The 52256-nt window shown below is 67.1% G+C and carries 53 protein-coding genes (1 of these 53 cut by a window edge); 22 read left to right on the top strand and 31 right to left on the bottom strand.

All coding sequences use genetic code 11. The annotated features are described in order from the left end of the window. Positions 1–398: 398 nt before the first annotated feature. Together ACFV4R_RS13890 and ACFV4R_RS13885 are read right to left on the bottom strand one after the other, a co-directional pair. Positions 399–1481 (bottom strand): TerC family protein, encoded by a 1083-nt coding sequence (locus tag ACFV4R_RS13890; RefSeq protein ID WP_377203008.1) that lies wholly within the window; start codon positions 1479–1481, stop codon positions 399–401. A 209-nt stretch (positions 1482–1690) separates the two neighbouring features. After that, positions 1691–2560, bottom strand: a complete 870-nt coding sequence (locus tag ACFV4R_RS13885) for a DUF1295 domain-containing protein (RefSeq protein ID WP_377203007.1) — start codon at positions 2558–2560, stop codon at positions 1691–1693. 137 nt (positions 2561–2697) lie between these two features. Here ACFV4R_RS13885 and ACFV4R_RS13880 point away from each other — a divergent pair, with 137 nt between their 5' ends. The 4 genes from ACFV4R_RS13880 to ACFV4R_RS13865 all read left to right on the top strand — a co-directional run bounded on the left by ACFV4R_RS13880 (position 2698) and on the right by ACFV4R_RS13865 (position 6359). Then, positions 2698–3156, top strand: a complete 459-nt coding sequence (locus tag ACFV4R_RS13880) for a MarR family winged helix-turn-helix transcriptional regulator (protein WP_377203006.1) — start codon at positions 2698–2700, stop codon at positions 3154–3156. Continuing rightward, positions 3153–5021 (top strand): AMP-dependent synthetase/ligase, encoded by a 1869-nt coding sequence (locus ACFV4R_RS13875; protein ID WP_377203005.1) that lies wholly within the window; start codon positions 3153–3155, stop codon positions 5019–5021. The genes ACFV4R_RS13880 and ACFV4R_RS13875 overlap by 4 nt, the downstream gene beginning before the upstream one ends. After that, a complete protein-coding gene (locus ACFV4R_RS13870) occupies positions 5018–5446 on the top strand; it encodes a DUF2177 family protein (protein WP_377203004.1) in 429 nt (142 codons plus the stop codon). Before ACFV4R_RS13875 ends, ACFV4R_RS13870 begins: the two co-directional genes overlap by 4 nt. Before the next feature lie 187 nt (positions 5447–5633). Further along, a complete protein-coding gene (locus tag ACFV4R_RS13865) occupies positions 5634–6359 on the top strand; it encodes a YoaK family protein (RefSeq protein WP_377203003.1) in 726 nt (241 codons plus the stop codon). A 50-nt stretch (positions 6360–6409) separates the two neighbouring features. Here ACFV4R_RS13865 and ACFV4R_RS13860 read toward each other — a convergent pair whose 3' ends face one another. The 3 genes from ACFV4R_RS13860 to ACFV4R_RS13850 form a co-directional block, all read right to left on the bottom strand. Then, complete coding sequence (locus tag ACFV4R_RS13860) at positions 6410–6568, bottom strand: hypothetical protein (RefSeq protein ID WP_377203002.1); 159 nt, start codon at positions 6566–6568, stop codon at positions 6410–6412. A 1-nt stretch (position 6569) separates the two neighbouring features. Continuing rightward, complete coding sequence (locus tag ACFV4R_RS13855) at positions 6570–7964, bottom strand: OFA family MFS transporter (protein WP_377203001.1); 1395 nt, start codon at positions 7962–7964, stop codon at positions 6570–6572. A gap of 217 nt (positions 7965–8181) precedes the next feature. Then, positions 8182–8715, bottom strand: coding sequence for a GNAT family N-acetyltransferase (locus tag ACFV4R_RS13850; RefSeq protein ID WP_377203000.1), 534 nt, complete (start codon positions 8713–8715; stop codon positions 8182–8184). Positions 8716–8792: 77 nt separating this feature from the next. On the opposite strand from ACFV4R_RS13850, the gene ACFV4R_RS13845 reads away from it, so the two are divergent. Both ACFV4R_RS13845 and ACFV4R_RS13840 read left to right on the top strand, forming a co-directional pair. Continuing rightward, positions 8793–10469, top strand: coding sequence for an FAD-binding dehydrogenase (locus tag ACFV4R_RS13845; RefSeq protein ID WP_377202999.1), 1677 nt, complete (start codon positions 8793–8795; stop codon positions 10467–10469). A 56-nt stretch (positions 10470–10525) separates the two neighbouring features. Beyond that, positions 10526–11482: a universal stress protein gene (locus tag ACFV4R_RS13840; protein WP_377202998.1), complete on the top strand. Its 957-nt coding sequence runs from the start codon at positions 10526–10528 to the stop codon at positions 11480–11482. 36 nt (positions 11483–11518) lie between these two features. On the opposite strand, the gene ACFV4R_RS13835 is transcribed toward ACFV4R_RS13840, so the two are convergent. From ACFV4R_RS13835 to ACFV4R_RS13815, 5 genes are all read right to left on the bottom strand, one after another. Next, on the bottom strand, positions 11519–12295 hold the full coding sequence (locus ACFV4R_RS13835) for a DinB family protein (protein ID WP_377202997.1): 777 nt from the start codon (positions 12293–12295) through the stop codon (positions 11519–11521). Positions 12296–12355: 60 nt separating this feature from the next. Continuing rightward, complete coding sequence (locus ACFV4R_RS13830) at positions 12356–12613, bottom strand: hypothetical protein (RefSeq protein WP_377202996.1); 258 nt, start codon at positions 12611–12613, stop codon at positions 12356–12358. Between the two features lie 242 nt (positions 12614–12855). After that, positions 12856–13416 carry a DUF2231 domain-containing protein gene (locus tag ACFV4R_RS13825; RefSeq protein ID WP_377202995.1) on the bottom strand — a complete coding sequence of 187 codons (561 nt, stop codon included), beginning with the start codon at positions 13414–13416 and terminating at the stop codon, positions 12856–12858. 128 nt (positions 13417–13544) lie between these two features. Next, positions 13545–14285: a PASTA domain-containing protein gene (locus ACFV4R_RS13820; protein ID WP_377202994.1), complete on the bottom strand. Its 741-nt coding sequence runs from the start codon at positions 14283–14285 to the stop codon at positions 13545–13547. A gap of 67 nt (positions 14286–14352) precedes the next feature. Next, positions 14353–15669 (bottom strand): DUF1524 domain-containing protein, encoded by a 1317-nt coding sequence (locus ACFV4R_RS13815; RefSeq protein ID WP_377202993.1) that lies wholly within the window; start codon positions 15667–15669, stop codon positions 14353–14355. Between the two features lie 386 nt (positions 15670–16055). Here ACFV4R_RS13815 and ACFV4R_RS13810 point away from each other — a divergent pair, with 386 nt between their 5' ends. The 3 genes from ACFV4R_RS13810 to ACFV4R_RS13800 all read left to right on the top strand — a co-directional run bounded on the left by ACFV4R_RS13810 (position 16056) and on the right by ACFV4R_RS13800 (position 17409). Continuing rightward, entirely contained in the window at positions 16056–16448 is a 393-nt protein-coding gene (locus tag ACFV4R_RS13810) for a VOC family protein (protein WP_377202992.1), read from the top strand. A 95-nt stretch (positions 16449–16543) separates the two neighbouring features. Further along, positions 16544–17182 carry a hypothetical protein gene (locus ACFV4R_RS13805; protein ID WP_377202991.1) on the top strand — a complete coding sequence of 213 codons (639 nt, stop codon included), beginning with the start codon at positions 16544–16546 and terminating at the stop codon, positions 17180–17182. Beyond that, positions 17182–17409 (top strand): helix-turn-helix domain-containing protein, encoded by a 228-nt coding sequence (locus ACFV4R_RS13800; RefSeq protein ID WP_377202990.1) that lies wholly within the window; start codon positions 17182–17184, stop codon positions 17407–17409. The genes ACFV4R_RS13805 and ACFV4R_RS13800 overlap by 1 nt, the downstream gene beginning before the upstream one ends. Here ACFV4R_RS13800 and ACFV4R_RS13795 read toward each other — a convergent pair. Genes ACFV4R_RS13795 through ACFV4R_RS13785 form a run of 3 tightly spaced genes read right to left on the bottom strand, consistent with a single transcriptional unit; the run spans position 17406 to position 19073 of the window. Continuing rightward, positions 17406–17912, bottom strand: coding sequence for a GNAT family N-acetyltransferase (locus tag ACFV4R_RS13795; RefSeq protein ID WP_377202989.1), 507 nt, complete (start codon positions 17910–17912; stop codon positions 17406–17408). The genes ACFV4R_RS13800 and ACFV4R_RS13795 overlap by 4 nt on opposite strands. 37 nt (positions 17913–17949) lie before the next feature. Beyond that, positions 17950–18528: an SOUL family heme-binding protein gene (locus ACFV4R_RS13790; RefSeq protein WP_377202988.1), complete on the bottom strand. Its 579-nt coding sequence runs from the start codon at positions 18526–18528 to the stop codon at positions 17950–17952. Between the two features lie 53 nt (positions 18529–18581). Next, complete coding sequence (locus ACFV4R_RS13785; protein WP_377202987.1) at positions 18582–19073, bottom strand: DUF3592 domain-containing protein; 492 nt, start codon at positions 19071–19073, stop codon at positions 18582–18584. A gap of 162 nt (positions 19074–19235) precedes the next feature. On the opposite strand from ACFV4R_RS13785, the gene ACFV4R_RS13780 reads away from it, so the two are divergent. The 3 genes from ACFV4R_RS13780 to ACFV4R_RS13770 are packed head-to-tail and all read left to right on the top strand — an operon-like array spanning position 19236 to position 21497. After that, entirely contained in the window at positions 19236–19694 is a 459-nt protein-coding gene (locus tag ACFV4R_RS13780; RefSeq protein ID WP_377202986.1) for a MarR family winged helix-turn-helix transcriptional regulator, read from the top strand. Continuing rightward, positions 19691–20950, top strand: coding sequence for an MFS transporter (locus ACFV4R_RS13775; protein WP_091718658.1), 1260 nt, complete (start codon positions 19691–19693; stop codon positions 20948–20950). Before ACFV4R_RS13780 ends, ACFV4R_RS13775 begins: the two co-directional genes overlap by 4 nt. Before the next feature lie 49 nt (positions 20951–20999). Next, the gene (locus ACFV4R_RS13770; protein WP_377202985.1) at positions 21000–21497 is read left to right on the top strand and encodes a DinB family protein; all 498 of its coding nucleotides are present in this window, start codon (positions 21000–21002) and stop codon (positions 21495–21497) included. Between the two features lie 130 nt (positions 21498–21627). Here the strand turns inward: ACFV4R_RS13770 and ACFV4R_RS13765 are convergent, their stop codons facing one another. The 5 genes from ACFV4R_RS13765 to ACFV4R_RS13745 all read right to left on the bottom strand — a co-directional run bounded on the left by ACFV4R_RS13765 (position 21628) and on the right by ACFV4R_RS13745 (position 24593). Beyond that, on the bottom strand, positions 21628–22014 hold the full coding sequence (locus ACFV4R_RS13765; RefSeq protein WP_377202984.1) for a VOC family protein: 387 nt from the start codon (positions 22012–22014) through the stop codon (positions 21628–21630). Positions 22015–22328: 314 nt separating this feature from the next. After that, positions 22329–22652, bottom strand: a complete 324-nt coding sequence (locus ACFV4R_RS13760) for a hypothetical protein (protein WP_377202983.1) — start codon at positions 22650–22652, stop codon at positions 22329–22331. A 101-nt stretch (positions 22653–22753) separates the two neighbouring features. After that, entirely contained in the window at positions 22754–23098 is a 345-nt protein-coding gene (locus ACFV4R_RS13755; protein WP_377202982.1) for an iron chaperone, read from the bottom strand. An 8-nt stretch (positions 23099–23106) separates the two neighbouring features. Further along, entirely contained in the window at positions 23107–23577 is a 471-nt protein-coding gene (locus ACFV4R_RS13750; protein ID WP_377202981.1) for an SRPBCC family protein, read from the bottom strand. A gap of 83 nt (positions 23578–23660) precedes the next feature. Next, the gene (locus ACFV4R_RS13745) at positions 23661–24593 is read right to left on the bottom strand and encodes a 2-hydroxyacid dehydrogenase (RefSeq protein WP_377202980.1); all 933 of its coding nucleotides are present in this window, start codon (positions 24591–24593) and stop codon (positions 23661–23663) included. Between the two features lie 285 nt (positions 24594–24878). Here ACFV4R_RS13745 and ACFV4R_RS13740 point away from each other — a divergent pair, with 285 nt between their 5' ends. Continuing rightward, positions 24879–26141 (top strand): MFS transporter, encoded by a 1263-nt coding sequence (locus ACFV4R_RS13740; RefSeq protein WP_377202979.1) that lies wholly within the window; start codon positions 24879–24881, stop codon positions 26139–26141. Between the two features lie 33 nt (positions 26142–26174). On the opposite strand, the gene ACFV4R_RS13735 is transcribed toward ACFV4R_RS13740, so the two are convergent. Next, positions 26175–26510, bottom strand: a complete 336-nt coding sequence (locus ACFV4R_RS13735) for a cupin domain-containing protein (protein WP_377202978.1) — start codon at positions 26508–26510, stop codon at positions 26175–26177. A 9-nt stretch (positions 26511–26519) separates the two neighbouring features. Beyond that, positions 26520–27563 carry a helix-turn-helix transcriptional regulator gene (locus ACFV4R_RS13730; RefSeq protein ID WP_377202977.1) on the bottom strand — a complete coding sequence of 348 codons (1044 nt, stop codon included), beginning with the start codon at positions 27561–27563 and terminating at the stop codon, positions 26520–26522. Between the two features lie 87 nt (positions 27564–27650). Between ACFV4R_RS13730 and ACFV4R_RS13725 the strand changes: the two genes are divergently transcribed. From ACFV4R_RS13725 to ACFV4R_RS13715, 3 genes are all read left to right on the top strand, one after another. Beyond that, complete coding sequence (locus tag ACFV4R_RS13725) at positions 27651–28058, top strand: DUF1304 family protein (RefSeq protein ID WP_377202976.1); 408 nt, start codon at positions 27651–27653, stop codon at positions 28056–28058. Between the two features lie 53 nt (positions 28059–28111). Next, on the top strand, positions 28112–28864 hold the full coding sequence (locus ACFV4R_RS13720; protein WP_377202975.1) for an ArsR/SmtB family transcription factor: 753 nt from the start codon (positions 28112–28114) through the stop codon (positions 28862–28864). A gap of 146 nt (positions 28865–29010) precedes the next feature. Next, complete coding sequence (locus ACFV4R_RS13715; RefSeq protein ID WP_377202974.1) at positions 29011–30645, top strand: alpha-amylase family glycosyl hydrolase; 1635 nt, start codon at positions 29011–29013, stop codon at positions 30643–30645. 30 nt (positions 30646–30675) lie between these two features. Here ACFV4R_RS13715 and ACFV4R_RS13710 read toward each other — a convergent pair whose 3' ends face one another. The 4 genes from ACFV4R_RS13710 to fdhA all read right to left on the bottom strand — a co-directional run bounded on the left by ACFV4R_RS13710 (position 30676) and on the right by fdhA (position 34664). Further along, positions 30676–31440, bottom strand: a complete 765-nt coding sequence (locus tag ACFV4R_RS13710; RefSeq protein WP_377202973.1) for a dienelactone hydrolase family protein — start codon at positions 31438–31440, stop codon at positions 30676–30678. Between the two features lie 9 nt (positions 31441–31449). Next, positions 31450–32811: an MFS transporter gene (locus ACFV4R_RS13705; RefSeq protein ID WP_377202972.1), complete on the bottom strand. Its 1362-nt coding sequence runs from the start codon at positions 32809–32811 to the stop codon at positions 31450–31452. 164 nt (positions 32812–32975) lie between these two features. Continuing rightward, on the bottom strand, positions 32976–33329 hold the full coding sequence (locus ACFV4R_RS13700) for a GNAT family N-acetyltransferase (RefSeq protein WP_377202971.1): 354 nt from the start codon (positions 33327–33329) through the stop codon (positions 32976–32978). Positions 33330–33452: 123 nt separating this feature from the next. Then, positions 33453–34664 (bottom strand): formaldehyde dehydrogenase, glutathione-independent, encoded by a 1212-nt coding sequence (fdhA, locus tag ACFV4R_RS13695; protein WP_377202970.1) that lies wholly within the window; start codon positions 34662–34664, stop codon positions 33453–33455. 354 nt (positions 34665–35018) lie between these two features. Here fdhA and ACFV4R_RS13690 point away from each other — a divergent pair, with 354 nt between their 5' ends. Both ACFV4R_RS13690 and ACFV4R_RS13685 read left to right on the top strand, forming a co-directional pair. After that, the gene (locus tag ACFV4R_RS13690) at positions 35019–35993 is read left to right on the top strand and encodes an aldo/keto reductase (protein WP_377202969.1); all 975 of its coding nucleotides are present in this window, start codon (positions 35019–35021) and stop codon (positions 35991–35993) included. Between the two features lie 13 nt (positions 35994–36006). Then, positions 36007–36336 (top strand): DUF6457 domain-containing protein, encoded by a 330-nt coding sequence (locus ACFV4R_RS13685; protein ID WP_377202968.1) that lies wholly within the window; start codon positions 36007–36009, stop codon positions 36334–36336. A gap of 6 nt (positions 36337–36342) precedes the next feature. Here ACFV4R_RS13685 and ACFV4R_RS13680 read toward each other — a convergent pair whose 3' ends face one another. Next, complete coding sequence (locus tag ACFV4R_RS13680) at positions 36343–38670, bottom strand: FdhF/YdeP family oxidoreductase (protein WP_377202967.1); 2328 nt, start codon at positions 38668–38670, stop codon at positions 36343–36345. 188 nt (positions 38671–38858) lie between these two features. Here ACFV4R_RS13680 and ACFV4R_RS13675 point away from each other — a divergent pair, with 188 nt between their 5' ends. Both ACFV4R_RS13675 and ACFV4R_RS13670 read left to right on the top strand, forming a co-directional pair. Next, complete coding sequence (locus tag ACFV4R_RS13675; RefSeq protein WP_377202966.1) at positions 38859–40550, top strand: RecQ family ATP-dependent DNA helicase; 1692 nt, start codon at positions 38859–38861, stop codon at positions 40548–40550. A gap of 37 nt (positions 40551–40587) precedes the next feature. Then, positions 40588–41787 (top strand): TerC family protein, encoded by a 1200-nt coding sequence (locus ACFV4R_RS13670; RefSeq protein WP_377202965.1) that lies wholly within the window; start codon positions 40588–40590, stop codon positions 41785–41787. Positions 41788–41866: 79 nt separating this feature from the next. On the opposite strand, the gene eda is transcribed toward ACFV4R_RS13670, so the two are convergent. From eda to ACFV4R_RS13640, 6 genes are all read right to left on the bottom strand, one after another. Next, positions 41867–42493, bottom strand: a complete 627-nt coding sequence (gene eda, locus ACFV4R_RS13665; RefSeq protein ID WP_377202964.1) for a bifunctional 4-hydroxy-2-oxoglutarate aldolase/2-dehydro-3-deoxy-phosphogluconate aldolase — start codon at positions 42491–42493, stop codon at positions 41867–41869. Beyond that, entirely contained in the window at positions 42486–43886 is a 1401-nt protein-coding gene (locus tag ACFV4R_RS13660) for a mannitol dehydrogenase family protein (protein WP_377203018.1), read from the bottom strand. The genes eda and ACFV4R_RS13660 overlap by 8 nt, the downstream gene beginning before the upstream one ends. Before the next feature lie 74 nt (positions 43887–43960). Beyond that, the gene (locus ACFV4R_RS13655) at positions 43961–44887 is read right to left on the bottom strand and encodes a carbohydrate kinase family protein (protein ID WP_377203017.1); all 927 of its coding nucleotides are present in this window, start codon (positions 44885–44887) and stop codon (positions 43961–43963) included. A 32-nt stretch (positions 44888–44919) separates the two neighbouring features. Continuing rightward, positions 44920–46131: a D-mannonate dehydratase ManD gene (gene manD, locus ACFV4R_RS13650; RefSeq protein WP_377202963.1), complete on the bottom strand. Its 1212-nt coding sequence runs from the start codon at positions 46129–46131 to the stop codon at positions 44920–44922. Between the two features lie 102 nt (positions 46132–46233). After that, the gene (locus ACFV4R_RS13645; RefSeq protein WP_377202962.1) at positions 46234–47262 is read right to left on the bottom strand and encodes an L-idonate 5-dehydrogenase; all 1029 of its coding nucleotides are present in this window, start codon (positions 47260–47262) and stop codon (positions 46234–46236) included. After that, a complete protein-coding gene (locus ACFV4R_RS13640) occupies positions 47259–48665 on the bottom strand; it encodes an MFS transporter (protein WP_377202961.1) in 1407 nt (468 codons plus the stop codon). Before ACFV4R_RS13640 ends, ACFV4R_RS13645 begins: the two co-directional genes overlap by 4 nt. Positions 48666–48848: 183 nt before the next feature. Between ACFV4R_RS13640 and ACFV4R_RS13635 the strand changes: the two genes are divergently transcribed. Together ACFV4R_RS13635 and ACFV4R_RS13630 are read left to right on the top strand one after the other, a co-directional pair. Next, positions 48849–49574, top strand: a complete 726-nt coding sequence (locus ACFV4R_RS13635; RefSeq protein ID WP_377202960.1) for a GntR family transcriptional regulator — start codon at positions 48849–48851, stop codon at positions 49572–49574. A gap of 96 nt (positions 49575–49670) precedes the next feature. Next, a protein-coding gene (locus ACFV4R_RS13630) for a TM0106 family RecB-like putative nuclease (protein ID WP_377202959.1) crosses the window boundary here: on the top strand, positions 49671–52256 show its 5' portion. It continues 1059 nt past the right edge of the window; 2586 of the gene's 3645 nt are visible here — the first part of the coding sequence; it begins with the start codon at positions 49671–49673; its stop codon lies off the right edge, out of view.

Below are 52256 nucleotides of genomic sequence, written 5' to 3'. Positions count from 1 at the left end.
TTGAGTTCTCAAACAACAGACACACCCGGCACCACCCAAACCAACAAGGTCCAAGATCGCTCCGGAGCAACTTTCCAAACTTACCCGATCACCCGGCACTTCGCAAATCCGCTTACCAGCGAAACAAAGCACACAAGAACCAGCCCCACCCACCAGGAACACACCACAGTGCGAACCATTTTTCAGGCCATTCAGAAGGGGGTTTTCGCCGCTATCTTTCCGCATCAGCGGCGGCGACTCAGAAAACAATACACGCCCACCAACCCCACCGCAAATCCACCCCCCAACCACGGGGACGACCCCCAAAACCCTTGCAATTGAAAGGATTCCGGGGGCCGTTGACACTCTCCAGCCTCGCTACCGGCCGGAACTGCCCGTTATGCAGTGGGTCACAGCTGTTACTTGGGTGCCCGGGCGCTGGGGCTCAGGTCGTCGTCGGACTGCTGATCCGTTTCCGGCTGGTCCTTGGAGGCAGCAGCAACGGTGCCGCCTTCCACGGTGTGGCGGTCGTGCTTGTCGCCATCACCGCGGGTCTTCATCAGACTGGCTACCGTGGCCACAGCAATGGTGGCTCCGATGAACACCAGTGAGAACCAGATGGGAATCTCGGGGACCCACAGGAGAGGCTGGCCGCCGTTGATGAAGGACAGCTCGTTGACATGGAGGGCGTGGAAGACCAGCTTCACGCCGATGAAGGCGAGGATGACCGCCAGGCCCTGGGCCAGGTACACCAGGCGTTCCAGCAGCCCGCCGATCAGGAAGAACAGCTGGCGCAGGCCCATCAGGGCGAACGCGTTGGCGGTGAATACGATGTAGGCCTCGTTGGTCAGTCCGTAGATGGCGGGGATGGAGTCGACGGCGAAGATCAGGTCCACGAAACCGATGGCGATGATGGTCAGCATCATGGGGGTGAAGAAGCGGGTGCCGCCCTTCTTCACGGTGAGCTTATCGCCGTGGTACTCGTCAGTGACGGGCAGGACGCGGCGGACCAGCTGCATGAACTTTCCGTCCGCGGGGTTGGAGTCGTGGCTGCCGAACGCCTGCTTGTAGGCCAGGAACAGCAGCAGCGCGCCGAAGATGTAGAAGATCCAGGAGAAGTTCTCGATGAGGCCTGCGCCGATGGCGATGAAGCCACCACGCAGGATCAGCGCAATGACGATGCCGATCATCAGCACCTTCTGCTGGTACTTCTTCGGGACCGCGAAACCGCTCATCACAATCAGGAAGACGAAGAGGTTGTCGATCGATAGGGCCTTCTCGGTGAGGTACCCGGCGAAGTATTCACCGCCGAAGTTCCAGCCGGAGACCATACCTATCCCGACGCCGAAAACCAGCGCCAGTCCGATGTAGAAAGCGGACCAGCGCGCCGATTCACCGATGGACGGCTCGTGGGGTTTGCGCACATGCGCGAAGAATTCGTAAACGAAGAACAGGACGGTCACAGCAAGGGTGATGATCCAGATCAGTGGTGATACCTGCATTTGGGTACTCCGAGGGGTTGGCGCTGACAGATACGCCAAGGTCTCCTCCGCCCGGTTGAACCGGAGCCGATGGCCCGGAATGCTTCGCTGCATCCGTATTGACGGGCCTATCACAGACGGGAGTACTCCCCTTGATGAATGAATTCTAGCTCATCGAGGGGAGTACTTTTCAAGTGCCGCCGTTGGACGGGGATAACCGGAGGGGAAACCTACTTCAACTTTGGCACCAGGACGGGCGTGTTCTTCTTGTATTCCTCGTAGTCGGCTTGCCCGCCCCACTTTTTGTCCGCTTTCCTCTCCAGGGGCGGCACGCCGCTGCCCTTGGTCAAAAGCAGGGCAACAAACACCGGGGAGATCAGCGCCGCCCACTGCCAGCCCTGGAGCACGGGCAGGGCGATGATGGCGACACCCACCCACAGCGTGATTTCGCCGAAGTAGTTCGGGTGGCGCGACTTGGACCAAAGCCCGGTGCTGATAAAGCGGCCCTTGTTGGCGGGGTCATCCTTGAAACGGTTCTTTTGGACGTCCGCGGCGGTCTCGATGGACATGCCCGCGAGCCACACCAGCAGGCCCACCCAGAAGAACCAGTCCAGGCCTACCTTCTTGTCAGACGTGATGGCCACCCACGCGAGCGCCGCGGTAAGTACCACCCACAGGCCTTGGATGGTCCACGTGTTCAGGAAACGGAAGAAGTCGGGCTTGAGCTCGTCGAAGCGGTCATCCTTGCCGTGCTTGCTGATCCGCAGGAAGAGGAAGCTGCCAAGCCGCCCGGCCCACAGCACCACCATGGCCGCCAACAGCATGCCGCGGGCGTCCACGCCGGGGGACGCCAGCACCAGGAACACCGTGATGGAGATGTATGTCAAGGCCCCGGTGAGATCGTAGAACTTCTCCGTCTGCGCCTTGTAGGACGGGATGAACACCAGCCACTGGATCACGAAGGCAACGGCAACCCCCAGACCGAACACCGGGAATCCGCCGATCGTGGACCCGCCTTGGCTGCCGGCAAGGGCGATGAGCGCCGCCACCACCACGGCAATAATTGTGCTGATGAGGGCCTTGCGGCTCTTTTCGTTCACGGACAGATTCCTTTCCCCTGGCCCACCGCGCGCTTCTGCACGGCCGGTCCCAATCACTCCTGCTAGTCTTTCATGTATTCAAATTAATTTGATCACTAGACAACCATAAATACTATCAGCGCGACGCAGGAGGAACCGTGAAACTGCCGTATCACCCCGCCGCCGTAGCGCTGCAGGCGCTGTTCGACCTCGCTACCCGGACCGAGCGGGAGGTGGCCCGCCGGCTGGAACTGAACCTCACCGATTACCGCGCCCTCTCAGCGCTCAGCCATTCCGGGCCGGTCACCGTGGGCAAGCTTGCCGAAACCTTGGGGGCCACGGCTGCCACCACCACTGCAATCGTCAGCCGGCTGGAAGCGCACGGCTACGCCCAACGGCTCCGGTCGGACGAGGACCGTCGCCACGTGCATGTCAGCGCCACCCCCGCCGCCACCAAGGACGTCATGGACCTCATGCAGCCTCTGATGGCGTCCACTAACCAGCACATCGAGTCCCTGCCCCGCATGCGACAGGACGCCGTCAGCGACTTCCTCAGTGTCGCGATGCACCTCATGCAGGACCATCTGCACTCCCTTTCCGAGAAAGAAACCCCATGAAAGAGTTCACCTCGCCGCCGCTGGCCGACCTGTCCGAACATCGAAACGCCACTGACCTGCTGATGCACCGCTTCCGTACCTCCCCGGACCACGTCGCCTTCGAGGTCCGCGCCAGCGGCGCAGCTGTGAGCGATTCCTGGCAGCAGGTGACCACCGGGCAGTTCGTCAAGGAAGTCCGGGCGCTGGCCAAGGGGCTGATCGCCGCCGGGCTGCGGCCCGGCGACTCGATGGCCATCATGTCCCCCACCCGCTATGAGTGGGCGGTGGCGGACATGGCAGCCTGGTTCGCCGCCGCCGTCGTGGTCCCCATCTACGAAACCTCCGCCCAACCTCAAGTGAGCGCCGTCTTGGAGGACGCCGCCGTCCGCCTGGCCATCGCCGGCACCGCCGCACACGCCGCCCTGCTGGACCACGGCTTCGCCGAAAGCGGCTCGGCGCACTTGGGTGTGTGGACCATGGACGCCCGTCAGGGAGCCGACCTGGCAGCCCTTGTCCAGCGCGGCTCGGACGTGCCGGACAGCGACGTGGAGGAACGACGGTTGCTGCATGATCTCGACTCGGTGGCCACCATCGTCTACACCTCCGGCACCACCGCAGCCCCCAAAGGCGCTCTGATCACGCACCGCAACTTCGTGGGCCAGATCCTCAACGTCGGTGCCGCCTACACCAGCGTGGTCCGCGAGGGCGGCAACACCATCATCTTCCTGCCCATGGCGCACGTCCTGGCCCGCGGCCTGCAACTGATCTGTTTGGCCAACGGCATGCGCATCGCGCATCTCTCCGATCCCCGCGATGTGGTCCCCGCTCTCGGTGCGCTCAAGCCGACGTTCCTGGTGGTGGTCCCCCGCGTCCTGCAGAAAATCCAGGCTTCCGCTGCTGCGGCCGCGGCGCAGAAGCACCTGGGCGGGGTGTGGGCCAGGGCACAGGGCACCGCGGTGGAGTGGGGCAGGTTCATGGAAGCGCACGACGCCGACGCTTCCCTCCGTGCCCCGCTTGGGCTGCGTGCGCGGCGGGGTCTGTTCGACCGGCTTTTCTACGCCCGCCTCCGCGCGCTGGTGGGCGGACGGCTGGACTGCCTGCTCTCCGGCGCCGGCGCACTGGACGCGGACCTGTCCCTCTTCTTCCGCGGCCTGGGCCTGCCGGTCATCGAAGGCTACGGGCTGACGGAGACCACCGCCCCGCTCACCGGCAACCTGCCCGGCGCAATCCGCTCCGGGTCCGTGGGTGTGCCGATGCCCGGTACCACCGTGCGGATCTCGGACCAGGGCGAAGTGCTGGCCCGCGGCATAGGTGTCTTCTCCGGGTACCGACGGTCAGCCGACAGTGCCGATGCCTTCGTTGACGGATTCTTCCGGACCGGTGACCTGGGCGAGCTGGACAGCCAAGGCCGGCTCACACTCAGGGGCAGGATCAAGGATGTGATTGTCACCGCCGGCGGCAAGACCGTGACGCCTTCCATTTGGGAGGGCTATGTCGAGGGCGATCCCCTGGTGGCCCATGCCGTGATGGTGGGAGAGGGTAAGCCATACCTCGGCGGGCTGGTGCTCCTGGACCCCGAATCCGTGGCGGCCTGGGCCGAACGGGAGGGCATATCCGACATCGCCGGGCTGCGCATTCCCGACGACGGCGGCGCCGTCGAAATCGACGACGCCCGGCTGCTCACCGCGGTGGAGAAAGTGGTCAGCGCCGCGAACGCCCGGCTCGCTCGGTCAGAACAGGTGCGCAGGTTCGTGCTGCTGCTCGCTGACCTGAACGAGAACCACGGCATGGTCACCCCCACCATGAAACTCAAACGATCCGTCTTCACCGAACGCGCCCGCCACTTCGTGGAAAACCTTTACACCGACACAAGGAGTCCAGCATGAACCACCGCACCAAAAACTGGCTGACCGCCTACATCGTCGCAGCCCTCGTCTTCGCGGCGCTGGACGTGGTGTGGATCCTGGGGGTGGCGAATCCGCTGTACCAGTCGGCCATCGGCGGGATCCTTGCGGACAAGACCAATTTCGTGGCTGCCGTCCTGTTCTACGTCATCTTCGTGGCCGGGATGGTCCACTATGGGGTGCGGCCCAACAGCCCTGACGCGGCCATCCGGCAGCGGGTCACCGGGGCGGCGCTGTTCGGGTTCTTCACCTACGCCACCTGGGCGCTCACCGGGCTTGCCGTCCTCAAGGACTTCACGGCACTGGTGGCCGTGACGGACATCCTCTGGGGTGCCGCGGCCTGCAGCCTGGTCACCTGGCTGACCTCGGTGACATTACGACGGCGGCTGACGGCCCGGGTGCCCTGACGCACCTTCGTCCGACGCACCTTCATCCGGGGCCGACGTCACGCACGGCATACTTTTGGCCTCCCGCCGGCGGCGGAACCAGGGAATACCAAGGCTCCGCCGTCGTACGTCATCTAAAAGCGTGCTCTGCGTGACACGGGCGCATACTGGAAACTTCCCCCGTCCCGGACCCGCGAAAGGCCACCGCATGCCCGCACGCTTCTTCCCCGCTGACCCTTCCCGGCTGCACCTGGTGCTCATGCTGATGCTGACGTTTTCCACGGGGGTGATCGATGCCGTGGGCTACCTGGGCCTGGACCGCGTCTTCACGGCGAACATGACCGGCAATGTGGTGATCCTGGGCATGGCGCTGATGGGCGGCGACAACCTGCCGGTCCTGGGGCCCATAGTGGCGCTGGCAGGATTCATGGCCGGCGCCCTGGTGTCCGGGCGGACCCTGCGCATCATCAAGTCCGGCTGGACGCACCGCACCACCGGGCTGCTGGCGGGCGTGGGCGCCGTGATGGCCGCCGTGGCCATAGCCCTGCTCAGCGGTGTGACACCGCGCAACAACGAGCCCCTGACGGTGGCCATCACCGGTGCCCTGGCCGTCGCGATGGGCGTCCAGGCCGCCACCGCCCGCCACCTCAACGTCAAGGATGTCTCCACCGTGGTGGTGACCTCCACCATCACCGGGCTGGCGGCCGATTCGCGCCTGGGCGCCGGCACCCATCCGTTCTGGGGCCGCCGGCTCGCGGCGGTGGGGCTCATTATGGCCGGGGCGGCGCTTGGCACCGTGCTGCTGCAGATCCACATCGGCCTCGGAGTGCTGATGACCGCCCTGATCACACTCTTCGTGGCCCTGGTGGGTTGGAATGCAGTGACCCGGCAGGATGCGGCGGCGGCGGCTCCTGATGCGGAGCCGGCGTCGTAAGCGGCTAAAGCACCCGTCAAAGGCGCGGGCCGCCGTCGAACGCGGACGGCTCAGCCGAACAGGGCCGCCACCCGCGTGAGGGTTTCGTAGACGCCGTAGGCCAGCGGCACCCCCACCAGGGCCCAGCCCAAGGCGAGCTTCCCGGTGGCGGTGTTGACGGCCACCGAGTTGTCCGGCGTCGATGGATTGTTGTTGGGGACGTTGCTCATCTCAGGCCTCCATGGCGGGTTCGTGCGGGCGGTCCCGGTCCGGGCGGGGTTCGTGGAATCGGGCGCTAACGGGCTTGACCAGCAGGTTCGCCACAAATCCGACCACCAGCAGCGCCACCATGGTGAGCAGCGCGGGCTGGTAGGACGCTGCGGTCAGCTGGCCGGGCTTGCCCTGGGCGTCGAGGAAGGCGTTGACGATCAGTGGGCCCGCGACGCCGGCGGCAGACCAGGCGGTCAGCAGCCGGCCGTGGATGGCACCCACCTGGAAGGTACCGAACAGGTCCCGCAGGTAGGCGGGGACGGTGGCGAAACCGCCGCCGTAGAACGAGATGATGAGGAACGCCAGCGCCACGTACAGGATGGTCTTGCTGGATCCCGCCAGCGCCAAAACGGTGTAGAGAACTGCCCCGACGCCCAGGTACAGCATGTAGATGCGCTTGCGGCCGGTGATGTCCGAGGTGGCACTCCAGGCGAACCGGCCCGCCATGTTGCCGATGGACAGCAGCCCCACGAAACCGGCGGCGACGGCGGCACTGACCAGGGACGCGCCGTCGGGCCCCCTGAAGAAGTCCTGGATCATGGGCGCCGCCTGCTCCAGGATGCCGATGCCGGCCGTGACATTGCAGAACAGGGCCACCCACACCAGCCAGAACTGCGGGGTCTTCACGGCGTTCTTGGCGGAGACGTTCTCTGTGGTGACCAGTTTGGCGGCCTTGACCTTGGCGGGGTCGAAGCCGGCGGGCTGCCAGCCGTCCGCGGGGACCTTGATGGTGAAGGCGCCGAAGAGCATGTACACGAGATAGGCGACGGCGAGGGTCAGGAAGAGCTTGCCCACGGCATCGCCGCTGGCCACCCAGCCCTGCGCGCCGGAGTTGGGGTCGTACGCCTTGAGCAATGCGGTGGACACCGGGCTGGCGATGAGCGCGCCGCCGCCAAAGCCCATGATGGCCATGCCGGTGGCCAGGCCGGGCCGGTCCGGGAACCACTTGATCAGCGTGGACACCGGCGAGATGTAGCCGATGCCCAGTCCGATGCCGCCCACCACGCCGTAGCCCAGGTAGACGAGCCACAGCTGGTGCGTGAAGATGCCCAGCGAGCCGATGAGGAAGCCGCCCACCCAGAACATGGACGACGTGAACATTGCCTTCCGCGGGCCGTTCCGGTCCACCCATGTCCCCATGATCGCGGCCGAGAGGCCCAGCATCACGATGGCGATGGAGAAGATCAGGCCGATCTCGGTGAGGCTGGCGCCGAAATGCTTGACCAGCGCCGTCTTGTACACGCTGGTGGCGTAGGCCTGGCCGATGCAGAGGTGGACGGCGAGCGCCGCCGGCGGTACCAGCCAGCGGTTGAAACCCGCCGGCGCGATGGTTCTTTCACGGTCCAGGAAGCCCATGGCTGATTTCCCCTGCTCGATAGACGTCAGTGTCCGGCAGTCCAGAGGCTTATGGCCCTACCCTCGAACCCTTTTGGCACCTCAACACGCCTCCGGCCATCCTCCGCCAAATGATCAGTAAACGTAGGATTCCTGCGGTGAGTGGCGGGAGATTCACGGTGAGCGGCGTTCCCCGGCCCGATGCCAGCGGGCGCCGAGCGGCCTGCGCACCGACGCTCTAAGCGCCGCGGACCAGGTCGATCCAGTACCGCCGGAAGCGCCCGCCGTCGTCATCCAGCCGGACATCCTCCAGCTTGCCCCCGCACCGCTCGATGGTCCGGGCAGAGGCAGCATTGCCGTCGTCGCAGGTCAGCAGGACGCGGTCCGGTTCGCCCCGTTCAGCCAGGCGGGTGCAGACTTCCCGCAGCGCCCATGATGCAGCACCCCGCCCGCGGTCGGCCGGCCGGACGCCGTAGCCGATGTGCCCGCCCGAGTTCAGCAGCGCCGGCGTGAGGTAGTGGCGGAAAGCGATGGACCCCACATACCTGGGGCCCGTGGTGATCCACCAGTAGGTGCACGGAACAATCCCGCCCGTCCCGTCCGCCTGCTCGGCATCGGCCAGCTTGTCCACCCAGGCCTCGAACCCCTCCGGAGTGCTGACATCATCCCCTGCGAACAGCCCGGCACCGTCCTGGTGGGCGCCGGCCCATTCGCGGTGCGACTCGAGGAAGGAGCGGTAAAAGGAAACACTTGGAGCGACCAGTTCAAACATGTCCATGACCCTATCCCGCCGCTGCTGTAGGTTGATGCTGGACTCTCACTTACCTCTCAACCAGGGCGGATATTCGGATGGACGCTGACGTCATTATCATCGGCGGCGGGCTGGCAGGGCTGGTGGCGGCCAACGAGCTGGTGCGGGCCGGCAAGCGCGTGGCGATCGTGGACCAGGAGAACGCGGCGAACCTTGGCGGCCAGGCTTTCTGGTCCCTGGGCGGCCTGTTCCTGGTGGACACCCCCATGCAGCGCCGCCTGGGCGTCCGGGACTCCTTCGACCTGGCCTGGCAGGACTGGCAGGGCTCGGCGCAGTGGGACCGGCTGGCGGGACCGCTCGCCGAGGACGAATGGGCGCTGCAGTGGGGCCGCGCCTACGTCGAGTTTGCCGCTGGCGAGAAGCGGTCCTGGCTGCACCAGCAGGGCATCCGGTTCACGCCGCTGGTGGGCTGGGCCGAGCGCGGCGACGGCCGTGCGGGCGGGCACGGCAACTCGGTGCCCCGTTTCCACGTCCCGTGGGGCACCGGTACCGGCGTCTCCGAACCGTTCGCGGACAAGGCGCGGGCGGCGGCGTCTGCGGGGAACGTCCGGTTCCATTTCCGGCACCGGGCGGACGGTTTAACGTACGACGGCGGCGCGGTCACCGGGGTGCGGGGCTCAGTCCTGGCACCAGATTCTTCGCCGCGGGGCGTTTCCTCCAACCGGGATGTCGTGGGCGAATTCGAGCTGCGGGCCCAGGCGGTGGTGATCGCCAGCGGCGGCATTGGCGGCAACCACTCCCTCGTGCGGCGCTGCTGGCCGGAACGGCTGGGAACACCGCCGCAGAAGATGGTGACCGGTGTGCCGGAACACGTGGACGGGCGCATGCTGGACATCGCCGAGGACTCCGGGGTGCGCCTGGTGAACCGCGACCGCATGTGGCACTACACCGAAGGCATCCAGAACTGGGACCCCATCTGGCCGGACCACGCCATCCGGATCCTGCCAGGGCCATCGTCGCTCTGGTTTGATGCTTTGGGCCGCCGCCTGCCCGCGCCCGGGCTCCCCGGGTACGACACTCTTGGCACCCTCCGCCTGTTGCGGAGCACCCCGGACATCCAGCAGCACAGCCATTCCTGGTTCATCCTCAACCAGCGGATCATCGAGAAGGAGTTCGCCCTCTCCGGGTCCGAACAGAACCCTGACCTCACCGGCCGTGACGTCAGACTCCTCCTGCGCAGCCGCCTGGGCAAGGGCGCACCGGGTCCCATCGAGGCCTTCAAGGAGCACGGCGCCGATTTCGTGGTCGCTGACAATCTGGCGGAGCTGGTCCGTGGCATGAACGGGCTGACTGCGGAGGCTTTGCTGGACCACGGAAACCTTCGGCGGCAGATCGAGGAGCGCGACGCCGAAGTACGGAACCCCTACTCCAAGGACGCGCAGGTGGCGGGGATCCGCAACAGCCGCCGCTTCCTGGGCGACCGGCTCTTCCGCACCGTCAAGCCGCACCGGATCCTCGATCCTGCCGCCGGCCCGCTTATCGCGGTGCGCCTGCACGTGGTCACCCGCAAGAGCCTCGGCGGGATCCAGACCAACCTTGCCGGCCAGGCTCTCGGGCAGGACGGCTCCCCCATTCCGGGCCTCTACGCCGCAGGGGAAGCTGCAGGGTTCGGCGGCGGAGGCGCCCACGGCTACAACGCGTTGGAGGGGACGTTCCTGGGCGGCTGCCTCTTCACCGGACTGACCGCAGGACGGTCGCTGGTCCGGTCCCTGTAGATCCTGTCCCCGGAGGTTGCGGCCGACTCTAGGGGACATTGGCACTGTGCCCAAGCGTGGCCTGCCCTAGGATCGGCATAAGGCAAATCACCCCGGCCCTCCACAACGACGTGGCGGCCGGCACCTGGGAATGGGGCATCGTGGAATCCAAAGCCATTGTGGTGGGTTATGACGGATCCGAACCGGCCGCACGGGCGGTGCGGTGGGCGGCGCAACAGGCGTCACTGCGCAATGTCCAGCTGCACCTGGTGCACTGCACGCTGTGGCCCCTGCTGACGAAGAACCTTGGCCCGGTCCCCGGCATTGCCGACAGCGGTTTGCAGCGGGCGGCGGAAATCACGCTCGAAGAGGGCGTTGACCACGCGAAGCAGGCCTCCCCCGGCATCGACGTCCGTACCAGCCTGGTGTCCGGCAGCCCTGCTGTGCAGCTTCCCAAAATCGCGGCGGACCAGGAATTGCTGGTGGTGGGAAGCCGCGGACTGGGAGGCTTCATGGGCCTGATGGTCGGTTCGGTGAGCCTGGAGCTGGCAGCTACGGCGTCGTGTCCTGTTGCGGTCATCCGGGAAGGGGGCGACCCGGACGGCCCGGTGCTGGTGGCCGTTGACGGCTCGGGTTCGCAGGCGGCACTCGAGGACGCGTGCGCTGCAGCCACTGCGGCGGGAACACGGCTGATCGTGACCCACGTCCGGACGGTGCCCGCCGGCTACCGCCTGGTCCGCGACACGGTGGACCCCGGCGCCGCCGCCGAGGCGATCCTGGATGCCGCTGCGGCAAAGGCCCAGGAACTAGCCCCGCAACTCACCGTCGAAAAGCAACTGCTCACAGACACTTCGGTACCCCGCGCCGTCCTGCACGCTGCCGAGGGAGCCCGCCTGACCGTCGTCGGGACCAAGGGGCACGGAGTGGTCAGGGGCAGCATCGGTTCCACCGCGCATGCCATCCTCCACCACGCCAAAGGTCCGGTGCTCGTCTCCCGGCGGCAGCACGTAGCCAAGGGAGAGCACCAGGCGTAACCCTGGGGCGGAAGTCGGTGCGCGGCGAGTGGGTGCTCAGCCCTGCTGTTCAACTGCGTGCATGGCCTTCGCTTCGATCGCGTCGAGGTCGCGGACCGCGAACCTGTGGTGTTCCCATTCCTCGTGCAGGATGACGTGCAGGCAGTCGAGTGTGGTGACGGTGAAGCGCGGTTCGTCCGGTGCCGGGTGTGTTGTCCCGAGCTCCTCGGCGTCGGCGTTGGCGATGAAGTCCCGCACCATGGCCACCCGCCCGGCCCGGACCGCGAGCACTTCGTCGTAGGAGGGCTTGATTTTCTGGAAGACGGACATGTCCAGTCCGTCCGTCTCGTACTCAGCGTTCGGTTCGCCGGCAGGATGGTACGGCTTATCGATACCCAGGGCCGCCCCGCGCAGCCACTTGTCCGTGGCCATCACCAGGTGCCGCAGCGTCTGCGCGAAGGACCACTCGCCGTCGACCGATATGTCCTCGGTACCGGGTGGCATCCGGGCCGCGCGCTGCGTGGTGTCAGCCCAGGTCTCCTGCAGCCGGTCCCAGGCGTCGCGGAGGCCGGCAGGATCTGCGGCGTGCCGAAGCTCCCGGCCGGGGAAGCGCCGGTTGAGCTCTGCATCGATCAGCGGAGCCACGTCCACGCCGTTCACGAACAGGGACCCGTCGTCTTCCAGCAGCCAGGGCGAGTCGATGTCCGCGCCATCAATCTCCACGCCGCGCATCACGACGCCGGACAGGCTGCTCCGGACGAACCGCGCCCCGCGGAGGCTGACGTCGGAGAATTCGGCACCGCGCAGGTCATCGGATCCGGTGAAGGTAGCCATGCGCGCCATCATTCCGTGTGACGCGCCGCACATCAAGCATTCCTGCCGCCGGGCACCTGCTCAGGAGCCGTCGTCGTACGCGTCTTCTTCCCCGGCTGACGAGACGATGCTTCCGTAGCCCTGCAGGAACATCCTGCGGCCCTGGCCCTGATCCGTCCACACCCAGATGATTGAGTAGTCGGAGGTCACCGCGTCCACGGTTCCCGTGCCGCTGAGGGTTCCTTCGGCAAAATGGACCCGTTCCCCCACCGCGAGGCGGGGGTGGCGAACCTTCTTGCGCCGCGGCTGCGGCGGTGCTGTCTGTTGTTCCTGGCGCATCGGCTGTCCTTGGCTCGAGGGCGGGCGTGGTCAGCTCATTACAACCCTGCCAGCTGCTCCCAGGTCACGCATTCGACGCGTGGTGTGGCAAGACTAGCGCCCCCGGGTCTTTCCGGCACCGGTTCGCAGCACGGAACCAAATGTGACTGGGCGGCCCGGGGTGGCGGCCCACGACGCGTAGCAATGCGCGTTAGGTAGGTGGAATTCCTGTCACAGCTCGGGTTGACGCCGCAGATGTCCCACTAAGATCCGGCGCGCGATCCCATGCCACTGGCCCGGCGGCCGCTGCTCAGGTGGCCGCCCAGGAAGCCGCTGACGAGCAGCAGGACAGCCCCAATCCGGGCAAGTCCGATACCCGCTTCGTGGCGGCCACCTTGGCGTGCTGTCCACGACGCGAGATAGACGACAGCGGCAGTGGCGTTGACGGCGGCGTGCACGACGCCGACGCGCTGGATTGGCCGGTCCTTGGTGGTCCAGTGTGCCCAGCCCGTGAGGGCGGTGGGGACGGCGCCCACCACGCCAAGGGCCACCAGCCTTTTCGACGCCTGGCGGGAGCCTTCATCCCGGAAAAAGTCCAGGAAGATGGCCATCCACCAGGCGCCGAAAGGCAGGTCGGTCAGGATTCCGTGCAGCGGTATGCCGGTGGCGTCACCCAGGATGATTCCCTTCACCCTGGAATTCACCATCAGGCGTTTTGCTACCGGTTCGGCTTTGTCGACCACTGCGTCGAGGGGTTTGGCCTGCTCGAGCGCTCCGAGGAACTGCCTGTAGCGGCCGCCGCGGCCCGTCACCTTGCTGTGCATGCACCACAAGATACTCCTGGCCGCGGCGGAATGCACCGACCCTGATGTGCCTGATGCAACCCGCAACGGCGGCTGCTACTTACGGCTACTTGTCGCAGCCGATGCCGTCGCCGTCGGAAGTCGGTGGGCTACTTTGCGATGCCGCCGTGCCGGCTGCAGGCACCCTGGCGGGTGGCGCTTGGCCAGACGTAACCGTCCTTACAGATAATGGTGCCCCCACCGTTCGGGACTGCTGGAGCCGCCGGCACAACAGGCGCCTGTTGCGCCTGTTGCGCGGCCTGCTGGGCAGCCTGAGCCGCAGCCAGTTGTTGGGCGGCCTGGTCTGCAGCAGCCTTGTCACGCGCAGCCTGGTCAGCTGCGGCCTGCGCTGCAGCTGCCTGGGCTGCCTGCTCGGCGGCGGCCTTGTCAGCAGCAGCCTTCGCGGCCGCGGCAGCTTCGGCAGCAGCCTTGTCGGCGGCAGCCTTCTCCGCTGCAGCCTTTTCCTCCGCAATCTTCTCGAGGGACTTCACCCCAAGACGGACCGTGGAACCCTTTGCCGCCTTGGCGCCGCCGGCCGGGTCCTGCGTCAGCACCTGCCAGTTCCTGTCCACCAGGATCTTCTTGCCGTCAACGCTGTCCACGGCCTCGACCTTGAAACCGAGGTCCTCAAGCTGCTTCTTGGCCTTGTCCAGAGTCATCCCCACCACGCCCGGAACGGCTACAGCGGCTTCGGCCGTTGCGCTCGCGGCAGGAGTGGCAGCCGAGGCCGGCTCCACTGCCGCTTGCTTGCCGCCGCAACCGGTGAGCAGGAGCCCTGCCAGCACGGCCATGGCCAGCGATTTCTTCAGCTGTCCCGCGTTCGGGCGGGCAGCAGCGTACAGGTTGTTCATGATTCCCCCTAGGAATGCGATGTGTTGGTGATGCGGATGAAGTCAGAAGACGGGAAACGAAAAGCGCCTATTCGCAGGCGATGCCATCAGCGTCGCGGTCCAAAGCTGAGCGGTATCCGGCCTGCCCGGCGTACAGCGGTGCAGCTCCAGCGGCCCGCGCGGCAGCGCAGTTCGGGTAGTAGGCAGCGGCCGGGGCGGGCGCAACGGGCGCGGGTGCGACAGGGGCAGGAGCGGCAGGAGCCGGGGCCACCGGGGCCGGCGCGGGTGCAGGGGCCGGTGCAGCAGGAGCGGGTGCAACAGGAGCGGGTGCAACAGGAGCGGGTGCAACGGGGGCGGGCTGCACGGCAGCAGGTGCTGGCGCAGCAGGCGCGGGTTCAGCCACAACGGGTGCCTTCTGGTCGGTAGGTGCCAGCTGCCCGGCGCAGTCCGCAAGGATCCGGGCCATTGCGTCATGCTCAGCCTGGGTCACCCACAGCGAAAAGGTAGCCTTAACGGAAATCTGCCGGGCCACGTATTCGCACCGGAAACCCTTGTTCGGCGGGAGCCAGGTGGCAGCGTCGCCGTCGCCCTTCCTGATATTCGTGGGACCGTCCGTCGCCTGCAGGTTCAGTGGATCGTTGGCGAACGCCGTGCGCTGTTCGGTGCTCAGCTGCTGGGCACCTTTCTGCCAGGCATCGCTGAGCGCCACCACATGGTCGATCTGCACGGCAGTGCTGGTGGCGGAGCCGCGGACAAAGTTGATGTTCGAGCCCGTGTAGGGGTCGGCCAGCGTCCCGGACTTCACCTTGCACGGGACGCTGTTGACGTATGCGACGCCGGTCAGGTCCCGCTTGAGGATGTCGTTCCGGGTACCGCAGCCGTTGCGGTCCACATCCGCCCATGCCTGCCCGAACAGCGCGCGGTCGTATCCCGTTTTCGGCGCCCGGCCCTTGATGGGAAGCGTGGCCAGCAGGTCGAGTGCCTTGGTGGCGTAGGCCGGCTGGGCGTTCGGCGCCGCGACCGTAACGCCCGACGCCAGGGTGTAAGCCGTGTCCGGGTCGAGGGGTTCGCCGCTGGCCTGCGCCGTAGCCGACGGAGTGGGGACGGACGACGGCGACGCTGCCGCCGAAGGTGCTGCGGCCGCCGTCGGGGGCGCTTCTTTCGCGGTGCCCGCCGCGGCGGCCGCCTCAAGGTCTGCGGAGGTGGAACGCGGCAAGGCAATACCGCCGGCCACCAGGAGGGCGAACGCCGTGCCCAGCGCGACGGCGCCGGCCTTGCGGCGTGCGGGCAGCCAGGCCCAGGAGCGCCGACCGGTGACCAGGACGTAAAGGCCTGTCAGTGCCACAGAAATGGCCAGGAAGATCAGCGCACCGCCCACGCCGCCGCTCAAAGCTCCAAGCAGCATAAACAATGCGGTAATGGCGCCAACGACGAATGTTGATGCACGCGGTTTCTGCGGCGGCTTCGGTGCAGGCGCAGACGGAAATGACCCCAGAAGGGTCGGATACTCGGACATTTTCCCCCATTTGTGAGGGCCCAATTAAGTTGCGGCCCCGCACTTGCCGGGCCTGCTGCTAAGCCCGACAAACGTGTCGTCGCTGAGCTTATTCCCAGGGCGGAACGATATTCAGACTTCCAGCCAATGCTCGGGCAACATTGCGCCAGCCTTGATTCGATCTTGAGGAAAGTCCGTCGCACTCGGATAAGCAGCCTTAACATTTGCAAATTGCCGGGCGCCCCCATCCGGAAATTCCGCCGCGAAATCACTGCCACAAAGGTAGAGTGGCGGGCATGGAAATGCGCCTTGAAGTTGTCCAGGTTCCCGTGTCCGACGTCGACCGGGCCAAAGAGTTCTATACCGAAAAGCTGGGCTTTGTGCTGGACCACGATGTGGAGCACATTCCGGGGATGCGTGTGGTGCAACTGACTCCCCCGGGCTCACCCACGTCAGTTGTCATCGGCACGGGGATGACAGCCATGGCGCCGGGCAGCCTGGAAGGACTGCAACTGGTCGCGCCGGACCTCCCCGCCCTTCGCGCCGAGTTGGTGGACCGCGGCGCGGACGTCAGCGAGGTCCAGGACATGGGCGGCGTGCTGTTTGCCCACTTCGCCGATCCGGACGGCAACCGCTGGGTGCTCCAGGGTGCGACTCCGCCCGCCGTCAGGGACGCGCACACAGCGTAGGCGCCAACGCCCGCGGAGGCTTGACCGAAGGACGACAGGCCCACTAGGTTATCGAATATCGTTATTAACGACAATCGATAACTATTGGGGGAAACATGAAGCTGGCCAAGCGCACCGGACGTCCGTCGGAGAACAGGAAGCGCGAGGTAGTGTCCCGGACGGATGCCCTGGTGCTGATGGTCGGCTCGGCCGTGATCGCCGCCGGCTCGAGCGTCATGGCCGTCATTGGCATCGCGGACATCTTTTCCGGACCCGTCACGCTGACACTGCCGGTTGATCCAACCCGGAGTGTGGCCGGCCTGGAACTCGGTGCCGACGCCCGCTTCTCCGCCGTCGACGCCACCATCCCCGCCGTTCCCGGCACCGAAGCCGGGCAGCTGGCATGGGCGGGCGCACTGACCCAGGTTGGCGTCCTTGCCGTGCTGGCCCTGCTGTTCCTGCTGGCATTCCGGCTGCGGGGCGACACGCTGTTCACCCGCGGGTCAGTGTGGATCATTGGCGCCTGCGGGGCGGCCCTGGCCCTGGCTGGCACGGCAGGCCAGGTGCTGGACCAGCTGGCCCGGACCCGGCTGGCGGATGCCATCGGGCTGAACGCGGACCGTACCCCCGGCAGCGTCATCTTCGAAGGCAACATCAGCCTCCTGCCGATCGTGGCCGGAATCGCGCTGATCCTCATTGCCGGCGTCTTCCAGTTCGGCGGCCGGCTGCAGAAAGACACCGAGGGCCTGGTCTGATGCCGTCTGAGGAAACCACCGGCATCCACTGCAGGCTCGATGAACTGCTGGAGCAGCGCGGCATGACGCTGACCGACCTCAGCAAACGGGTGGGCGTCAGCCTGGTAAACCTCTCGGTCCTGAAGAACGACCGCGCCAAGGCCATCAGGTTCTCCACCCTCGCCGCCGTCTGCAGCGCGCTGGACTGCGAGGTGGGAGACCTGCTGGTGACAGAGCCTGCCGGCTAGGAGTCCACTCGCCGGTCCCGGACCATCCGAAGCTCCGGCACGCCCTCCCACTCGGGCGGAAGGTGGCCGCGTCCGCCGTCGAACGTGAAACCCTGGCGCCGGTAGAAAGCCTGCGCCTTCTTGTTGTCCTCAAGCACCCACAGATATGCCGGAGCGTCGCCGAGGGCGGCGGCCAGCAAGGATGTGCCCAGCCCGGTCCCCTGCGCCCTGGCCAGGACGAATATGGAGTAAAGCTCCAGGGGAAACGGCGCGTCCTCATGGCGCGGGGGCCCGGCATCGGCCAGGCCGACAATCTCACCGTTGGCGTCCTCGGCAACGATCCGCGGGTGCGGAACGTCAAGATACGGCCGACGGCGGGCCACGCGTTCCGGGACGGACCGCCGCCGTTCCACGAAGAAGCCGGGCGACAGCAGGTGCCCGTAGCTTTCCTCATGCGCGGCCGTATGCATCAGCACGACGTTTTCTGCATCATCCGGGGTGGCCTGGCGAAGCACATAGTCCATGGCCCCAGCCTAGTCAGAGCAGGAGCCTTGTCAGGTGCTATGCCTCGCGCACGTCCTGAACCACCTCGTTGTGCCGCAGGAACCACGGCTTGAAAGGCGGATCGAACCGGGCGAAGCGGGGCGCCCCCAATGGCGTGAGTCCAGCAAGGTTGAGCGCGGCCCGAAGTCCGTTATTGCGGCGCTCGAAGTTTGCCTTGGAGCCGCGGCCGGAGAAGCGCAGTACCGCGGCCAGGGAGCCCGGCACGGCACGGATCTTCACGGTGGGATCGGTGGGGACCGGAGCCGTTTCAGCCGTCAGCCCGGCCGGCAGGACGAAAGCCACCACGAGCTCCGCAGAGCCGCCGCCTCCGGAAAGCGGGCCGGACTGGAGGACCGGCGCGGTCATCGCCAGCTTCTGGGACTGCCCGGCTTCCTGGACAACAGGCGCCGTCATGGCCAGCTTGGCACCGGCCGTATTGTTCCCGCTGATGTAGTTGAAGAGCCGGCGGAAAGCCACGTTCCCTGCACGGTCAAAGTCCGCCGCCACCGACACCTCAGCGACGACGTAGTCCGGGTAGCGGCGGAGCTCGAAGTGCGGATAGCGGCGGACTGATTCATAAGGCTGCTGCTCGGTCATGGTGGAGCCGAGCCTACGCCCGTCCGGCCGCCGCGGCCAGACCCGGCAGCGGATCACGGAGCGGGCTTAGCGCCCCTCTTGAAGTAACCCCGCAAGAACGCCAGGACCATCAGGATGCCCAGCCCGCCGAAGATGCAGGTCAGGACGGTGCCCACGCCACGGACCCAGACGCCGTCGCTTTCATAGCCAGGAACAATCGCCCTGCCCGGATCGTGCTCCGAGTAAATGACCGTGGTGGCGTCACCCACCACGGGATACTGGTCGTGGTCCACGGCGGCCCACGTTGCGTGGCTGGCGCCGTCGCCGGAGGTGAACTCCACCTTCATCCTGCGCTCCGACGCCTTGGTGACGTCGTCGAAATGCACAATGGTGCCTGCTGCCTGGACGCCGCTCCGCTCCAGGTCCTCGTCAGCGCCGATCATGAAGCTGCCTAGGCCGATCATGACCGGTCCCAGCAGGAGAACCAGCACGGTCACCGCCAAATTCAGCTTCCCCTTCCAGGTCAGCCCGGTTTTGCGGTTCTTATCAGTTCTGCGCCCAGTCACGCCGTCCATTGTGCCAAGAACCACGCCGCGGGCCGGACGTTAGCGGAACCACATCAAAAAAGGTTGCCGCCAGCAACAAGAAGGAGGATGATAGTTAGCAGAACTAATTAGCAGTGCTAAGCAATTGCTGAGCCGACCGCTCCAGGAGGCGCACCCGCCCATATGGCCCCCACTGAAACCAAGACCAAAGAAAACCCGCAGATCACCCCGGACACCCTTGCCATCGACCTCCGCACCGCCGTGATGCGCACCTCGCGCCGGCTCCGCGTCGAGGCCACCGGTGAAGTCATCACCCCCGGCCAGTACACCGTCCTCGCCGTCCTGCACGGTGACGGCGCCCGGACTCTCCGCGAACTCGCCGACCGCGAGCATGTCCAGGCCCCGTCCATGACCCGCATCGTCAACGCCCTCGCCGACCAGGGCTTCGTCACCAGGACCCAGCATCCCGACGACGGCCGGCAGGTCCGGATCGACATCACCGACGCCGGCAGGGACGTCCTCGCGGAGGCAAGGGAACAGCGCACCGCCTGGCTGGCGCAGCGCGTGGCCGGCCTGAGCGCGGAAGACCGTGAAACCCTCAGCCGCGCCGCACGCATCATGCAGGAAATGAGCGGCAAATGAGCCAGATGTTCCGCGCCCTCGAAAACCGCAACTACCGCATCTGGGCCGGAGGTGCCCTGGTCTCCAACGTGGGCACCTGGATGCAGCGCATCGCCCAGGACTGGCTGGTGCTCACCGTCCTGACCAACCATGACGGCGCCGCCGTCGGCATCACCACAGGCCTGCAGTTCCTGCCCATGCTGCTGTTGGGTCCCTACGGCGGAGTCCTGGCAGACCGCTACCGCAAACGCGTCATCCTGCTGTGGACCCAGCTGGCCATGGGCATCACCGGCCTGGCCATCGGCCTGCTGGTGGTCACCGGTACAGCCCAGCTGTGGCATGCCTACCTTGCCGCACTGTGCCTCGGCATTGCCAGCGCCATCGACGCCCCCGCGCGGCAGTCCTTTGTCTCGGAGCTGGTGGGCCAGGACAACATCTCCAATGCCGTGGCCCTGAACTCGGCCTCCTTCAACACCGCCCGCCTCACGGGCCCGGCCGTCGCCGGCGTCCTGATCGCCTGGGTAGGCACCGGGCCGGTGTTCCTGCTCAACGCCGCCAGCTACGCGGCAGTGATCTGGTCCCTGTTCTTCATCCGCACCTCCGAGCTCGTGCCCACTGTGCGGGCAGAGCGCGGCAAACACCAGGTGACCGAGGGCATGCGGTACGTCAAGCGGCGGCCGGACCTCGTCCTGATCATGGTCCTAGTGGGGATCCTCGGCGCGTTCGGCATGAACTTCCCCATCACAAACGCCCTGATGGCCACCACCGAATTCCACGCCGGGCCGGGCGAGTTCGGCCTGCTGGGCTCCATCATGGCCGTCGGCACCCTGGCCGGCGCGCTGCTGGCCGCCCGGCGCGCACGGCCGCGGCTAAGGTTCCTGCTGGGCGGCGCCCTGGGCCTGGGGATCTTCACGCTGGTAGCCAGCGTGGCGCCGTCGTTCTGGCTTTACACCGCCGTGCTGATTCCGGTGGGCCTGGCGTCCATCACGTTCCTGAACAGCTGCAACACCAGCATCCAGCTCTCCGTGGAGCCGCAGTTCCGCGGCCGGGTTCTGGCCCTCTACCTGGCAATCCTGCAGGGCGGAACGGCCGTTGGCTCGCCGCTGATCGGGTGGGTGGGGAGCGAATTCGGCGCCCGCTGGTCTGTGGCAGTGGGTGGCCTGGTGGTCTTGCTGACCGGGCTGGCCGCGGTGATCGTGGTCAGCCGCCGGAGCAAGCTCAGCCTCCGCCGGGCCGTCCGGATCGCGTTCAGCGGCAAGCGCGAGGCCGCGGTCTGACCACCAAGTCCGCGCACCGGGCCCGCATGGGGCGTGGCATACTGCAGCCATGCCTGCAGTCTCCTCCCTGACGCCCGATGACGTCATCAACCAGCCAGCCCGCGCCCAGTTCGAGGCCTTCCTGGACCAGCACCGCGCCATGTTGGAAGCCTGCCTGGATGGCCTCACGGAGGAGCAGGCCCGCCGGTCCCTGGTGCCGTCCAGGACCACGCTGCTGGGACTGGTCAAGCACGCGGCATTCGTCGAGAAGGTCTGGTTCGACGAAGCCGTCACGGGGCGGTCCCGCGCCGAGATCGGTATTCCGGCCACCCCGGGCGATTCCTTCATCCTCGGCGGGGAGGACACCATCGCCAGCATCCGGAATGCCTACCGCCAGGCGTGCGAAGCATCCCGGCAGGCGGCATCCGGGATGGATCTTGACGACTTGGTCCGGGGTAACCGCCGCGGCCCGTTGCCGCTGCGCTGGGTGTACCTGCATATGATCCGGGAGATTGCGCAGCACTGCGGCCACGCGGACATCCTGCGGGAACAGATCCTCAACGGCTGACCCGCAAGGAAAATCGTCCGGAAGGAGGCGCACGACGGCGCCGCCGGCCTTCCGCCCGCCTGGCACCCGGGTGGCGGTGCCGTGGGAGGCGCCGGCCGGCGTCGTCCGTTGCTGTGTGGCTGCCAGGTGGCTACATCGGCATCGACGAGATGTTGAGGATGTTGCCCTCGCTGTCGAGGAACCAGGCCCCCTGGCCCATGCCTTCCATGGTGGCGATGCCGTTCTCGGTTTTAAGCCCGGGCATGTCGTAATCCTCGAAGACCACGCCGCGGCCGCGCAGCTCCTCCACTTCCTTCTCTACGTCCGCCACGCCCCAGCCCATCTGGGTGTTCTTCGCCGTGCCGGCATTATCCGTCTGGTAGAGCAGGAACGCCGTGCCGTTGCCGCACTGGTAGATGAGGTTATCCCCTTCAATGGTCTGGCTGGGCTCGAGTCCCAGCTTGTCGCGGTAGAACTCCCGTGCCCGGTCGATGTCCTTAGCGGGCAGTACAGCCATGACCTGCGAATCCTTGAGCATGACAAATCTCCTTGGTGCAATCTTGCAAGGGCGTTGCTCTCCCCCTGTAACGGTCCGAGAGGTCCCTGCCGGAGATCTGGCGGGCCGCGTGACCGCCCGCTGCGCCGACACCGGGGCTGCCACCTGGGACTCTCCTGCGCCCGGCCATCACAGGTCGCATTGGCGGAGAGGGTCCCCGAAGCCTATGAGGCCATTATGGAACTGCTTTGGCCGGAGCGAAATAGGGGAATATTCGGTGCGGCGGGTGCCATGGAACGCCCGACGGCGGGACGCGGCCCGGTGGGCCACGGAACGTCCGACGGTGGGCGTCCGCGCTATTTCCGGGCCGCGGCAATGGCGCGTCGCACCGCGGTCCCGGCCACGGCGACGAGCGGCACAAGGCAGGCGAGCAGGGCGAGGGTGTTGGGCCTGAAGACTGTCCGGCCGTTGACGGCGGTGTAGACGCCCACCGGCATCACCATTCCCCCGCCGCCACCGCCGGATGCGCCGTCGCCGGGCTCGCTGCCGCCGCCGAAACCGAAAGACACCAGCGCTACCGGCACGATTTCCTGGCCTCCCACGTTCACCGGCTCGCCGTAGGCCTTGGTGACTCCCACATTCTTGAACGTGTCCACGAGGGACGCAAAAGTATCAGCCATGGAGCCAGCGTAAACGCCCGGGCAGCCCGCGGGTAAGGGCTTTCGGCACGCAGCGGCCCTCAGCCGCATCACCGTTGCCGGCCAGCACCGGTTCCTGCCGGTCAGGGCCGGATCTCAGCCATCCGGCGTCGGACGATCTCCTCCACGACGGCGTCCGGCACAGGCTGCTCCGCGGTGAAGCGGATGGTGCCCTTGGACAGCGAGTAACCGTCCAGGCTGCCGGCCACAGCCTCCACCACCGCCGGCGAGAACGGGAAGATGGACAGATGCCTGGCGGCGGCCACCACCCCCACCAGCGGCTTGCCGTCGAGCTTGAGCGCGGGCATCCCGTAGCTCACGCCCTCTGTGGCCTCCGGCGCCACGGAGCGGGCCACCGCCACGATGTGCTGGAGGCAGCTCCGGCCCGGCTCGGGCAGTTCCGCGAGCGCGTCGTCAACGGTGCCCACGGGTGGCCTTAGCTTTTCTTCTTTGCCGCCACGGCCGACGCGAGCGAGGTGAGGCCGCGTTCAAAGTCCGAGCCCACCATCTTGTCCATGTTGATGAACAGGGCGAAGATCTTCGCGGCGCCCTTGTTCTCGCCGGTCATCTTCCACGTGACTTCGGTGCCGCCGGGGACTGGCGTGAACGTGAAGGTGGTGGGGTTCAGGGCCTTGAACGGTTTGGTGAACTGGAGGCGGATGCCGACGGTGCTCGATGGCGCCGACTCGACGATCTCCATGGTGCCGCTGCCGGCCTTCCGGTTGCCGCTCCACTCGTACCCCGCTCCGGGACCCGACGCCGGGCCGTAGTAGCGGCGGCTCATGCCGGGGTCCACCTTCTCCCAGGGAGACCATGCTCCCCACTCGCGGAAGCTGTTGACCAGGGGAAAGATATCTTCCGGGGCGGCAGGGATGACCGCGCTGCGGCGGACCTCATACGTAGACATGGACCCAGCATAGGAGTCAGGAAGCAGCCCTGAACAGACCGCCACGACGCCACTGCGGGTAGCCACAGTGGCCTGCTGGCTGCCTAGCCGCTGGACGAACCGCCCAGCACCACGTTCACCGGGTCCTTGCCTTCGAGGAGAAGGCCGATCTGCTTGCGCACCAGCTTGACCATTCGGGGGAACATCGCCGAGCTTGCACCTCCCACGTGCGGGGTGATGAGCACGCCGGGGGTGGTCCACAGCGGATGGTCTGCCGGCAGCGGTTCCGGGTCCGTGACATCCAGCGCGGCACGGAGCCTGCCTGAGGCGGTCTCGGCCAGGAGCGCCTGGGTGTCCGCCACCTGTCCGCGGGCCACGTTCACCAGCAGGGCACCATCCTGCATCGCGGCCAGGAACTTCGCGTCCACCAACTGGCGGGTATCCTCACTCAGCGGCACGCTCACCACCACGATCTCGTGGAGCGGCAGCTGGTCATAGAGGGCATCGATGCCGTAGATGGTTCCAGCGGCGTCCTGGCGGGCACGGCTGGCCAGGCGTGTCACCTCGGTTTCGAACGGCAGCAGCCGTGCTTCGATGGCTTTGCCCACGCCGCCGTAGCCCACCAGCAGCACCCGCCGGTCGGCCAGGCTGGGACGCTGGCCCCGGTCCCAGTAGCCCGTGGCCTGGTGGCGGGCGAACTCCGGGATACCGCGCTGCGCGGCGATCATCATGCCCAGGGCAAGCTCCGCCGTCGACGTCTCATGGACTCCCGCAGCGTTGGCGAAGGTGACGCCGGCGGGCAGCACGTCCGCGACGCCGTCGTACCCGATGGACTGGCTCTGCACCAGGCCCACGTCCGCGCCCGCCAGCGCGGCCAGGGCACCGGAGCTGCCCATGTAGGGCGGCACCAGGAGGTCCAGCCGGCCGTCCGGCGCGTCACCGGTGAGGTCCCAGAGGACGAACTCGACGCCGTCGGCCGGCTCGAGCGCCTCCACCAGGTCCCGGCTGGGCAGGCTCACCCGCAACCGGGCGTTCATACGGCGCCCGCCGGCTCTGCGCGCGGAGCCCGGCGTTCCGTTCCACAATTGCTCATTTTGCTCCCCTGATCACGGCCGGCGGTCCACGTACGGCCTCTGTCTGCACCCCTACCAAACGTACTGTCTGCCCGCCCGGGGAGGGCTGCCGTGACCACCCTTCGGACGCGACGCCGGAGCCGTCATCATGTCGATTTCAGGACCCCGGATCCTGTAAATTTAAGGGAGGAATTGTCCGGCCAGCGAGCCGCGTTCCAACCTCTCCCCCTTGAATGGATCCGCTCCCCCATGTCCTCCGCGACTTCCGTGCCCAGCCCTGCCCGATTTCCCTACGCCGCCCTCCTGGTCCTGGCTACCATTGCCTTCACCGCCATCACCACAGAACTCCTCCCCTCGGGCCTGCTGCCGCAGATCAGCGCCGGCCTGAACGTCACCGAACCCGTCGCCGGGTACCTCGCCGCAGCCTATGCCGCCGTCATCGTGGTCACCGTGGTGCCGGTTGCCCGGCTGCTGGCACGGATTCCCCGGCACACCCTGCTGGTGGGTTTGGTCCTGACGTTCGCGGCCAGCAACGCGTGGGTGGGGCTTTCCCCGGATTTCACCACAGCGATGATTGCCCGGATGGTGGGCGGGCTGGCGCACGGTCTGCTGTGGACCACCATGGCGCCGTTCGTGACCCGGGTGGTTCCGGCGAACCAGGTGGGCAAGGCACTGGCCATCGTCTTCAGCGGCAACAGCCTGGGCCTGGCCATCGGCGCACCGGTGGGCACGGCACTGGGCGGGCTGCTCGGCTGGCGGGCGGCGTTTCTTGTCCTTGCGGGATTCGGCCTGCTGCTGACCGTCCTGGCGTTCTTCATGCTGCCGCGGGTGCAGCGGATTTCCGATACCGCCCGGCCGTCCATCCGGCGCGCCATCGCCGAACCCGGCGTCAAGGCGGTGGCCACGGCCTGGCCGCTGCTGGTCCTGGCCCACTTCGCCCTGTTCACCTACATCGCCCCGTTCATCCGCGAAGCCGCCCTGCCGGAGTACGCTACCAGCCTGGCGCTCACCGTGCTCGGCGCCTCAGGCCTCCTGGGTATCTGGATCGCGGGACTCACCGTGGATTCGCGGCCGCGGCGTTCGCTGATGATCACGACGGCGGCCATCGCCGCTTCGATGGCGCTGCTGCCGCTGGCGGTGGGAAACCTTCCGCTGGCCCTGGTCCTGATGACCGTCTGGGGAGCCGGCCTGGGGGCCATCGGCATTTACAACCAGTCCGCCATCCTCCGCGCCGGCGGCGAATACAGCGAAGCGGCCAACGGACTCACGGTCCTGACCATCCAGCTGGGCATCACCGTTGGCGCCCTGTACGGTTCCGGCGCGCTGGTGGCGGGCGGTCCGATGCTGGTTCCGGTGGCAGCCGCGCTGCCGGTGCTGGCAGCCCTGGTGATCACGATTGCCGGCAAGAAGCACGCCTATCCGCCGGGATCCCGGGAACGCACCTGGCTGGAGCCGCGCCCCATCCGCCCGGTCAACCCGCCTGCGGCCGGCAAGGTCAAGGACCCCGCCTAACCCCATCGACTGATGGGAGTTTTGAATAGCAGTTCAGTCGCGGTGCTTGGCCACGGTAAAAAGGAACGCCGAGTCTTCCTCAGCCTCCAGGCTGTGCAGGCCCGGCGGGACGATCAGCAGGTCGCCCGCCTTGCCCTGCCAGGAATCCGCACCGGCCACCAGCCGGACGCAGCCGCGGATCACAAACACTGTGGCGTCGCCGGGGTTCTGGTGTTCGCTGAGCCGGGTTCCGGCTTTCAGCGCCATCACGGACTGGCGGAGGACCTTTTCGTGGCCGCCGTAAACCGTGTCCGCGGCGCGGCCGTTGGGAGATGCGAGTGCCGCTTCGAGCTGCTGGCGGGCCAGGGCTTCCACCGATATCTTCTGCATGCGCCAAGGCTACCCAGTGGCGGTCAACCTGGCGACAAGTTCCCCGCGGGTGTTCACGCCCACTTTGTCGAAGATGGACTTCAGGTGATCGTGGACGGTGTGCGGTGAGATGAACAGGTGCCTGGCTATGTCCGCGCCGGGGCTGCCCGCCATAAGTTCCAGGCAGACTTCCTGTTCCCGCGGGGTGAGCCCGTACGCGGACAGGAGCAGGGCCAGCAGCTGGCGGGTGGTGGCCGGTTCCACGGTCACCACCATCTGCTGGGGATCGTCGCCCGTGATGAGGCGGCTGGCCTGGAGGATCACCCAGCCGGAATCGACGTCGCGCATCCTTGTCCTGGCTGTTCCGCCCGGTGCGGCCCTCGCCTGGGCCACCAGCGCATAAAGCACCATGCTGAACTGGCCCGGGGCGGCTTCCTCCAACGACTGAAGCCAGACTGCCGCGGCCGGGGTGGCGGCGCGCAGCTCACCGCGTTCGCCGGCAAGGACGATCACCGGCCCGTCAGGCTGGTGCCACAGCCGATGCTGCGAGCGGGCAGCAATGCGTGTAGCGGCCGCGAGCGCAGCCGTGACCGCCGCAAGGAACTCAACCTCCCTGTCGCTGAAATCCCCGGCACCCTCGCGGAACAGGCTGCCGACGCCCCAGCACGACTGGTCCACGCGGAACGCCCCACGCAGTTCGTGGACCAGCCCCAGCGGACGGAGCAGCTCGTTGATCCGGATGCTGCCTGCCACCTCGCTGCGCGGCGCGTCCGAGATCCGTGCCACCGGGTGCGGCCGGAGCATGAGCTGCGCGAAGGTGTTCGGTTCGGTCCTCTGGTATTCGGATTGGGCGAACCGGGCTGCGTACTCATCGGTGACGGGCCACGGGCGCCAGTTGGTGACGGCGTTCATCACCATCGTTTCGGGGTCGACGCCGGCCCAGCAGGCCTGGTCGAACGGCACCGCTCTGCGCACCAGCACCAGTGCGGCGGTGTAGAGGGCGGCCAGGTCCAGTCCGTCCGTGGCGAGCGTGGCGATGTCCCGCCTGGCACGCTCTGCGCGCTCCTCCCACATACGTCCAGTATCGGGCCCGCCGGTGCAGCACGGAATCCCCTGTTCCGGGGATGGCCTGCGGCTTCCGGGCGGCCCTACCCTTCCGGTATGAACATCATGTCCCAGGTTTTCGCGGTGCTGGCGGTGGTCATCTACGTGGGTGTCTTTCCGGTGGAGAGCTTCCTGCTCCGGCGGAGCCGATGGGCGCAGAAGTTCCTGAGCACACCGCCGGAGAACGTGGCCGCCGTGATGATGTGGGCCATCCCCACCGGCTACAGGAACCTGGTGATTGCCCTGGGCGTGGCGGCCGGACTGGTGGCGGTGAATATAGGCCAACCAGTGGTGGGATACACGCTGGTGGTCTATTGCTGCCTCAACATGGTGCTGACGGCCCCCGCCATGCTCCTGGCCGACCTGCAGGGCCACTACCCCAAGCGCTGGGACAGCGTCCCGGGCACCCTGGCCGCCACGGTTCCGGCCCTGCTGGCCCTGCTCTTCCTGCCACTGGGTCCGTAGCTGCACGTCAAAACCCTTGAAAGGTGACTATATGGTCACCTATCATCGTGTGTATGGACGACGTGTTCAAAGCACTCTCCGACCCCACCCGCAGGGACCTGCTCGATGAGCTGTTCCGCGAGGACGGCCAGAGCCTCAGTGCGCTTGAGGCGAGGTTCAGCATGACCCGGTTCGGGATCGCCAAGCACCTCCGCATCCTTGAGGACGCAGGCCTGGTGGCCACCCGTCGTCGTGGGCGGGAAAAGCTGCACTTCCTGAACCCCGTTCCCATCCGCCTGGTCCACGACCGCTGGGTCAGCAAATACTCAGAACCATGGGCCGCTGCCCTCAGCGACCTCAAATCCAGATTGGAAAGTCCCATGGAAAAAATCTTCGAGATCTACATCAAGACCACCCCGGAGAAGCTCTGGGAGGCTATTACCGACAGCGACATCCGCAGCAAATATCAGTTCGGCAACACCCTGAAGTCCGACTGGACGCCGGGCAGCCGCTTCGAAATGGGCAACCCCAGTGCCGGCCAGATCCTCGGAGAAGGCGAAAACCTGGAGGTGGATCCGCCCCGCCGGTTGGTGCAGACCATGCGCGCGCTGTGGGGCGACGACGTCAAGGCCGAGGGAACCTCCAAGGTCACCTGGGAGATCGAGCCCGTGGGCGATTCCTGCCACCTCACCGTCACGCACAGCGACCTCCGCGAGGGTGCCAACGAGCAGCTCTATGGCGGCTGGCCGATGATCCTCTCCGGCCTGAAAACCTGGCTGGAAACCGGCGAGAAGCTCACCACACCCGGCTCGCTGATGTACACCTGACCAACCGCATTGCGAACGACGGCGGCGCGCGGCGTGGGTGCCCGTTCGCTGGCCCGGCGGGCAGTCGCTCGGCGCTTCGTCACCGCCTGGCTGTAGCGGCACCTCCCTTGTCCCCCAACATTCCGACCACGGAAGGCGGCCCGGCTTTGCGCCTTGCCCACCACGAAAACCCGTCCGAGCAGTGGTGGCAGTCCGCCGTCATCTACCAGGTGTATCCGCGCTCCTTCGCGGACGGGAACGGCGACGGCGTGGGTGACCTCCCCGGGCTGCTCCACCGGCTGCCGTACATCGCCGCGCTGGGCGTGGACGGGATCTGGCTGACCCCGTTCCAGCCGTCCCCGCAGGTGGACCAGGGCTACGATGTCAGCGACTACTGCGGCGTGGACCAACTGTTCGGCACCATGGCGGACTTCGATGCACTGCTGGAACAGGCCCACGCCCTGGGCCTGCGGGTGCTGCTCGACGTGGTCCCCAACCACTGCTCCGCCGAGCACCCGCGCTTCCAGCAGGCCCTTGCCGCCGGGCCGGGAAGCCCTGCGCGGGAAATGTTCCACTTCGTCGAGGGCCGCAGCCCGTCCCCGGATTCGCCCAGTGACCTGCCGCCCAACAACTGGCAGAGCGTCTTCGGCGGCCGGGCCTGGTCCCGGGCCAACCCGGGCTCCGAAACAGACACCGAGTGGTTCCTGCACCTGTTCTCTGCCGGCCAGCCGGACTGGAACTGGCGGAACCCTGCGGTGGGCGACTACTTCGAAAACGTCCTGCGATTCTGGTTCGACAAGGGCGTGGACGGCCTCCGGATCGACGTCGCGCACGGACTCTTCAAGGCCGATGGCCTGCCGGACGCCCCCTCCGCGCATGCTGTGGTGGACGGGCTCCGCGCCAACCCGCTGGTCTCGGACCAGGAGGATGTGCACGAGGTGTACCGGCGCTGGCGACGGCTGGCGGAGAAGTACCAGCCGCACCGCCTGCTGGTGGGCGAGGTGAACCTCGAGCCTGCCCGCGCAGCCCGGTACACACGCAGCGACGAGATGCACCAGGCGTTCGCCTTCGCGTTCGTGAAATTGGGCTGGGATCCGGCTGCGTGGGCGGCCGCGGGCAATGAGTTGGAGGAAGCCCGGAAGCTGCACGGTGCGGCCCCCACCTGGGCCCTGGAAAACCACGACATCGTCCGTTCCGCGACCCGCTTCGGCGGCGGCGAGGTTGGCGGACGCCGTGCCCGCGCGGCGCTGGTGGCGCTGCTCGGCCTGCCTGGTCCGGCCTACCTGTACCAGGGCCAGGAACTTGGGCTCCCCGAGGTGGACGTCCCCGTTGAAGCCCGGGTGGACCCGATGTGGGCGCGCGGCGGGATCACCCGCGACGGCACCCGGGTCCCCCTCCCCTGGACCGCGGACCCGGCACGTGCCCACGGCTTCTCGCTGCCGTCCCGGGATTCGTCGAGTCCCGCAGTCCCCTGGCTTCCCGTTCCAGGGGACTGGGGACGCCACGCCATCGGGCTGCAACAGCAGGACCCGGGTTCCATGCTCGCGCTGGCCACCCGCGCGATCGCCGCGCGCCGCCAACTCTGGGAGGACGGCACCTTCACAGCGGACGACGGCGGCACCTGGCATGTGCGGGACGGGAACCTTCTGCTCTGCGAACGCAGCCCCGGCTTCCTTGTGGCCGTCGCCATGGGGAGCAGCCCGGTGAAGCTGCCCGCCGGCGTCGTACTCTTCAGCGCCTTCCCGCTGGCGGAGGAGGGCTGGCTGCAACCGGACAATGCGGTGTGGCTCCGCCGAGGTTAAGAGTGCCGCACCTGTAAGGACTGGCCAGCCCTACCGGTTGAGGCTCTGCTCCAGGAAGGCGAGGGTGCGTTTCCAGGAGTCGGTGGCGGCATCGGCGTCGTACCGGATGGGAGTGCTGTCGTTGAAGAACGCGTGGCCTGTGCCCGGGTACACCACCGATTCGAAGTCCACCCCGGCTCCGGACATCCTGGCCTTCACTTCTGGCAGCTTGTCCACCAGCGCCTGATCTTCCTCGCCGTAGAAGGCCAGGACGGGGCAATTGATCCGGCCGAGTTCCTCCTCGCTGAAGTCGCTCGTGCCGTAGAAGGGCACGGCGGCACGCAGGCGGGGCTCTTTGGTGGCGAGGGTGAAGCTGTAGGTGCCGCCGAAGCAGAACCCTGCCACCGCTACCCGGCCGGCAAGTGCGGGCACGCCCTCCAGGTGGTCGAAGCAGGCCCGGAGTGCTGCCACCGCCTTGTCCGCGAACTCGGGCGAGTGCAGCGGGGAGGTGATCTCGCGGAGCCTCGGCTGGACCTTGCTGCGTTGTTCCGGATCCGGATCGGCCAGGCCGCGGAGGACTTCCGCTGCCACGTCCGGCGTCATGCCGATGTCCGTCAGCAGGTCTGGGGCCAGCACCAGGTAGCCCTCCGCGGCGAACCTGTCCGCTACGTCCTTGATGTGGTCCACCATGCCCCAGATTTCGGAGATCAGCAGCAGTCCGCCTTTGGGCTTTTCCTGGAAACGGCCTGCAGCCGGTTCGCTGACGTAGGCCTGGATGGAGGTTTCGGCATTCCCGATGGTCATCATGTGTCCCATCAGGACAGGCTATGCGCTCCGCTGCCGCCAGAACAGGCTCACGCCGAAGGTGGCGGCACACAGCACCAGCATGGCCACCACCATCCGGGCCCAGCTGTCCTGGTGCACCCCACTGGAGGCGAAGACGCCGATCATCACCGTTGCGGTAATCGCGCCCACGTACCGGCAGGTCTGGTAGATGCCGGCGGCCACACCGCGGTCCTGCGGCCGGGTGGAAACGAACATGCCCTGGTTGGTGGCGATGCTGACGGTGCCGTAGGGGATGCCCATCAGCGCGGTCATCACCACCACCAGCGGTATGGCCAGGGTTCCGGTGAGCAGCCACATCAGGGCAGCCGCCACGGTCAGGAGCAGGACGCCGGCCAGCAGCACCCGCCGGACACCGAACCGTCCCATGGCTTTCACGGCCCACGGGGTAGCCACCACTGACATGGCCGCGAGCGGGAGCATCAGCAGGCCCACCACGCCGGGATCGTACCCGCCGGATTCCTGGAGCAGCTGCGGCAGGCCAAAGAAGACGAAGTAGTAGACGCTGCTGAACACGGCGAAGGCCAGGTACACCAGGAGCAGCGGCCTGTTGCGGCCCAGCAGCCGCAGGTCCAGGAACGGCCTGGCAAACCGCAGTTCCCGCCACGCGAACAGGGCAGCAATGCCGGTTCCCGCCGCCAGCATCCACCAGCGGTAGCCGGGCGCCACATTCAGGGCGGCCATCATCACCAGCAGCAGCGCACCGACGAACGCCAGGATGCCGGGGATGTCCGAGTCGCGGAGCAGTTCGGCCAGGCTGCCACGTTCCCGCGCCTCGTCCGGCGGAGCCGCCTGTTTCACGATCAGCAGTGCGGCCAAGGCGAGGGGAACGTTGATCAGGAACAGCGCTTCCCAGCCCACCAGGCTCACCAGCAGGCCGCCGATGACGGGACCCACGGCCGCGGCGGACGTGTTTGCCATCTGCAGCCGGCCCAGCGGGCGGGCTGACTCAACCTTCGCCCGGTGCGCGATGGCCCCCACCATCACCACGGCGCTGGGATAGGCGGTGGCGGTGCCCAGCGCCATGACGGCCCGGGCCACACACAGCAGGGCGAAGTTGGGTGCCAGCGGGGCCACCGCACAGGTGACCGCTACCAGGGCCATGCCCAGCATGAACATCCGGCGCGGCCCGAACCGGTCGGCCAGCCTGCCCATGACCGGTTGCCCCGCGGCGGAGGCGAGGTAGAAGGATGTGACCACCCAGGTGACGGCGGCGACGTCCAGTCCGAAGTCGGCCCGCAGCACCACAAGTGCTACGGCGATCATCGAGGAGTTCAACGGGTTCAGTGCCGTGCCCAGGCTGAGGCCGGCCACGGCCAGGGCAGTCCGGGGGTTGTTGCTCACGGTAACAGTCTGCTGCACCGGGAGGCGTCCGTCGATTCACAGCACTCCCGACGCGCAAAATCGTCATCGACGCGCATGTCCGAAGGCGCACCGCAGATAAAGGGTGCGTCAACGAACCAGCGCGTCGAGGACGGCGTTGTGCGTCGAAAGCGGGGTGCGGGCCGTCAGCCCCGGGTCCGGGCGGACAGGGCGTTATCCAGGAATTCCAGGTGGGCCGGAGCAACAGCAACGGCGTTGCCGACGTACTCCGGGTGCTTTCCGATGAACTTCTTGATGAACGGGCACACCGGCACGATGCCGATCCCGGCTTCGGCCGTCTCATCCAGTGCCACTGTGGCGAGCCTGCCGGCAAAGCCCTGGCCGCCGTATTCCTCGTTGATCACCGTGTGGTAGAAAATCCGCTGCGGCGAGGCCCCGCCGTCGTACTCCTTGTACACGGCCTTGCCGATGACGTGGCCGGCCACGAGGATTTCGAAGCGTTCGCGCTCGGGGTTGTGGCGGACGGTGATGTCGCTCAAGGGGAATCTCCTTCTTTGCAGTTCAAGACCTGTGAAGCGTAACCCGCAACAGCGAAGCCTTATTTCCGCATGCGGCGGGCGGCCGGCCGCTGGGCCGCCCGCCCGCCGTCGGGAAACTCCTTCCTAGCTGAGGTAGCCGTTCGGGTTGAGGACGTACTTGGTGGCAGCGCCGGCATCGAACTCGGCGTAGCCTTTGGGTGCCTCTTCCAGTGGGATGGCCTTGGCGTTGACATTCTTGGCGATGCTCACCCTGTCGTGCAGGATGGCCATCATCAGCTGCCGGTTGTACTTCATGACCGGACACTGCCCGGTGGTGAAGCTCAGCGATTTGGCCCAGCCGGTACCGAGGCTCAGGCTCAGTGCGCCCTTCTTGGCCGCCTCGTCGATGCCGCCCGGGTCACCGGTGACATAGAGCCCCGGGATGCCCAGGGCGCCGCCGGCAGCGGTGATTTCCATCAGCGAGTTCAGCACTGTGGCCGGCGCTTCCGAGGCGTTGCTGCCGTGCCCGCGCGCCTCAAAGCCCACGGCATCCACGCCGCAGTCCACCTCCGGGACACCCAGGATCTGTTCGATCTGCTCGGCCGGGCCGCCCTTGCTCAGGTCCACCGTCTCGCAGCCGAAGCTCTTGGCCTGGGCCAGGCGGTCGGCGTTCATGTCGCCCACAATGACGACGGCGGCACCCAGCAGGTGCGCGCTGGTTGCCGCTGCGAGGCCAACGGGCCCGGCGCCGGCCACGTACACCGTGGAGCCGACGCCCACCCCGGCGGTCACGGCACCGTGGAACCCTGTGGGGAAGATGTCCGACAGCATGGTCAGGTCCAGCATCTTCTCCAGTGCCTGGTCCCGGTCCGGGAACTTGAGCAGGTTCCAGTCCGCGTACGGCACCAGGACGTAGTTGGCCTGGCCGCCCACCCAGCCGCCCATGTCCACGTACCCATAGGCGCTGCCGGGGCGGTCCGGGTTCACATTCAGGCAGATGCCGGTCTTCCGCTCCTTGCAGTTCCGGCACCGCCCGCAGGCGATGTTGAACGGCACTGAGCAGATATCGCCTACCTTGATGAACTCGACGTCGCGGCCCACCTCCACTACTTCACCGGTGATTTCGTGGCCCAGCACCAGGTCCGGCGGTGCTGTGGTGCGGCCGCGCACCATGTGCTGGTCCGAGCCGCAGATGTTGGTGGCCACGGTCTTGAGGATCACCCCGTGGTTGACCGCACGGCCCACGTTGGCCGGGTTGACGCCCGGGCCGTCCTTCAGTTCAAAGGTGGGATAGTCAACATCGATTACCTCGACCTTGCCGGGTTCCTTGTAGGCAACGGCTTTGTTCCCTGTCATCTGTTCTCCTGTTGTCAGGCCTGCCGGGTACGGCGGCTGATGGTTGGATAGGTGATGCGCCCCGCAGGCGGGACCCGGCGAGACCGAAAATCGTGCGCTCCCGGATGGTGCTGGCCGTGCCGGAACGTTCGTGCCGGACGTTCATAGCCTGCCGGAAGTGCCAGTCGCTGCGGGTTCCTGGGTGGGGGTCCGCCCAGTCTAGGCAGGCCCGCTGGACTGGTCTAGGGGTGCGGACCCCATGTTTAGGACGGCACTCTTCAGGGGACTTGCCAGTGGGGCGTACGCTGCACCCAAGGGCTTTTGCACCCCCGTCATGGTGGGTGCTGGGCACGTTCTACCGCTGAGGAGAACCGAATGAAGACCCGTACCATCGGATCATTGAGCGTCTCTGCCCTGGGCCTTGGCTGCATGGGCATGAGCGAGTTTTACGGCCAGGGTGACGAGCAGGAGTCCGTCGCCACCATCCACGAATTCCTGGACGCCGGCGGCACCCTGCTGGACACGGCGGACATGTACGGCCCCTTCACCAACGAACGGCTGGTGGGCCGGGCCATCGCGGGCCGGCGCGACGCCGTGGTGATCGCCACCAAGTTTGGCAACGAACGCCGCGAGGACGGTTCCTGGGTTGGCATCAACGGCCACCCGGACTACGTGCGGCGTGCCTGCGACGCCAGCCTGGAGCGGCTGGGCGTGGACCACATCGACCTCTATTACCAGCACCGGGTGGACAAGACGGTCCCCATCGAGGACACCGTGGGCGCCATGGCGGAGCTGGTGCAGGCCGGCAAGGTACGCCATCTTGGCCTGTCCGAAGCGTCCGCGGACACCATCCGCAAGGCCCACGCCGTGCACCCGATCACGGCCCTGCAGACCGAGTACTCCCTGTGGGAACGCGAGCCGGAAACCAAGGTGTTCCCCGTCCTCGAGGAGCTGGGAATTGGCTTCGTCCCCTACAGCCCGCTGGGCCGCGGCTTCCTGACAGGCCAGATCCGCAGCGAAGAGGATTTCGCAGCGGACGATTTCCGCAGGCACTCACCCCGGTTCCAGGGCGAAAACTTCACCAAGAACCTTGAACTGGTGGACCGCGTCCGGGAACTCGCCGAGGGCAAACAGTGCACACCCGGGCAGCTGGCCCTCGCCTGGCTGCTGGCGCAGGGTGAACACATCGTGCCGATTCCCGGAACGAAGAAACGCGAGCGGCTGCGCGAGAACCTGGGCGCCGTCGACGTGGAACTCAGCCGGGAGGACCTCGACCTGCTGGACCGGCTGGCACCGGCAGGATCAACGGCAGGCGCCCGCTACCCCAACATGTCCACCATCGATAACTGACGCAAGGAGAACCATGGCAGTCAACGACGACGAAGCTCAGGTCCTGGACCAGTGGAGCCACCGGCTGGCACAGGCACTGCAGATCCTCGACCTCAAGGTAGACCAGGAGCTGCTCCTGGACCTGGCCCGGAAATCCGCGGATTCGGTAATCCATGCCGCCGCGCCGGTCACCACATTCATGGTGGGCTACGCCGCCGGGATGCACGCCGGAACCGGCAGCGCGGGCAACAAGGACGCCGCGGCAGCCGCCGTTGAGAAGGCTGCAAGAGTGGCGTTCCAGCTGTGCGAGGACGGGCACGACGGCGGCCCGGCCAGCAAGGGCTGGGCCGACACAGCCCAGTAGGCAGAACTAGCCGCCGGCGGTGGGCTCCTCTTCCAGCACGGCCGCCGGTTCAAGGCGCACGATGACGGCCTTTGACGCCGGTGTCTGGCTGCCCTCTGCCACGCTGTCCAGCGGCACCAGGACGTTCGCCTCGGGGTAGTAGGCGGCAGCGCAGCCCCTGGCGGACGGGTAGGAGACCATCCGGTAGTTCCTGAGCACGCGCTCCTTGTTGTCCGCGTACACGCCGTGGATGTCCACGCGCTGGCCGTCCTCGAAGCCCAGCTCGGCCAGGTCCACCGGATTCACGAACACCACTTCGCGGCCCTTTTTAATCCCCCGGTAGCGGTCGTTATTGCCGTAAATGGTGGTGTTGAACTGGTCGTGCGAGCGCATGCTCTGCAGGATCAGCGTGCCCTCGGGCCGGTCCACGTGTTCGAGTTCATTGACCGTGAGCATGGCCTTGCCGGTGGGAGTGTGGAACGTCCGGGAATCGCGCGGGCCGTTGGGCAGGATGAAGCCACCGTCCTGCCGGATCTTGCGGTTGTAGTCCTCGCAGCCGTTGACCACATGGGAGATGTGGTCGCGGATGAGGTCGTAGTTCTTCTCGAACCCGGCCCAGTCCGCGGAGCTCCGGTCCTGCACCACGGCGGCGGCCAGGCGGCAGATGATCGCCACCTCGGACAGCAGGCCCGGGGCCACCGGTTCCACCGTGCCGTGGGAGGCGTGCACCGCGCAGACCGTATCCTCCACCGAGACGAACTGCGGCCCGCTCTCCTGCCGGTCGATCTCGGTCCGGCCCATCGTGGGCAGGATCAGCGCCTCGGCACCGGTGACCGCGTGCGAGTGGTTCAGCTTGGTGGAGACCTGGACCGAAAGCTCGGTGTTCTCCATGGCTTCCTCGGCCACCGCGGTGTCCGAAATGGCTCCCACGAAGTTGCCGCCGAGGCCTACGAAAACCTTGATCCCGCCGTCGCGCATTCCTCGGACGGTCTGGACGGCGTCAAGGCCGTGCTCCCGCGGCGGCTCGAACGCGAACTCCTGGCCCAGCGCGTCAAGGAACGCGGGCGGCATCTGCTCCCAGATGCCCATGGTGCGGTCGCCCTGGACGTTGCTGTGGCCGCGGATGGGGGACGCTCCGGCGCCGGGCTTGCCGATATTGCCGCGCAGCAGGAGCAGGTTGATGATCTCCTTGATGGTGGCCACGCCCTTTTTCTGCTGCGTGATGCCCATGGCCCAGGTGATGATCACCCGGTCCGCCGCCAGGTAGCGGGCGGCGAGTTCGTCGATCTCCTCGGTGCGCAGGCCGGTGGCCGCCAGGACGGCACCGTCGTCGAGCTGCGCCAGGTGCCCCCGGAGCTCCTTGAGCCCTTCGCAGTGCTCCTCCAGGAAGGCATGATCCAGGACCTTGCCGGGGTTGGCGGCCTCGGCGTCGAGCACCCGTTTGGAGACTGCCTGCAGCAGCGCCATGTCCCCGCCGATCCGCACCTGCAGGAACTGGTCCGCCAAATCCGTGCCGTGGCCGATGATGCCCTTCACCTTTTGCGGGTTCTTGTAGCGCATCAGCCCCGCTTCGGGCAGCGGGTTGACGGCCACGATCTTGCAGCCGGCCTCCTTGGCCTCCTCCAGCGCGGTCAGCATGCGCGGATGGTTGGTGCCCGGGTTCTGCCCCATGATGATGATCAGGTCGGCTTTTTCGAAGTCGTTGTAGGCCACAGTGGCCTTGCCCACGCCGATGGTCTGGCCCATGCCCCAGCCCGAGGACTCGTGGCACATGTTGGAACAGTCGGGAAGGTTGTTGGTGCCGTAAGCCCTGATGAAGAGCTGGTACAGGAACGCGGCCTCGTTGGAGGTGCGGCCGCTGGTGTAGAAGGTGGCCTGGTTGGGGTCCGGCAGTGACTTCAGTTTGTCGGCCAGGATGCCAACGGCCTGCTCCCAGCTGACCGGGCGGTAGTGGTCCTCCCCCGCCGGCTTGTACACCGGTTCGGTGAGGCGGCCCTGCATTCCCAGCCAGTATTCGGACCGCTGGCGCAGCTCGCTCACAGGGTGTTCGGCCCAGAAATCACTGCCGACCAGCACCGGCGTTGCTTCCCAGGTGACGGCCTTGGCCCCGTTCTCGCAGAACTCGAACATCTTGCGGTGGCCCGGGTCCGGCCAGGCGCAGCTCATGCAGTCGAACCCGTCCTTCTGGTTCAGCGCCAGCAACGTTTTCCGGGTCCGGTCCACACCCATGTGCTCCAGCGCCGGCTTCATCGAGTGGTACACCCCCGGAACACCGGCGGCCCAGGCCTTCGGGTGCCCGGTCACCTCAAGCTGGGATTCGTCGGGCTCTTCAACCTTGGGGTTCTCGCGCACCACGATGCGTTCTCCTTGCGTCCTCGCCGGGTCCGGGAAACCACCGGCTGCTTCGGCAACTCCCGCTCTTTCCACAGTTGTTCAGCCATCCGCGGAAGTCAAGGGCACTGTCCGCGGCAGCACCGGGCCGGCGTTAGGGTGGGTTGTACGGCTGAAGCAAGCGGCCTGGCACCTCAACGCGGAGAAGCACCATGCCGGACCAGCACGCCCTCGCCGCCCTCGCGGCATCCACTTTTTCCCTCCCGGCCCTTCGGGACGGCCAGCTTGCCGGAATGTCCGCGCTGGTTGACGGCCGCGATGTCCTGGCCGTCATGCCCACCGGCTACGGCAAATCCGCCATCTATCAGGTGGCAGCCCAGTACCTGCACAGCGCAACGGGACGTCCCGCCGTCGTGGTCTCACCACTGATCGCCCTGCAGGAGGACCAGCTGGACGGCCTGGCCGCGGACCTCGGCGCGGATGCCGCCGTCGCCATCAACTCCTCCCACAGCAACGCCGAAGTGGAAACCGCATGGGAAGCCGCCGAGTCCGGGACCGCAGCATTCCTCTACCTGGCACCGGAGCAGCTGGCCAAGGACGCCACGGTAGAGCGCCTGGCCCGGATGGGGGTCTCGCTGTTCGTGGTGGACGAGGCCCACTGCGTTTCCTCCTGGGGCCACGACTTCCGGCCCGACTACCTGGACCTGGGAGCAGTCCGGGAACGGCTGGGCAACCCGCCGGCGGCAGCGCTGACCGCCACCGCTTCTCCCCCGGTGCGGGACGAAATCGTGGAGCGGCTTGGCATGAAGGACCCGCTGGTGCTGGTCCATGGCTTTGACCGGCCCAACATCAGCCTGGACGTAGTCCGCCACCACGAGGACAGGGACAAACGCAGCGCCGTCCTCCACCAGGTGGCCGCGCTGGCCCGCGACGGGCAGGGCCTGGTGTACGCGGCCACCCGGAAGGACACCGGGAAGTACGCCGCCAAGCTCGCCGCGGGGGGCCTCCGGGCGGAGGCCTATCACGCCGGTTTGGCTGCCGCGGAACGGGAGCGCATCCACCAACTCTTCCTGGCGGACGGGCTGGACGTGGTGGTGGCCACCACCGCTTTCGGTATGGGCATCGACAAACCCACCGTGCGTTTCGTGGTGCATGCCGATATCCCGGAGTCCCTGGACGCCTACTACCAGGAGATCGGCCGCGGCGGCCGGGACGGCAAACCTGCCGCCGCGGTACTGCACTACCGTTCCGAGGACCTGGGCCTGCGGAAGTTCTTCAGCACCAGCACCCCGGATCCGGAGAAGCTGCTCAGGGTGCTCAAGGTCCTCAAGGATGCCGGCGGGCCCGTGCCCAGGTCGTCCCTGGCGGAGCTGGCCGGGTTCCCGCCCCGGCGGGTCACGGGCCTGGTGAACCAGCTTGAGGAGGCGGGGTCGGTCACCACGGGCAAGCGCGGGATACGCCTCGCCGCCAAAGCCAAGCTGCCTGCATTGGTGGCGGCCGCCGTCGAACGCGCCGAGGCCAGGCAGCGCGTGGAGCAGTCCCGCCTGACCATGATGCGCGCCTACGCCGAGACGGACGGGTGCCGGCGCCAGTTCCTGCTGAGCTACTTTGGCGAGGACCTGCCGGCGCCCTGCAACAACTGCGACGCCTGCGCCGAAGCCGCACGCCACCCCGGCCAACAAGCCGGGCCCGGCTCCGGAAAGAAGCACGACGGCGGCGGGCCGGGTCCCGCGGCGGCCGACGATCCGTTCCCGCTCCGGTCAGCAGTGGTCCACAAGGAGTGGGGCCACGGCCTGGTGATGCGGCACGAAGACGACGTGATCACCGTGCTGTTCGACCAGGAGGGCTACAAAACCCTTTCGCGTTCGGCCGTGCTGGAACATAAACTCCTGAAGCCTGCTTAGTAAGCTTCAGGGACACGTTCCAACGAAAGGCCGCCGCGTGGAAGTTCCTTTTTATGTCTGGACCCTGACCATCGCGGGAATCGTGGGGCTGCTGGCCTTCGATTTCTTCTTCCACGTCCGCAAGGCGCACACCCCCACGCTCAAGGAATCGTCCATCTGGTCGGCGATTTACGTGGGCATCGCACTGCTGTTCGGGCTGGGGGTGCTGCTCTTCGGCGGACCCACCATGGGTACCGAGTACTTCGCGGGCTACGTCACGGAGAAGGCCCTGTCCGTGGACAACCTCTTCGTGTTCCTGATCGTCATGGCCAGCTTCAAGGTGCCCCGCGCGGACCAGCAGAAGGTGCTGCTGTTCGGCATCGTCTTCTCCCTGATTGCCCGCACGGCCTTCATCTTCCTGGGCGCTGCACTGATCAACAGCTTCGCGTGGGTCTTCTACATCTTCGGGCTGATCCTGCTGATCACGGCCGGCAACCTGCTCAAGCCGGACAACCACGACGACGACTCCGAAGGTTTCGTGGTCCGGCTCGCCAAAAAGTTCCTGCCGGCGTCGGAGCATTACGACGGCGACAAGCTCTTCACCATGGAGAACGGCAAGAAGGTGCTGACCCCCATGCTGCTGGTAATGGTGGCGATCGGCGGCACGGACATCCTGTTTGCCCTGGACTCCATCCCGGCCATCTTCGGCCTGACCCAGAACGTGTTCATCGTGTTCACCGCCACCGCGTTCTCGCTGATGGGCCTGCGGCAGCTATTCTTCCTGATCGACGGTCTGCTGGACCGGCTGATTTTCCTGTCCTACGGCCTGGCGGTCATTCTGGGATTCATCGGCGTCAAGCTCATCCTGCACGCCCTGCACGAAAACACGTTGCCGTTCATCAACGACGGCGAGCACGTGAATGTGGTGGAGGTCAGCACCGGGTTGTCGCTCAGCGTGATCCTGGGCGTGCTGGTGCTCACCATCCTGGCGTCGATCTTCAGCCCCAAGGGCAAGGCCAAGAACGCTGTTTCCGGAGCCCGGCGGCACGCCACTGAGTACGTGGACCTGAACTACGAAACGGACATGGCGGAACGGGACAAGATCTTCGCCAAGATGGTCCGCGAGGAGGACCAGATCCGCAAGCTCCCGGAGAAGTACAAGCGCCTGGTCCGGAACGAAACCGAGTTCCTGGCCCTGATCCGCAAGGCCCACGACGAGCACGACAAAGCCCAGGTACGGGCGGACGCCAACGGCTGACGCCCGCCCTCCCAACTAAGTAGCGCGAAGTGCCGCTTTGGGTCCAAAACGGCACTTACTGCTACGTAGTTGGGATGGGTTAGCGGGCGAGAGCTGCTGCTCCGCTGGCCAGGGTAGTGATGCGGGCCCAGTCCTTGGTTGCGACGGCGTCTGCCGGGGTGAGCCAGCTGCCGCCCACGCAGGCCACGTTGGGCAGCTTCAGGTAGTCCGGGGCGGTGGCCAGGCTGATGCCGCCGGTGGGGCAGAACTGCACGTGCGGCACCGGCGCGCCGATAGCTGCAAGGTATTTCGGGCCGCCGGCGGGGCCAGCCGGGAAGAACTTCATCGTGTCCAGCCCCTGTTCCAGGACAGCCAGGACCTCACCCACCGTTGCCACCCCGGGCAGCACCGGGACGTCCAGCCTCAGCATCGAAGTGAGCAGGGCGGGGGTGACCCCGGGGCTGACCAGGAACTGGGCACCTGCGGCCACGGCGTCGTCGGCCTGCTGCGGGGTGAGGATGGTGCCGGCACCCACCAGGATCTCCGGCACTTCCTCGGCGATCAGCTTCAGCGAGGTCAGCGCCGACGCGGTCCGAAGCGTGAGCTCGATGATCTTCACGCCGCCGCCCACCAGCGCGCGGGCCAGGGGAACCGCGTCCTGGGGATCGTCGATGGTGACCACCGGGATGACCGGTGAAACGCCGAGGACGCCGGATGCGTCAGCCATGGTTGATCTCATTTCCCAGGCTTGCCGGCCCGTTGTTGGAAGCTTTGTTGTTGTCGATGATGCGGTACCAGTGCAGGAGCAGGTCCCGGAATTCTTCGTGCCCGGCCAGTGCGGGCTCCACGACGGGCCGGAATCCGAGCAGGGCCGGCACCACGGTGTCCGCCGTGCGGGATTCGATGGCGGGCAGGGCCGTGTGCAGTTCCTTCGCCAGCGGATCGTTCAGGTCCGTTTCCGGGGTGACAGCCACGTGGTGCATCCACGCGGCGACGGCGAGCGCGGCCCATTTCGGTTCGCGTCCGGCGTCGAGCGTTCCCCGGACGGTGGTCAGCAGCCGGAGCCCCACCTTCTGCGATCCGTCGCTGCCCACCTTCGCGGTGGTGTGGCCGAGGGCGGGGTTGGCGAACCGGCGGAGAACCTCGTCGCAGTACTGTCCGCCGTCCAGCCCGTCGGGCAGGGTGATGCTCGGCAGGGCTTCCTCCAGCATCATGCGCCGGCACGCGTTGCGGAACGCGTCTACGCCCACGGCGCCGGCGATGGTTTCCTTGCCCGCGGCCAGGCCGAGGTAGGCCAGCATCGAGTGGCTTGCATTCAGCAGCCGCAGCTTGGCGGATTCCCACGCGGCGACATCCGTGCTGAACAGGGCCCCGGCGTCTTCCCAACGGGGCCGGCCGGCGGCGAAAGTGTCCTCGATGACCCACTGCCTGAACGGCTCGGCCACCACGGCGGCGTCGTCGTGCAGTCCCAGTTCATGTCCGACGGCGGCGAGGTCACCGTCGGTAGTGGCCGGCACCATGCGGTCCACCATGGTGGAGGGGAAGGCGGCATTGGCGTCGAGCCAGGCCAACAGCTGTCCGCTTTCCGCGGCGGGCAGGGCTTCGGCGAAGTTCCGGACCAGGGTGCCGGTCAGTTCGCCGTTCCCGGGCAGGTTGTCGCAGGAGACCACGGTGATGGGTCCGGTGCCGGTGCGGGCCCGTTGCTGCAGCCCCCGCGTGATTTGGCCGACGGCGGTGCGCGGCGGCCTTCCGGCGAGGTCGGCCTGGATCTCGGGGTCGTCCAGGTCCAGGGTGCGGGTCCGGGCGTCGAAGCGGTAACCCTTCTCGGTGATGGTGAGGGTCACGATTTTCGTGGCCGCAGCGGCGATCCGGTCCACCACCAGCTCCGGGTTGTCCCGCCCGGAGATGGCTTCGACGATGCTGGAGACGATGCGTGCCGGGGCGGCGCCCTCGCCGCGTTCGGCCACCGTGAAGAGGCCGTCCTGCGGTGCGAGCTGCCGGGCCACGGTGTCCGAACGCTGGGTGACCCCCACGATCCCCCACTGCGGATCGTCGGCGGCGAGCATGGCGTCCTCGGTGAAGACGGCGGTGTGGGCCCGGGCGAAGGCACCGAGCCCCAGGTGGACGATTCCTGGCGTCAGGTGGTCTCGCTGCAGGGCGACTTTGTGGCCGGTGCGTGCAAGGGCGGTGAGGCTCAGGCGTTCGATGGCGCTGTTCCTTCCAGGCTGCCGGCGGCATGCGCACGGGTCTGCTCGAACGTGGGAATGAGGCCGGTACCGCCCTTGCCGCCCACCACGAGGGAGGATGCGGCAGCCCCGTAACGCGCCGCCGTCGGGAAGTCATCACCCAGCACGAGGCGTGCGGTCAGGGTGCCCACGAACGCGTCGCCGGCACCGGTCTGGTCCACCACTGCCGGCGCCGGAATGGCCGGAACCCAGGCCGAGACGGCGTCGGATTCGAGCTGGACGCCCTTCGCGCCGCAGGTGACGGCGACGTTGCCGGTGCCGAGGGTCCGGAGCTTTGCCGCGGCGTCTTCGGCCGAGGTAACCCCCAGCAGCGCATTCGTTTCGCCGGGGTAGGACGGCGTGACCAGGAAAGCGTGCGGGGCAAGTTCGGTAAGTGCCGCCGTCGCGCTTTCCACTGTGGTGAGGCGCGGCCGGTAGTTGGGATCGTAGACGAAGCGCTTCGCGAGCGAGGCGGCTTTGACGACGGCGGCGCGGGACGTTGCGGAAATGGCGCTGGCGATGCCGCCCGCCACCACGGCCCCAGCCGCGGCGAAGACTGCGGGATCGACGTCGTCCGGGCCAAGTGTGGAGCCGACGCTGCCGGTGCGGGCGTAGGAGAACTCGCGTTCGCCGTCGGGGTCGCTGTGCACCAGGTAGACGCCCTGCTGGCCCTTGCGGAATATCAGGAGTTCTGTGGAGATGCCCAGTTCGGTGATCCTGGCGGCGATGGCCTGGCCCAGGTCGTCGTCGGTGAGGACTGCCAGCAGGCCCACCGTGGCACCGGCCGACGCTGCGGCTGCGGCGACGTTGAGGGCGTCGCCGGAGATGCCCAGCTGGGCCGGAACGCCGTGGCCGAAAGGCTGGTCGGTGGCGACCTCAACCAGGATCTCCCCCATCACCACCACATCGAAAGCGTTGGAAATGCCGTTCACCAGTCATGCACCGATCCGTCGAGGCGCCGGTTCACCGGCAGGTATTTGGGGTCGAAGGGGAAGCGCGCGGCGGCTTCCTCGTTGAACTCTACGCCGAGGCCGGGAGCGTCCCCGGGGTGCATGTAGCCGTCCGCGAAGGTGTAGGAGGTGCTGAAGACCTCGTTGGCGGGGTCACGGTGGCCCATGTATTCCTGGACTCCGAAGTTGGGGATGGACATGTCCACGTGCAGGGCTGCGGCGAAGGACACCGGTGAGAGGTCGCCGGCACCGTGCGAGCCGGAGCGGACGCCGTAGAGGTCCGCGAGGGAGAAGATGCGGCGCAGGTGCGTGATGCCGCCGGCGTGCGAAACGGAGGTGCGGATGTAATCGATCAGGCGCTCGGTGATCAGCTGCTGGCAGTCCCAGATTGAGTTGAACACCTCGCCCACGGCGATGGGCGTGGTGGTGTGCTGGCGGATGAGCCTGAACGCGGACTGGTCCTCGGCCGGCGTCGGGTCCTCGATCCAGAACGGCCGGTACACTTCCAGCGAGGCGCCCAGCCGGCCTGCTTCGATGGGGGTCAGGCGGTGGTGGACGTCGTGCAGGACGTGGACGCCGTAGCCGAACTGTTCGCGGACGTGGGCCATCATCTTCGGTGCGAAGTCCAGGTAGGACGTGGTTTCCCAGGTGTCTTCCTGCGGGACGTTGCCACTGGCGGGTTCGTACAGCTTTCCGTCCACCGGGGCGATGCCGTAGGTCTTGTCCAGCCCCGGCACGGCGGCCTGGGCGCGGATGGCCTTGTAGCCCAGGTCCAGGTGGTGCTGGAAGTCCCTGCTGAGGTCTTCCAGCGTTGACCCGCTGGCGTGGCCGTAGACCATCACGCCCTCCCGGGCGGCACCGCCCAGCAGCTCGTACACCGGCATCCCGGCGGCCTTGCCCTTGATGTCCCAGAGCGCGACGTCGATGGCCGCGATCGCCGTCATGGTCACAGGGCCGCGGCGCCAGTAAGCCCCCTTGTAGAAGTACTGCCAGGCGTCCTCGATGCGGCGGGCGTCGCGGCCAATCAGCAGCGGGCAGAGGTGCTCGCTGAGGTAGGAAGCGACTGCCAGTTCGCGGCCGTTGAGGGTCGCATCGCCGATGCCGGTGATGCCGTCCTCGGTTTCAATAACGAGCGTCACGTAGTTCCGTCCGGGCGACGAAACCACAACCCGTGCGTCGGTGATCTTCACTGGTGGTCCTTCAATTCAGGGTGGTTGGTCAATGTAGGTCGCAGTAGATGCCGTTTTGGGGGTTCACAACGGCATCTACTGCTACCCAGTTGGGTCTGGTGGTCAGGATCCGCTGAGGCGGAGCATGACCTTGCTGCTGTCCGCGGCAGGGTCCGCGGCGGTCCGCATTGCTTCGGCGGCGTCATCAATGCCGAATTTGTGCGTGATGACCGGGGAGACGTCCAGGCCCTTCGCCATGGCGTGCAGGGCGTCCGTGATCTCGTCAACGAACCGGTAGGAGCCGATCCACGTGATTTCCCGGGTGACCAGGTCCCCCAGGGCAGCGGCGGCGGCCGTTCCGGGCAGGTTGCCCACCTGCACGATGGTGCCGCCGCGGGCGGTGGCGCGGAGGACGCCGCCCAGCACCGCCGGGATGCCGGTTGCCTCGAACACGAGCTCCACATCGGCCGGAAGGGCGTTGCCGGAGACGTTCAGGACGTCGTCGGCGCCCATCGCCTTCGCGATCCGCAGCGAAGCGTCATTGATGTCCGTGGCCAGGATGTGCCTGGCCCCGGCGTACTTGGCCGCCGCGATCACCAGCGACCCGATGGGCCCGGCGCCGTTGACCAGGATGTCCCGGCCTTCGAGGTTCCCTGCCCGGCTGACCGCGTGCATGGCAACCGCTAGCGGTTCGGCCAGCGCCCCGCGGAGGGTGTCCACGCCGTCGGGAAGCGGGCGGACCTGGAATGCCTTAGCCACCTTCCGCTCGCTGAAGCCGCCGTCCGTGTGGGGATCGAATGCCGCTGAGCCGAAGTAGCGGATCTGCGGGTAGAGGTTGGTCCGTCCGCTGAGGCGGCCGGGCATGACGCCGTCGCCCACGAGTTCGGCCGGGTGCACCGTGACGGGCTGGCCGATTTCCAGGTTCTCGACGCCGGTGCCAAGCTGGGCGATCCGTCCCGCCACCTCGTGGCCCAGGACCAGCGGTGACTTCAGCGCAGCGGTCCCGGAGGCTCCGTGGCGCCAGTACGAAAGGTCGGATCCGCAGATCCCGCCCCATTCGACGTCGAGCACTACTTCGCCGGGACCGGCCACCGGCTCGGGACGTTCGTCGATGCGGAGATCGTTGGCGCCGTGGACCACCACTGCTTTCATACGGCGTCCTCCAGGCGGACCATGTCGCGGCCGCGGATCTCGGGACCGACTGCTGCCGAGACGAGCGTGATCAGCGAGTAGCCGATGAGCATCGCGGCGAGCGGCCACCAGTGGCCGGTGACGGCGGTGAGCGTGGCGGCGAGGATGGGGCCGATGGCGGTGGCGAGGATGCCGCCGATTTCCTTCGCCAGGGCCAGCTGCGTGAAGCGGGTGCGGGCGCCGAAGAACTCCGCCATGGTGACGCTCTCCATCGAGAAGAGGCTCAGGACGCCGAGGTTCAGGCCGACGATGACGGCCACCATGACCAGCGTGGGGTTGCCGCTGGTAACCATCATCATCATGGGGATGGCGAACAGGGCCGTGAGGGAGCTGAGGACCAAGTACAGGGGGCGGCGTCCGAACCTGTCACCGAGGATGCCGATCAGCGGGATGGTGACGAAACCAAGGATGGAACCGTACATGATGGCCGTTGTTCCGATGGTCTTGTCCATGAGCAGCACCGTGGCCAGGTAGCCGATGAGGAACGTCTGGATGAGGCCTGAGTTGCCTGCCTGGCCGAAGCGCAGGCCGAGGGCGATCAGGAAGGCCTTGCCCTTTTTCTGGTGCAGGGCGGCTTCGATGGTGCTGGTTCCGGTTGCTGCGGCCGCGGCCGTCTCGCGCTTGGCGTCCTGCGCGGCGATTTCGTCCTTGGAGAGAGCGACGCCGTCCACCACGTCGGCGCGCTGTTCGAAGACCGGGCTTTCCTTGAGGGAGCGCCGGATCCACACAGCGAAGATCATCAGCAGGAAGCTGGCCAGGAACGGAAGGCGCCAGCCCCAGCTCAGCAGCTGTTCCTCGGACAGGACGGCCACCAGGATGGCCCAGAGGGCAGAAGCTGCGAGCGTTCCCGAGTTGGTGCCCAGGCATACCAGCGAAGAGATCAGGCCGCGACGGCGGGCGGGGGCGTATTCGGCAAGCATTACGGTGGCGCCGGCGATTTCGGCACCGGCCCCGAAGCCCTGGATAAGGCGGAGCGCTACCAGCAGGATGGGTGCCCAGATCCCGATCATGGCGTACGTGGGCAGCACGCCGATCAGCGTGGTGGAGGCGCCCATCAGGGCGATCGTGATGAACAGGACCTTTTTGCGGCCGATCCTGTCGCCCATGCGGCCAAAGTACACAGCGCCCACCAGGCGGGCCACGTAGCCCACGCCGTAGGTTGCCATGGCGGCGATAAGTCCGATGACCGGGCTGACGTCGGGGAAGAAGATCTTGTTGAAGACAATGGCCGCGGCCAGGGAGTACAGCTGGAAGTCCATGAATTCCATGGCGGTTCCCAGCCACCCGGACACGGCTACCTTGGCCAGGTCCCGGGTGGAGCGGGACTCTTTCTTGGTGTTGGGGGGCGCGATGCTCTCGGTCATCTGTTGCTCCTTTGCAGGCGATGCGTTCGAAGGGGGTCAAGCAGTTTGGGGCGGGGCAGCTGATAGCTGCCGGGGCGGGGAAGGGAACCGCCGGAAACCAGGAAATGTGGGCTGGCAGCGGGTCGATTTCTACTACCATACAAGCACTACCATTCTAGTGTGTCAACAGGCTAAACTTGGGACATGTCAACGGACAAGAGAAGCTCAGCGCCCCGGCTTTCGGTCAGGGACCAGACCCTGGAAACGCTGCGCCGCCGGATCATCTCGCTGCAGCTGCCCCCTGGCGAGCCCCTGTCAGAGAACGAACTCGCGCAGGAACTCGGCGTCAGCCGCACCCCCGTCCGCGAGAGCCTGATCCTGCTGCGGGAGGAAGGCCTGGTGCAGGTTTTCCCGCAGATCGGCTCCTTCGTCTCGCTGGTGGACCTCAGCCGGGTATCGGAAGCCCAGTTCGTCCGCGAAGCCATCGAATGCGCGTCCCTGCGCGACCTGATCGTGGACGGACCCGGGATCGCCGGCCTGCGTGAGATCCTTGCGGCCCAGTCCGCCGCTGATGCCGGCGGCGACATCGAGGAATTCTTCCGGCTGGACGAGGACTTCCACCGGGAACTCCTGCGCCTCGCGGGGCATGAATCCGCCTGGAGCGCGGTCAACTCCGCCAAGGCGCACCTTGACCGGGCACGCCGGATGAGCCTGCTGGAGACGCGGCCGGTAGCCACGCTGATTGAGCAGCACACCGCTGTGGTGGATGCCCTGGAAGCCAATGACGTTCACGACGCCGACAGCTGCCTCCGCCTGCACCTGCGGGGGGTCTTCGAGGACGTGCAGCGGATCCAGGAGGCCACTCCTGAACTCTTTTCCGACGGCTCGGCCCGGCGTCCCATCCGCCGGAGCGTTGCCCGCCTCGCCTGAGGGCTGATTGTCGGCCCCTCTTGCTACGTTTGACGCAGCTTTAAACCAGGGCTTGGGGAACCGTCCTCCGGCCCGGCTGTCCAATGGGGAGGCCCCGTGTTCCTGCTCGAAGCCGATGCCAGTGCCGGTCCCGGCGCTGCGCCGGATCTGGTGTTCTCCGCGAGCGACCTTGTGGCGGCCAGCGAATGTGAATACCGCATGCTCCGCGTCCTGGACGAGAAACTGGGCCGGGCCCCCAAGGCCGCCTTCCCTCCGGACCAGATGCGGGTCCGGGCGGGCGAGCTGGGCGACCGGCACGAGCAGACGGTCCTGGACAGCCTGGTGGCCAAATACGGAACGTGGGATGCCAGCCGCGGGGCGGGCGTCTACTCATTGGAACGCGGCAACGCGGTCCGCAGTGAACTCCAGGCAAAGCACGCCGAAACCGAGCTCGCGCTGCGCTCCGGGGCCGACGTCGTCTTCCAGGCCACCTTCTTCGACGGCGAGTTCCTCGGCTATGCGGACTTCCTGGTCAATGAAGCCGCCGGAACCGGGCTGCCGGGCCGGTACGAGGTCTGGGACACCAAGCTCGCCCGGCACGCCAAGGTGGGCGCCCTGCTGCAGCTGGCGGCCTACGGTGACCAGCTCCTCGGGATGGGGCTGGACCCCTCCCCCGTCGTCACCCTCGTGCTGGGCACCCGCGTGGGTGATGACTGGTTGCGCAGCAGCCACTCCCTGCCGGACCTGCTGCCCGTTTTCCGCGAACGACGCCGGCGCTTCCGCCAGCTCACCGCCGAACACCGGGAAGGCAGCGGGGCCGTTCAGTGGCAGCAGCCGGGCATAGTCCACTGTGGCCGGTGCGACTACTGCGCAGAGCAGGTAAGGCTGCACCGCGACCTCCTCATGGTCGCCGGAATGTCGGTGGTCCAGCGCAGGAAACTCCACGCGGCCGGCGTCACCAGCATCGACGAACTCGCTGCCATGCCGGCCGCTGCGGCGAAGAACTCAGTGGCCCGGCTCCGGGCCCAGGCCAGGATGCAGCTGGGCCTCGATGCTGCCGCCGGGTCCCGGACGTTCACGAAGGACGGCGAGCCCCACACTGTCTCCTACAGCGTCCTGCCGGAGCACACCATCGGGACGCTGCCGGCCCCGAGTGCCGGGGACATCTTCTTCGACTTTGAGGGCGATCCGCTGTGGCAGGACCCGGCAACAGGAGTCTGGGGCATCGAGTACCTGTTCGGCGTGATCGAGGCGCCCGTCGCCGGCGCTGGGGGCGATCCGGTGTTCCGGCCCTTCTGGGCCCATTCCCGGTCCGGGGAACGGAAGGCCTTCCTCGATTTCCTCGAGTACGTGGAGAACCGCCGCAGGCAGTATCCGGACATGCACGTCTACCACTACGCCGCCTACGAGAAGACGGCGCTGCGGAACCTGTCCCTGGCCCACCAGGCGGGCGAAGACACCGTGGACCACTGGTTGCGGAAGGGCCTCCTGGTGGACCTCTACGCCACGGTGAAGCACTCGCTGCGCATCTCCGAGGCGTCCTACTCCATCAAGAAGCTCGAGCCGCTGTACATGGGCGACAACCTGCGGTCCGGGGACGTCAAGGATGCCGGCGCGTCCGTGGTGGCCTACGCGGCCTATTGCGCCGCGCGCGACGCCGGGCACCAGGCCGAGGCAGACGCCGTCCTTGCCTCCATTTCCGACTACAACCAGTACGACTGCCTGTCCACCTTGCGCCTGCGTGACTGGCTGCTGGACATCCAGCCACAAGCTGATTCCGGACTTCCGGTGAAAGCGCGGGAGGAAACGGGGTCCGGCGACGGTGAGATTGGCGCTGCCACCACGGGACGCGGGGACGAGCAGGACGAATCCCCGGAGGAGGGCCGGCTTCACGAGTACCTTGCCGGCCTGCCGGACAACCGCCCCTGGACGGACGATGAACGGGCCATCGCCATGGTGGCGGCGGCCACCGGATACCACCGCCGTGAACGCAAACAGTTCTGGTGGCAGCACTTTGACCGGGTGGAGGCTCCCCTGGAGAGCTGGTCCGATCAGCGCAACGTGTTCGTGGTGGAGTCTGCCGAGGTGTCCTCCGACTGGGCACTGGCGAAGCCTCGGCAGCGGATGCGGACCCGGGTTTTGAAACTACGCGGCATCATGACCGAGGGTTCCGACTTCCGCGCGGACTCCACCTGGTGCCGGCTCTACGATTCTCCGCCGCCAGAGGGCATGGCGGCCCCGGATGCGGCGCCGGGAGCCCGGGCGTTCAGCTTTGGGACGCGTATCAGCGACCTGCAGCCTGCACCGGATAACCCGGCTTACACCCTCATCACCATCGCCGAACGCGAGTCCGGCAAGGTGGAGGCGTACCCGCATCTCCCGGTAGCCCTGACCGAGGACCAGCCGCTGGCAACGGTCAGTATCGAGGCCGCGCTTGCGGAGCTTGCCCGGGCCGTGGGGTCCACGGTTCCCTCACTGCCCGCACAGCCGGGACTCGACATCCTTCGCAAACTGCCGCCGCGGTTCCGCACGCTGCCCGGCCCGGCTGAGGTTCAGCACGGGGCCGATGGCGCTGCCGACTATGCAGGCGCCATCGCAGTGTCGCTGCGGGACCTGGACCGTTCCTACCTGGCAGTCCAGGGGCCGCCCGGTACGGGCAAGACCTACGTTGGCGCTCACGTGATCGGCCAACTGGTGGGCGAA

The organism is Pseudarthrobacter sp. NPDC059871, from assembly GCF_042731175.1.
Lineage (GTDB): Bacteria > Actinomycetota > Actinomycetes > Actinomycetales > Micrococcaceae > Arthrobacter.
Note: the sequence above shows the minus strand (reverse complement) of the source record. Positions and strands in the feature narration are given on the sequence as shown.

Excerpts from the sequence above, each read along its gene's own strand:
- ACFV4R_RS13890 (WP_377203008.1), bottom strand. The coding sequence starts at position 1,481 with ATGCAGGTATCACCACTGATCTGGATCATCACCCTTGCTGTGACCGTC.
- ACFV4R_RS13875 (WP_377203005.1), top strand. The coding sequence starts at position 3,153 with ATGAAAGAGTTCACCTCGCCGCCGCTGGCCGACCTGTCCGAACATCGA.
- ACFV4R_RS13870 (WP_377203004.1), top strand. The coding sequence starts at position 5,018 with ATGAACCACCGCACCAAAAACTGGCTGACCGCCTACATCGTCGCAGCC.
- ACFV4R_RS13865 (WP_377203003.1), top strand. The coding sequence starts at position 5,634 with ATGCCCGCACGCTTCTTCCCCGCTGACCCTTCCCGGCTGCACCTGGTG.
- ACFV4R_RS13860 (WP_377203002.1), bottom strand. The coding sequence starts at position 6,568 with ATGAGCAACGTCCCCAACAACAATCCATCGACGCCGGACAACTCGGTG.
- ACFV4R_RS13855 (WP_377203001.1), bottom strand. The coding sequence starts at position 7,964 with ATGGGCTTCCTGGACCGTGAAAGAACCATCGCGCCGGCGGGTTTCAAC.
- ACFV4R_RS13850 (WP_377203000.1), bottom strand. The coding sequence starts at position 8,715 with ATGTTTGAACTGGTCGCTCCAAGTGTTTCCTTTTACCGCTCCTTCCTC.
- ACFV4R_RS13845 (WP_377202999.1), top strand. The coding sequence starts at position 8,793 with ATGGACGCTGACGTCATTATCATCGGCGGCGGGCTGGCAGGGCTGGTG.
- ACFV4R_RS13835 (WP_377202997.1), bottom strand. The coding sequence starts at position 12,295 with ATGGCTACCTTCACCGGATCCGATGACCTGCGCGGTGCCGAATTCTCC.
- ACFV4R_RS13830 (WP_377202996.1), bottom strand. The coding sequence starts at position 12,613 with ATGCGCCAGGAACAACAGACAGCACCGCCGCAGCCGCGGCGCAAGAAG.
- ACFV4R_RS13825 (WP_377202995.1), bottom strand. The coding sequence starts at position 13,416 with ATGCACAGCAAGGTGACGGGCCGCGGCGGCCGCTACAGGCAGTTCCTC.
- ACFV4R_RS13820 (WP_377202994.1), bottom strand. The coding sequence starts at position 14,285 with ATGAACAACCTGTACGCTGCTGCCCGCCCGAACGCGGGACAGCTGAAG.
- ACFV4R_RS13815 (WP_377202993.1), bottom strand. The coding sequence starts at position 15,669 with ATGCTGCTTGGAGCTTTGAGCGGCGGCGTGGGCGGTGCGCTGATCTTC.
- ACFV4R_RS13810 (WP_377202992.1), top strand. The coding sequence starts at position 16,056 with ATGGAAATGCGCCTTGAAGTTGTCCAGGTTCCCGTGTCCGACGTCGAC.
- ACFV4R_RS13805 (WP_377202991.1), top strand. The coding sequence starts at position 16,544 with ATGAAGCTGGCCAAGCGCACCGGACGTCCGTCGGAGAACAGGAAGCGC.
- ACFV4R_RS13800 (WP_377202990.1), top strand. The coding sequence starts at position 17,182 with ATGCCGTCTGAGGAAACCACCGGCATCCACTGCAGGCTCGATGAACTG.
- ACFV4R_RS13795 (WP_377202989.1), bottom strand. The coding sequence starts at position 17,912 with ATGGACTATGTGCTTCGCCAGGCCACCCCGGATGATGCAGAAAACGTC.
- ACFV4R_RS13790 (WP_377202988.1), bottom strand. The coding sequence starts at position 18,528 with ATGACCGAGCAGCAGCCTTATGAATCAGTCCGCCGCTATCCGCACTTC.
- ACFV4R_RS13780 (WP_377202986.1), top strand. The coding sequence starts at position 19,236 with ATGGCCCCCACTGAAACCAAGACCAAAGAAAACCCGCAGATCACCCCG.
- ACFV4R_RS13775 (WP_091718658.1), top strand. The coding sequence starts at position 19,691 with ATGAGCCAGATGTTCCGCGCCCTCGAAAACCGCAACTACCGCATCTGG.
- ACFV4R_RS13770 (WP_377202985.1), top strand. The coding sequence starts at position 21,000 with ATGCCTGCAGTCTCCTCCCTGACGCCCGATGACGTCATCAACCAGCCA.
- ACFV4R_RS13765 (WP_377202984.1), bottom strand. The coding sequence starts at position 22,014 with ATGCTCAAGGATTCGCAGGTCATGGCTGTACTGCCCGCTAAGGACATC.
- ACFV4R_RS13760 (WP_377202983.1), bottom strand. The coding sequence starts at position 22,652 with ATGGCTGATACTTTTGCGTCCCTCGTGGACACGTTCAAGAATGTGGGA.
- ACFV4R_RS13750 (WP_377202981.1), bottom strand. The coding sequence starts at position 23,577 with ATGTCTACGTATGAGGTCCGCCGCAGCGCGGTCATCCCTGCCGCCCCG.
- ACFV4R_RS13745 (WP_377202980.1), bottom strand. The coding sequence starts at position 24,593 with ATGAACGCCCGGTTGCGGGTGAGCCTGCCCAGCCGGGACCTGGTGGAG.
- ACFV4R_RS13740 (WP_377202979.1), top strand. The coding sequence starts at position 24,879 with ATGTCCTCCGCGACTTCCGTGCCCAGCCCTGCCCGATTTCCCTACGCC.
- ACFV4R_RS13735 (WP_377202978.1), bottom strand. The coding sequence starts at position 26,510 with ATGCAGAAGATATCGGTGGAAGCCCTGGCCCGCCAGCAGCTCGAAGCG.
- ACFV4R_RS13730 (WP_377202977.1), bottom strand. The coding sequence starts at position 27,563 with ATGTGGGAGGAGCGCGCAGAGCGTGCCAGGCGGGACATCGCCACGCTC.
- ACFV4R_RS13725 (WP_377202976.1), top strand. The coding sequence starts at position 27,651 with ATGAACATCATGTCCCAGGTTTTCGCGGTGCTGGCGGTGGTCATCTAC.
- ACFV4R_RS13720 (WP_377202975.1), top strand. The coding sequence starts at position 28,112 with ATGGACGACGTGTTCAAAGCACTCTCCGACCCCACCCGCAGGGACCTG.
- ACFV4R_RS13710 (WP_377202973.1), bottom strand. The coding sequence starts at position 31,440 with ATGGGACACATGATGACCATCGGGAATGCCGAAACCTCCATCCAGGCC.
- fdhA (WP_377202970.1), bottom strand. The coding sequence starts at position 34,664 with ATGACAGGGAACAAAGCCGTTGCCTACAAGGAACCCGGCAAGGTCGAG.
- ACFV4R_RS13690 (WP_377202969.1), top strand. The coding sequence starts at position 35,019 with ATGAAGACCCGTACCATCGGATCATTGAGCGTCTCTGCCCTGGGCCTT.
- ACFV4R_RS13685 (WP_377202968.1), top strand. The coding sequence starts at position 36,007 with ATGGCAGTCAACGACGACGAAGCTCAGGTCCTGGACCAGTGGAGCCAC.
- ACFV4R_RS13675 (WP_377202966.1), top strand. The coding sequence starts at position 38,859 with ATGCCGGACCAGCACGCCCTCGCCGCCCTCGCGGCATCCACTTTTTCC.
- eda (WP_377202964.1), bottom strand. The coding sequence starts at position 42,493 with ATGGCTGACGCATCCGGCGTCCTCGGCGTTTCACCGGTCATCCCGGTG.
- ACFV4R_RS13655 (WP_377203017.1), bottom strand. The coding sequence starts at position 44,887 with ATGGGGGAGATCCTGGTTGAGGTCGCCACCGACCAGCCTTTCGGCCAC.
- ACFV4R_RS13645 (WP_377202962.1), bottom strand. The coding sequence starts at position 47,262 with ATGAAAGCAGTGGTGGTCCACGGCGCCAACGATCTCCGCATCGACGAA.
- ACFV4R_RS13640 (WP_377202961.1), bottom strand. The coding sequence starts at position 48,665 with ATGACCGAGAGCATCGCGCCCCCCAACACCAAGAAAGAGTCCCGCTCC.
- ACFV4R_RS13635 (WP_377202960.1), top strand. The coding sequence starts at position 48,849 with ATGTCAACGGACAAGAGAAGCTCAGCGCCCCGGCTTTCGGTCAGGGAC.